48 protein-coding genes, 4 tRNA genes, 2 pseudogenes and 1 riboswitch (2 of these 55 cut by a window edge) are annotated in these 56,705 nt (G+C 62.5%); of the genes and pseudogenes, 27 read left to right on the top strand and 27 right to left on the bottom strand.

The annotated features are described in order from the left end of the window. Positions 1 to 1,003, bottom strand: partial view of a GNAT family N-acetyltransferase gene (locus RA167_RS09305; RefSeq protein WP_076785323.1) — the 5' portion only. It extends 233 nt beyond the left edge of the window; the window shows 1,003 of its 1,236 coding nt (coding positions 1-1,003); it begins with the start codon at positions 1,001 to 1,003; its stop codon lies beyond the left edge, outside the window. A 9-nt stretch (positions 1,004 to 1,012) separates the two neighbouring features. Between RA167_RS09305 and RA167_RS09300 the strand changes: the two genes are divergently transcribed. The 3 genes and pseudogenes from RA167_RS09300 to RA167_RS15675 form a co-directional block, all read left to right on the top strand. Continuing rightward, positions 1,013 to 2,692, top strand: a complete 1,680-nt coding sequence (locus RA167_RS09300; RefSeq protein ID WP_076785322.1) for an NAD+ synthase — start codon at positions 1,013 to 1,015, stop codon at positions 2,690 to 2,692. 138 nt (positions 2,693 to 2,830) lie between these two features. Beyond that, complete coding sequence (glnK, locus tag RA167_RS09295) at positions 2,831 to 3,169, top strand: P-II family nitrogen regulator (RefSeq protein ID WP_076785321.1); 339 nt, start codon at positions 2,831 to 2,833, stop codon at positions 3,167 to 3,169. Positions 3,170 to 3,175: 6 nt separating this feature from the next. Further along, positions 3,176 to 3,253, top strand: a pseudogene (locus tag RA167_RS15675) (glutamate synthase-related protein); the annotation flags it as partial. Positions 3,254 to 3,274: 21 nt separating this feature from the next. On the opposite strand, the gene RA167_RS09290 reads toward RA167_RS15675, so the two are convergent. Beyond that, on the bottom strand, positions 3,275 to 4,051 hold the full coding sequence (locus tag RA167_RS09290; RefSeq protein WP_076785320.1) for a Smr/MutS family protein: 777 nt from the start codon (positions 4,049 to 4,051) through the stop codon (positions 3,275 to 3,277). 47 nt (positions 4,052 to 4,098) lie between these two features. After that, complete coding sequence (trxB, locus tag RA167_RS09285; protein WP_076787351.1) at positions 4,099 to 5,094, bottom strand: thioredoxin-disulfide reductase; 996 nt, start codon at positions 5,092 to 5,094, stop codon at positions 4,099 to 4,101. Between the two features lie 475 nt (positions 5,095 to 5,569). On the opposite strand from trxB, the gene RA167_RS09280 reads away from it, so the two are divergent. From RA167_RS09280 to RA167_RS09260, 5 genes are all read left to right on the top strand, one after another. Further along, positions 5,570 to 7,885 carry a DNA translocase FtsK gene (locus RA167_RS09280; protein WP_076785319.1) on the top strand — a complete coding sequence of 772 codons (2,316 nt, stop codon included), beginning with the start codon at positions 5,570 to 5,572 and terminating at the stop codon, positions 7,883 to 7,885. 30 nt (positions 7,886 to 7,915) lie between these two features. Further along, positions 7,916 to 8,590, top strand: coding sequence for an outer membrane lipoprotein chaperone LolA (gene lolA / locus RA167_RS09275; protein ID WP_076785318.1), 675 nt, complete (start codon positions 7,916 to 7,918; stop codon positions 8,588 to 8,590). A gap of 202 nt (positions 8,591 to 8,792) precedes the next feature. Next, on the top strand, positions 8,793 to 10,109 hold the full coding sequence (locus tag RA167_RS09270; protein ID WP_076785317.1) for a replication-associated recombination protein A: 1,317 nt from the start codon (positions 8,793 to 8,795) through the stop codon (positions 10,107 to 10,109). Between the two features lie 179 nt (positions 10,110 to 10,288). Continuing rightward, a complete protein-coding gene (gene serS, locus RA167_RS09265) occupies positions 10,289 to 11,581 on the top strand; it encodes a serine--tRNA ligase (RefSeq protein ID WP_076785316.1) in 1,293 nt (430 codons plus the stop codon). 111 nt (positions 11,582 to 11,692) lie between these two features. Then, positions 11,693 to 11,783: transfer RNA gene (locus RA167_RS09260), tRNA-Ser, on the top strand. Positions 11,784 to 11,942: 159 nt separating this feature from the next. On the opposite strand, the gene RA167_RS09255 is transcribed toward RA167_RS09260, so the two are convergent. Beyond that, on the bottom strand, positions 11,943 to 12,119 hold the full coding sequence (locus RA167_RS09255; RefSeq protein ID WP_076785315.1) for a CsbD family protein: 177 nt from the start codon (positions 12,117 to 12,119) through the stop codon (positions 11,943 to 11,945). A gap of 90 nt (positions 12,120 to 12,209) precedes the next feature. Then, on the bottom strand, positions 12,210 to 12,845 hold the full coding sequence (locus tag RA167_RS09250) for a DUF3005 domain-containing protein (protein ID WP_076785314.1): 636 nt from the start codon (positions 12,843 to 12,845) through the stop codon (positions 12,210 to 12,212). Positions 12,846 to 13,009: 164 nt separating this feature from the next. Between RA167_RS09250 and minC the strand changes: the two genes are divergently transcribed. The 5 genes from minC to RA167_RS09225 all read left to right on the top strand — a co-directional run bounded on the left by minC (position 13,010) and on the right by RA167_RS09225 (position 16,836). After that, the gene (gene minC / locus RA167_RS09245; RefSeq protein WP_076785313.1) at positions 13,010 to 13,798 is read left to right on the top strand and encodes a septum site-determining protein MinC; all 789 of its coding nucleotides are present in this window, start codon (positions 13,010 to 13,012) and stop codon (positions 13,796 to 13,798) included. Between the two features lie 77 nt (positions 13,799 to 13,875). Continuing rightward, positions 13,876 to 14,691, top strand: a complete 816-nt coding sequence (minD, locus tag RA167_RS09240) for a septum site-determining protein MinD (protein WP_076785312.1) — start codon at positions 13,876 to 13,878, stop codon at positions 14,689 to 14,691. Between the two features lie 9 nt (positions 14,692 to 14,700). Continuing rightward, positions 14,701 to 14,955 carry a cell division topological specificity factor MinE gene (gene minE, locus RA167_RS09235; RefSeq protein WP_076785311.1) on the top strand — a complete coding sequence of 85 codons (255 nt, stop codon included), beginning with the start codon at positions 14,701 to 14,703 and terminating at the stop codon, positions 14,953 to 14,955. Between the two features lie 256 nt (positions 14,956 to 15,211). After that, the gene (gene opgC / locus RA167_RS09230) at positions 15,212 to 16,324 is read left to right on the top strand and encodes an OpgC domain-containing protein (protein ID WP_076785310.1); all 1,113 of its coding nucleotides are present in this window, start codon (positions 15,212 to 15,214) and stop codon (positions 16,322 to 16,324) included. Between the two features lie 353 nt (positions 16,325 to 16,677). Continuing rightward, entirely contained in the window at positions 16,678 to 16,836 is a 159-nt protein-coding gene (locus RA167_RS09225; RefSeq protein ID WP_170872448.1) for a hypothetical protein, read from the top strand. Positions 16,837 to 17,290: 454 nt separating this feature from the next. Here the strand turns inward: RA167_RS09225 and RA167_RS09220 are convergent. From RA167_RS09220 to rph, 4 genes are all read right to left on the bottom strand, one after another. Then, positions 17,291 to 17,378 (bottom strand) — tRNA-Ser (locus tag RA167_RS09220). A 138-nt stretch (positions 17,379 to 17,516) separates the two neighbouring features. After that, complete coding sequence (gene hemW / locus RA167_RS09215; RefSeq protein WP_237574225.1) at positions 17,517 to 18,797, bottom strand: radical SAM family heme chaperone HemW; 1,281 nt, start codon at positions 18,795 to 18,797, stop codon at positions 17,517 to 17,519. Further along, entirely contained in the window at positions 18,791 to 19,411 is a 621-nt protein-coding gene (gene rdgB / locus RA167_RS09210; protein WP_076785309.1) for an RdgB/HAM1 family non-canonical purine NTP pyrophosphatase, read from the bottom strand. Before rdgB ends, hemW begins: the two co-directional genes overlap by 7 nt. Further along, on the bottom strand, positions 19,408 to 20,139 hold the full coding sequence (gene rph / locus RA167_RS09205; RefSeq protein ID WP_076785308.1) for a ribonuclease PH: 732 nt from the start codon (positions 20,137 to 20,139) through the stop codon (positions 19,408 to 19,410). Before rph ends, rdgB begins: the two co-directional genes overlap by 4 nt. A gap of 189 nt (positions 20,140 to 20,328) precedes the next feature. Between rph and RA167_RS09200 the strand changes: the two genes are divergently transcribed. The 4 genes from RA167_RS09200 (at position 20,329) to RA167_RS09185 (ending at position 24,711) form a co-directional block, all read left to right on the top strand. After that, entirely contained in the window at positions 20,329 to 21,270 is a 942-nt protein-coding gene (locus RA167_RS09200; protein ID WP_076785307.1) for a YicC/YloC family endoribonuclease, read from the top strand. Positions 21,271 to 21,279: 9 nt separating this feature from the next. Then, positions 21,280 to 21,963 (top strand): guanylate kinase, encoded by a 684-nt coding sequence (gene gmk, locus RA167_RS09195; RefSeq protein ID WP_076785306.1) that lies wholly within the window; start codon positions 21,280 to 21,282, stop codon positions 21,961 to 21,963. Between the two features lie 25 nt (positions 21,964 to 21,988). After that, entirely contained in the window at positions 21,989 to 22,192 is a 204-nt protein-coding gene (gene rpoZ / locus RA167_RS09190; RefSeq protein WP_076785305.1) for a DNA-directed RNA polymerase subunit omega, read from the top strand. A 191-nt stretch (positions 22,193 to 22,383) separates the two neighbouring features. Further along, positions 22,384 to 24,711 carry a RelA/SpoT family protein gene (locus RA167_RS09185; protein ID WP_076787347.1) on the top strand — a complete coding sequence of 776 codons (2,328 nt, stop codon included), beginning with the start codon at positions 22,384 to 22,386 and terminating at the stop codon, positions 24,709 to 24,711. 148 nt (positions 24,712 to 24,859) lie between these two features. Here the strand turns inward: RA167_RS09185 and RA167_RS09180 are convergent. Further along, positions 24,860 to 24,936, bottom strand: a tRNA-Arg gene (locus RA167_RS09180). Positions 24,937 to 25,098: 162 nt separating this feature from the next. Between RA167_RS09180 and greB the strand changes: the two genes are divergently transcribed. After that, complete coding sequence (gene greB, locus RA167_RS09175) at positions 25,099 to 25,659, top strand: transcription elongation factor GreB (RefSeq protein ID WP_076785304.1); 561 nt, start codon at positions 25,099 to 25,101, stop codon at positions 25,657 to 25,659. A 159-nt stretch (positions 25,660 to 25,818) separates the two neighbouring features. On the opposite strand, the gene RA167_RS09170 is transcribed toward greB, so the two are convergent. Then, positions 25,819 to 26,967, bottom strand: a complete 1,149-nt coding sequence (locus RA167_RS09170; protein WP_076785303.1) for a porin — start codon at positions 26,965 to 26,967, stop codon at positions 25,819 to 25,821. Positions 26,968 to 28,296: 1,329 nt separating this feature from the next. Between RA167_RS09170 and RA167_RS09160 the strand changes: the two genes are divergently transcribed. After that, positions 28,297 to 28,500, top strand: a complete 204-nt coding sequence (locus RA167_RS09160; RefSeq protein WP_076785302.1) for a cold-shock protein — start codon at positions 28,297 to 28,299, stop codon at positions 28,498 to 28,500. Between the two features lie 174 nt (positions 28,501 to 28,674). After that, positions 28,675 to 30,009 (top strand): exonuclease domain-containing protein, encoded by a 1,335-nt coding sequence (locus RA167_RS09155; RefSeq protein ID WP_076785301.1) that lies wholly within the window; start codon positions 28,675 to 28,677, stop codon positions 30,007 to 30,009. A gap of 146 nt (positions 30,010 to 30,155) precedes the next feature. Here RA167_RS09155 and RA167_RS09150 read toward each other — a convergent pair whose 3' ends face one another. The 4 genes from RA167_RS09150 to RA167_RS09135 form a co-directional block, all read right to left on the bottom strand. Next, positions 30,156 to 30,302 (bottom strand): hypothetical protein, encoded by a 147-nt coding sequence (locus RA167_RS09150; RefSeq protein ID WP_170872449.1) that lies wholly within the window; start codon positions 30,300 to 30,302, stop codon positions 30,156 to 30,158. Between the two features lie 502 nt (positions 30,303 to 30,804). Then, positions 30,805 to 30,880, bottom strand: a tRNA-Thr gene (locus tag RA167_RS09145). A 164-nt stretch (positions 30,881 to 31,044) separates the two neighbouring features. Continuing rightward, positions 31,045 to 32,067 carry a class 1 fructose-bisphosphatase gene (locus RA167_RS09140; RefSeq protein ID WP_076787343.1) on the bottom strand — a complete coding sequence of 341 codons (1,023 nt, stop codon included), beginning with the start codon at positions 32,065 to 32,067 and terminating at the stop codon, positions 31,045 to 31,047. Positions 32,068 to 32,201: 134 nt separating this feature from the next. Further along, on the bottom strand, positions 32,202 to 33,143 hold the full coding sequence (locus RA167_RS09135) for a LysR family transcriptional regulator (protein WP_076785300.1): 942 nt from the start codon (positions 33,141 to 33,143) through the stop codon (positions 32,202 to 32,204). A gap of 97 nt (positions 33,144 to 33,240) precedes the next feature. Between RA167_RS09135 and metE the strand changes: the two genes are divergently transcribed. Further along, complete coding sequence (gene metE, locus RA167_RS09130) at positions 33,241 to 35,574, top strand: 5-methyltetrahydropteroyltriglutamate--homocysteine S-methyltransferase (RefSeq protein ID WP_076787341.1); 2,334 nt, start codon at positions 33,241 to 33,243, stop codon at positions 35,572 to 35,574. 44 nt (positions 35,575 to 35,618) lie between these two features. Here the strand turns inward: metE and pepN are convergent, their stop codons facing one another. Beyond that, positions 35,619 to 38,327 carry an aminopeptidase N gene (pepN, locus tag RA167_RS09125; protein ID WP_076785299.1) on the bottom strand — a complete coding sequence of 903 codons (2,709 nt, stop codon included), beginning with the start codon at positions 38,325 to 38,327 and terminating at the stop codon, positions 35,619 to 35,621. Between the two features lie 228 nt (positions 38,328 to 38,555). On the opposite strand from pepN, the gene RA167_RS09120 reads away from it, so the two are divergent. Then, positions 38,556 to 39,323: a DUF4136 domain-containing protein gene (locus RA167_RS09120; protein ID WP_237574226.1), complete on the top strand. Its 768-nt coding sequence runs from the start codon at positions 38,556 to 38,558 to the stop codon at positions 39,321 to 39,323. Between the two features lie 34 nt (positions 39,324 to 39,357). Here the strand turns inward: RA167_RS09120 and RA167_RS09115 are convergent, their stop codons facing one another. From RA167_RS09115 to RA167_RS09090, 6 genes are all read right to left on the bottom strand, one after another. After that, the gene (locus RA167_RS09115) at positions 39,358 to 39,939 is read right to left on the bottom strand and encodes a TMEM165/GDT1 family protein (RefSeq protein ID WP_076787337.1); all 582 of its coding nucleotides are present in this window, start codon (positions 39,937 to 39,939) and stop codon (positions 39,358 to 39,360) included. Between the two features lie 10 nt (positions 39,940 to 39,949). After that, a riboswitch (yybP-ykoY riboswitch) is annotated at positions 39,950 to 40,138 on the bottom strand. Positions 40,139 to 40,168: 30 nt separating this feature from the next. Then, positions 40,169 to 41,539, bottom strand: a complete 1,371-nt coding sequence (locus RA167_RS09110) for an NCS2 family permease (protein ID WP_076785298.1) — start codon at positions 41,537 to 41,539, stop codon at positions 40,169 to 40,171. Between the two features lie 31 nt (positions 41,540 to 41,570). Beyond that, the gene (locus tag RA167_RS09105) at positions 41,571 to 42,608 is read right to left on the bottom strand and encodes an adenosine deaminase (protein ID WP_076785297.1); all 1,038 of its coding nucleotides are present in this window, start codon (positions 42,606 to 42,608) and stop codon (positions 41,571 to 41,573) included. Next, complete coding sequence (locus RA167_RS09100; RefSeq protein WP_076785296.1) at positions 42,605 to 42,814, bottom strand: XdhC family protein; 210 nt, start codon at positions 42,812 to 42,814, stop codon at positions 42,605 to 42,607. Before RA167_RS09100 ends, RA167_RS09105 begins: the two co-directional genes overlap by 4 nt. 262 nt (positions 42,815 to 43,076) lie before the next feature. Next, entirely contained in the window at positions 43,077 to 43,595 is a 519-nt protein-coding gene (locus RA167_RS09095; RefSeq protein ID WP_076785295.1) for a disulfide bond formation protein B, read from the bottom strand. A gap of 54 nt (positions 43,596 to 43,649) precedes the next feature. Beyond that, positions 43,650 to 45,041, bottom strand: a complete 1,392-nt coding sequence (locus RA167_RS09090) for an amidase (protein WP_076787335.1) — start codon at positions 45,039 to 45,041, stop codon at positions 43,650 to 43,652. Between the two features lie 294 nt (positions 45,042 to 45,335). Between RA167_RS09090 and RA167_RS09085 the strand changes: the two are divergent. From RA167_RS09085 to RA167_RS09070, 3 genes and pseudogenes are all read left to right on the top strand, one after another. Then, positions 45,336 to 45,563, top strand: a pseudogene (locus RA167_RS09085) (gamma-glutamyl-gamma-aminobutyrate hydrolase family protein); the annotation flags it as partial. 29 nt (positions 45,564 to 45,592) lie between these two features. Next, a complete protein-coding gene (locus RA167_RS09080) occupies positions 45,593 to 46,879 on the top strand; it encodes an MFS transporter (RefSeq protein ID WP_076785294.1) in 1,287 nt (428 codons plus the stop codon). A 293-nt stretch (positions 46,880 to 47,172) separates the two neighbouring features. Further along, positions 47,173 to 49,005, top strand: a complete 1,833-nt coding sequence (locus RA167_RS09070; protein ID WP_076785293.1) for an FAD-dependent monooxygenase — start codon at positions 47,173 to 47,175, stop codon at positions 49,003 to 49,005. A 3-nt stretch (positions 49,006 to 49,008) separates the two neighbouring features. On the opposite strand, the gene crcB is transcribed toward RA167_RS09070, so the two are convergent. The 5 genes from crcB to RA167_RS09045 form a co-directional block, all read right to left on the bottom strand. Next, complete coding sequence (crcB, locus tag RA167_RS09065; protein WP_076787333.1) at positions 49,009 to 49,389, bottom strand: fluoride efflux transporter CrcB; 381 nt, start codon at positions 49,387 to 49,389, stop codon at positions 49,009 to 49,011. Between the two features lie 229 nt (positions 49,390 to 49,618). Beyond that, positions 49,619 to 49,876 carry a formate dehydrogenase subunit delta gene (locus RA167_RS09060; RefSeq protein WP_370642900.1) on the bottom strand — a complete coding sequence of 86 codons (258 nt, stop codon included), beginning with the start codon at positions 49,874 to 49,876 and terminating at the stop codon, positions 49,619 to 49,621. A 15-nt stretch (positions 49,877 to 49,891) separates the two neighbouring features. Beyond that, a complete protein-coding gene (fdhF, locus tag RA167_RS09055; RefSeq protein ID WP_076785292.1) occupies positions 49,892 to 52,831 on the bottom strand; it encodes a formate dehydrogenase subunit alpha in 2,940 nt (979 codons plus the stop codon). Between the two features lie 44 nt (positions 52,832 to 52,875). After that, a complete protein-coding gene (locus tag RA167_RS09050) occupies positions 52,876 to 54,495 on the bottom strand; it encodes a formate dehydrogenase beta subunit (protein WP_076785291.1) in 1,620 nt (539 codons plus the stop codon). Further along, entirely contained in the window at positions 54,492 to 55,013 is a 522-nt protein-coding gene (locus RA167_RS09045) for an NAD(P)H-dependent oxidoreductase subunit E (RefSeq protein WP_076785290.1), read from the bottom strand. Before RA167_RS09045 ends, RA167_RS09050 begins: the two co-directional genes overlap by 4 nt. 187 nt (positions 55,014 to 55,200) lie before the next feature. On the opposite strand from RA167_RS09045, the gene RA167_RS09040 reads away from it, so the two are divergent. Next, a complete protein-coding gene (locus RA167_RS09040; RefSeq protein WP_076785289.1) occupies positions 55,201 to 56,304 on the top strand; it encodes a substrate-binding domain-containing protein in 1,104 nt (367 codons plus the stop codon). Positions 56,305 to 56,430: 126 nt separating this feature from the next. Beyond that, positions 56,431 to 56,705 carry the start of a hypothetical protein gene (locus RA167_RS09035; protein WP_139336989.1) on the top strand. The gene runs 679 nt beyond the window's last position, so 275 of the gene's 954 nt are visible here — the first part of the coding sequence; it begins with the start codon at positions 56,431 to 56,433; its stop codon lies off the right edge, out of view.

Below are 56,705 nucleotides of genomic sequence, written 5' to 3'. Positions count from 1 at the left end.
CTAGCGGCTGATAGTACGCGGTCTCGAAGTGCAGACATGGGACATGTTCAAGCGCCCCCCAGTAACGTCCATACAACACACCTTTGCCTTGTCCCCGCAATGGTAATGCGTTGCGTTCGTAGACAAGCAGCGAACTGGCAATCGGCGCACCGGCGCGCTCGGCGATCACGAGCAACAGGTTTTCCGGCATGGTTGCGCCGATCATTCGGAAAAAATCCAGGTTCAGGTAGGGGCTCGAATGATGTTCGCGATAAGTCTGACGGTAGCAGCGCGAGAAAAACGCCCATTCCTTTGCGGTGATGGCTTCGCCTGGCACGCGGCGTAGCGTGACACCGGCGTTACGCACTTTGCGTCGTTCGGCGCGGATGTTCTTGCGTTTCTTGTGTTCGAGCGTGGATAAAAAGTCCTCGAAATGACGATACCCGCGGTTCAGCCAATGGAACTGCATGCCTTCGCGCAGCAGCATCCCCGCCTCTACGAGTAGTTCGGCGTCTCCGGGCTCCGGATAAAGTACGTGCAACGATGACACGTTGGCGTGTTTAGCCACCGAGACAAGCGTGGCGGCCAAGCGGCGGCGTGATTCGTCACCCTCCGCCATTAGCCGCGTGCCCTGCACCGGCGTAAAGGGTACTGCGCATAGCAGCTTCGGGTAGTAGCGTAATCCATGACGCTGGTATGCATCGGCCCACGCCCAGTCGAACACGTACTCGCCGTAGCTGTGTTGCTTCATATAGAGCGGTGCCGCCGCCGCGAGCACTTCGCGCGCGCGTCCGTTTGCGTCGTGGGCATCCCGCCACAGTGTGATGAACTGCGCGGACCAGCCGGTTTCCACAATCGCGCACCGCGTGGCCTGCAACGCGTTGAGGAATTCGTGCCGCAAGAACGGCGTGGGCCGCGCTTGCTGCGCGAGTAGCGTGTTCCATTGCGAAGCGTCGACCTCGGCCGGGGAGTTCAAAATCCGCGTGCGATAATCATTCATGCGCTGTGAAGCCAACTCGTTCATCGTTCTTCCATGAAAATCGCTCTTGCCCAGATCAATGTGACCGTCGGCGACTTTGCCGGCAATATTGCGAAAATCGTCGCCGCCGCACAAACCGCCCACGATGCCGGCGCGTCGCTGATGATCACACCAGAACTGGCGTTGTCCGGCTATCCACCCGAAGACCTGCTGCTGCGGCCGGCGTTTTACACGGCAAGCCATGCGGCGCTCAGCGAGTTGGCCGCTCAGCTCGCGCGCTTTGCCGGACTACGCGTGTTGGTCGGCCATCCGTTTCGCAGCGCGCTGACAGGCGATGTTAATCCAAACAGGCCGATCGAGCGCGGCGTATCGCCGGTGGACACGTTCAACGCGGCGTCGCTGTTGGTCGATGGCCAGATTGCGGGGACATACCTCAAGCAAGAACTACCCAATACCGAGGTGTTCGACGAAAAGCGGTATTTCGCATCGAATCCGCAACCGTTCGTGTTCGAGCTGGGGGGCGTGAAATTCGGCGTCGTCATCTGCGAGGACGTGTGGCATCCATCGGCCGCGTTGTTGGCGAAGGCGGCGGGCGCCCAGGTGCTGCTCGTACCGAATGGCTCGCCGTATCACATGAACAAAGAGGATGTGCGCGTCGATATCCTGCGCGAGCGCATTCGCGAGACCGGCATGTCGGCCGTCTACTTGAACCTGGTCGGTGCACAGGACGAGCTTGTGTTCGACGGGGGCTCGTTCGTGCTCGACGCGCAGGGCGAGCTAGTGGCACGCCTGCCGCAATTTGTCGAGCAGACGGCAATTGTCGAGTTCGACGGCGCACAGGCGCAGCGTGGCGAGATCGCGCCGCGCGAATGCGTCGAGGCGCAGGTCTATGCCGCGCTGATGCTCGGCGTGCGCGATTACGTGAACAAGAATGGATTTCCGGGCGCGATCATTGGGTTGTCCGGCGGCGTGGATTCCGCGCTGGTACTGGCTGTTGCGTGCGACGCATTGGGTGCCGAGCGCGTGCGTGCGGTCATGATGCCGTCCCGCTATACCGCGCAGATGTCCACGTCCGATGCAGCGGAGATGGCGCGGCGTGTCGGCGTGCGCTACGATGAAATTGCGATTGGTCCGATGTTCGACGCGTTCCGCGCATCGCTGGCCGCGGAGTTTGCCGGCTTGTCCGAAGATGCCACCGAAGAAAACATTCAGGCCCGCATTCGCGGTACGCTGCTCATGGCGCTGTCGAACAAATTCGGCTCGATCGTCCTGACCACCGGCAACAAGAGTGAGATGGCCGTGGGCTATTGCACGTTGTACGGGGACATGGCGGGGGGCTTTGCGGTCATCAAGGATATCGCGAAGACATGGGTGTATCGGCTGTGCCGCTATCGGAACGCGGCGCCCACGTTTGCCATGCGCGACATCATCCCGGAACGGATCCTAACCCGGGCGCCGTCGGCCGAGCTGCGCGAGAACCAGACCGACCAGGACAGCTTGCCGCCGTACGAAGTGCTGGATGCGATCATGCGGATGTACATGGAGGAAGACCGGTCGTTGGCTGAGATCGTCGCGGCCGGCTATGCTCGCGACGATGTCCAGCGGGTTGCGCGGCTGATTAAGATCAACGAATACAAGCGGCGTCAGGCGCCGATCGGGATCCGTGTTACGCATCGCGCATTCGGCCGGGATTGGCGCTATCCGATCACATCACATTTTAGCGAGGCCTCTTGAGCATGCGCGGCAACGGCGCTGCACCGCAACGGTGTGCGGCGCGGTGCCCTGGCCGGTGGGGTCGCGCACGCGCTCGCGCTCCGCGCGCGCTGGTTAGAATAGCTTCATTCCATTTCAATCGAACAGGCGAGGCACACCATGAAGCGTATCACTGCAATCATCAAGCCCTTCAAGCTCGACGAAGTGCGCGAGGCGCTCGCGGAGGTGGGCCTGACCGGATTGACCGTGACCGAGGTCAAGGGCTTTGGCCGGCAAAAGGGGCATACCGAACTCTATCGCGGTGCAGAGTACGTGGTCGACTTCCTGCCGAAGATCAAGATCGACGTCGTGGTCGCTAACGATCAGGTCGACCAGACGCTCGACGCGATCATCGGCGCCGCGCGTACCGGCAAGATCGGCGATGGAAAAATCTTCGTTGCTGACATCGAACGGGTGATTCGGATACGCACCGGCGAAGAGAACGAGGCAGCCGTCTGATTCACATCGCTCGCGCTGCATGCGACGCTGGCGATCGCGATGAACCGCATCGGCAGCAAGGCCAACACCGGCGAAGGCGGCGATGTGCATGCGACGCAGCCTGCCTCAGTCACGCGGCTCCGGCTGCAGCAGCACAAGTACGGCACCGGCTCCGCCGTCGTGCGCCCGAGTCTGGCAGAAGGCAATCACTTCGGCCTTTTGTGCTAGCCAACTGCGTACTTTGCCCTTGAGCACCGGTTCCTTGCCGATCGAGCCCAAGCCCTTGCCGTGGATCACGCGCACGCAGCGCAGCCCCCGCTTGAGCGACGCGCGTAGGAAATCCGCCAGGGCTTCGCGTGCCTCATCGCGGCGCAGTCCGTGCAGGTCGATTTGCGCCTGCACGACCCACGCGCCGCTGCGCAGCTTGCGCACGACGTCGGCCGCCACACCCGGCCGGCAATAAGACAGCGATTCATCGACGTCGAGCAGCGTTTCCGGATCGAATTCGTCGGACAGTGCCTCATCGAGCACGGCCTGCTCGTCGCGCTGCGTTTGCAGCGGCACGGGGGGCGGCTGCATGCGGGGCAGCGGCGCGCGGCCGGAGGGCTTGAGCGGCGTGATGTCGCCAATCTCGCGGCGAAATTCGGTGGCGGCCGCGTGCGCGGCGCGCTGCTCGCGCTCGGCGTGGCGATGCGCCTGCTCGCGGGCTGTGGCGTCGCTTTTGAGCCTGTCGCGCAGCGCGCCGAGCGACGCCAGACTGGATAGGCGCATGCCGGCGGCAGGGCTGGCAGGGATCGGCGCGGATATCGCCGCGTCAGGCTCGGCTCCTACGATGGTGGACGGGGCAGCAGGTGTTGGCCGCACCCGCACGCGGTCATTCGGATGGGCTTTGTCCTTCGGCATGGTCGCCCTCGACTCGATGCTATCGCTGCGATGGTATCGCGCGACGCTCAGCGGTCCACTTCGTGGCTCATCACGTGTGGCGCGGCCGTCTCATGGATGCTTTCCAGATAACGCTGTGCGTCCAGCGCGGCCATGCATCCGGTGCCCGCGCTGGTGATCGCCTGCCGATAGATGTGGTCCTGCACGTCGCCCGCGGCGAACACGCCGGCGATCGACGTGGCGGTCGCATTGCCGTTCAGGCCGGCGTTCGTGACGATGTAGCCGTTGCGCATTTCCAATTGGCCTTCAAAGATGTCGGTATTCGGCTTGTGGCCGATCGCCACGAACAGGCCGTGCACCGACAGGTCGGTGGTCTCGCCAGTCTTCGTATGCTTAATGCGCAGGCCGGTCACGCCCGAATCGTCGCCGAGGACTTCATCGAGCACGTGGTTCCACTTGATCTGGACAATGCCTTCCTGCTCCTTCGCGAGCAGTCGATCGATTAGGATCGGCTCGGCGCGGAACTTGTCGCGACGGTGGATTACCGTGACTTTCTTCGCGATGCCTGACAGGTACAGCGCTTCCTCGACGGCGGTGTTGCCGCCGCCGATCACCGCGACGTCCTGATTTCGGTAGAAGAAACCATCGCAGGTCGCGCATGCGGACACGCCCTTGCCCATGAACTGTTGCTCCGACGGCAGGCCCAGGTATTGGGCCGACGCGCCAGTTGCGATGATCAGTGCATCGCACGTGTACTCGCCGGAGTCGCCGATCAGCCGCAGCGGCCGCTCGTTGAGCTTCGCGGTATGGATGTGATCGAACACGATTTCGGTGTTGAAGCGCTGCGCGTGGTCGAGCAGCCGCTGCATCAATTCTGGACCCTGTACGCCGTTCGGGTCGCCGGGCCAGTTCTCGACGTCAGTGGTCGTCATCAGCTGCCCGCCTTGTGCGAGGCCGGTGATCAGCATCGGCGACAGATTGGCGCGCGCCGCGTAGACGGCGGCGCTGTAGCCGGCCGGGCCGGAGCCGAGAATCAGGACTTTCGCGTGCTTGCGTTCGGACATGGCGGTCGATCCTTGTAGGACGGCGGTGCGCACAGCCGCACCGCGCGGCAATGCGTAGGTGATGTCAAGTTCACCATTATAAAGGGGCTGGCCGGCATTGGCCGGATTGCGCTTTTGCATCGGTGTGATAGGCCGACGCCCATCGGCGTGATGCCCCGCGACCCATCGACGTGATAGCGCCGCCGCCCATTCGGCTCGATGCCCCGCGACCATCGACGTGATAGCGCTGCCGCCCATTCGGCTCGATGCCCCGCCATCCATCGGCGTGATGCTTCACCACCCAACGGCGTGCTACGCTGCCGCCGAACATCGGCGCGATGCCCCGACGTTCGGCGGCGTTTGGGCACCTCACTCGGCACGCTGGTGCGCGCTTGCAACACCGGTCTTACAACTTGTTGCGTGGCGCGCCGGTCCGACCGTTTACAATGAAGGCGCTCGAACTCCGGCGGCCGCATGCCGCTCTCTTGTCGATTCAATGGCGAAATCCACGTATTCTCCCGGGGCACAAGCTTTACCGCATCGTCTGTCGCGTTTGCTAAGCGAGATCCGCTGGCTGCTGCAGGTCGCGCTCGGCCTGTTCCTGCTAATGGCGCTGGTCAGCTACAGCCGGCGCGACCCGAGCTGGACGCATGCTGTGCAGGTCGATCAGATCGCGAACTGGGGCGGCCGTGTCGGTGCGTGGACATCCGACATCCTGTTGCTACTGTTCGGTTTGTCCGCCTATTGGTGGATCGTGCTGCTGGGGCGGCGTATCGCCGACAATTACCGGCGCATCACGCGTCACGACGCGCTGGACGAGCCGACTGCGCCGCGCGAAGGCGGCTGGTTGGCCGAGATGCTGTCGTTCGCGCTCGTGCTCGTGGCCAGCGACGGCCTGGAGGCATTGCGGATGTGGTCGCTCAAGGCTCAGTTGCCCCGGGCGCCCGGCGGCATTGTCGGCGACGCGGTGGCCCACGGCGTGCAGCACGCGCTCGGATTCACCGGCGGCACGCTGGCGTTGCTGCTCGCGCTGGCGATCGGCCTGTCGTTGTTTTTCCGCTTTTCGTGGCTGTCGGTGGCCGAGCGCGTCGGCGATGCGATCATCAACGCGGTGATGATCGCGCAGTTGCGGCGCGACGAGAAGCGCGACCGCAAGGCTGGCCAGCAAGCAGCGGTCAAGCGCGAGGGCAAGGTCGAGCGCAGTCGGGTGCGGCTCGAGGAGCACGAGCCGGTGACGATCGTGCCGGCCGTGGTGACGCCGACCAAGTCCGAGCGCATCGAAAAGGAAAAGCAGGTGCCGCTGTTCCAGGACCTGCCGGGCGACAGCACGTTGCCGCCGCTTACACTGCTCGACGCGCCGCCGGCCACGCGGGAAACCGTATCGGCCGACACACTCGAGTTTACGTCACGACTGATCGAAAAGAAGCTGAAGGACTTCGGCGTCGAGGTCAGCGTGGTGGCCGCCTATCCCGGCCCGGTGGTCACCCGCTACGAAATCGAGCCGGCGACCGGGGTCAAAGGCAGCCAAGTGGTTAACCTCGCGAAGGACCTCGCGCGCTCGCTGTCGCTCGTGTCGATCCGCGTGGTCGAGACAATTCCCGGCAAGAACTACATGGGCCTGGAATTGCCCAATCAGCGCCGCCAGACCGTGCGGCTGACGGAAATTCTGGGCTCCGAGGTCTATGCGAATGCACCGTCACTGCTTACGATGGGACTGGGCAAGGACATCGGTGGCAATCCGATATGTGCGGACCTGGCCAAGATGCCGCACCTGCTGGTGGCCGGCACGACTGGCTCGGGTAAATCGGTCGGCATCAACGCGATGATCCTGTCGCTGCTGTACAAAGCCAGCGCGGAGCAGGTCCGCCTCATCATGATCGACCCGAAGATGCTTGAGTTGTCGGTCTATGAAGGTATCCCGCACCTGCTGTGCCCAGTCGTCACCGACATGCGGCAGGCTGGTCACGCGCTGAACTGGGCAGTCGGTGAAATGGAACGGCGCTACAAGTTGATGAGCAAGCTTGGTGTGCGCAATCTGGCCGGCTACAACAGTAAGATCGACGACGCAGCCAAGCGCGACGAGAAGATTCCGAATCCGTTCAGCCTGACGCCCGATGCACCGGAGCCGCTCGAGAAGCTGCCGTTCATCGTGGTGATCATCGACGAGTTGGCCGACTTGATGATGGTCGTCGGCAAGAAGGTGGAGGAGCTGATCGCGCGTATCGCACAGAAGGCGCGGGCGGCCGGTATCCATCTCGTGCTCGCGACGCAGCGGCCATCGGTCGATGTGATCACTGGGTTGATCAAGGCGAATGTGCCCACGCGCATTGCGTTTCAAGTATCGTCCAAGATCGATTCCCGCACGATCCTCGACCAGATGGGCGCCGAGTCGCTGCTCGGCCAAGGCGACATGTTGTACCTGCCGCCGGGCACCGGCCTGCCGGTCCGCGTCCATGGCGCGTTCGTGTCCGACGATGAGGTTCATCGTGTCGTCGAGAAGCTCAAGGAGCAAGGTGAGCCGAACTACATCGACGGCATTCTGGAAGGGGGCCTGGCTGGCGAAGGCGACGAAGCAGGCGGCGCGGGAACCGGCAATGCGGATGGCGAGTCCGATCCGTTGTACGACCAGGCTGTCGAAGTCGTGCTTAAGCAGCGCCGCGCGTCGATCTCGCTGGTGCAGCGTCACTTGCGTATCGGTTACAACCGCGCTGCACGGCTGCTTGAACAGATGGAGCAGTCGGGGCTGGTCTCGGCGATGGCATCCAACGGCAATCGCGAAATACGGGTGCCGGCGCGCGGCGGCGATGACTGAGCGCATGAAATCAACACAGGAAACGCTTTGATGATGGGATCGCTTTTTCGCGCTACGCGGGTCGTGGCGACAGGCGCATTGATTGCCTTGGCCGCCGTACCGTCCGCGCAGGCGAGCGGCACGGCGCAATTGAAGGCGTTCGTGGCACAGGTGCGTTCTGCCGATGGCGAGTTCGTCCAGCACCAGGTCAAGGCGGCCGGCGGCAGTGCGTCACAGGCACAGGGCCAGGCGGCACGCACGTCGATGGCCACGTCGAGCGGCACATTCCGGTTTGCGCGGCCGGGCAGGTTCGTGTGGGCGTACCAGAAACCGTATGAACAGTTGCTGCAGTCTGACGGCGACAAGCTGTACGTCTGGGACAAGGATCTAAATCAGGTGACCGTGCGGGCGCTCAGTGGCGCGCTGGGCGCCAGCCCGGCCGCCATCCTGTTTGGCAGCAACGACCTGGAAAAGAACTTTACGCTGCGCGATGCGGGCGTCAAACAAGGCATCGACTGGCTCGAGTTGATCCCGAAATCGAAGGATACGCAGTTCGAGCGTGTCGGCATCGGTTTTCGCGACGGCAACCTCGAGGCGATGGAACTGCATGACGTATTCGGCAATGTGACGCTGCTCACGTTCTCGAGCATCCACAAGAATCCGGCGCTGCCCGCCGATACATTCAAGTTTGCGGTGCCAAAGGGTGCCGATGTGATCAATGGCTGACCGGCGCCTGGCAGATCCGCGGTGTCGCGCGACACGCTGACATCGTGTCATTGATCAACGGGTCGAATGTCGTGTGCCGATGCGCATGAGTGCGGCGATTGCTGTGTCCGCCATGAGGCAGCTTGCGGCGGGCGTGTTCGCACGGGCGCATCGGCGGCTGTCATAATGCATGCACGATGTTGTGAAGTGATACGCTAAGTCCATGTTCGAAGATACCCGCACCGCCATTCCGCTGGCGGAACGGCTGCGCCCGAAGACAATCGACGAAGTGATTGGCCAGCGCCACTTGCTTGGCGAAAACAAGCCGTTGCGAGTGGCGTTTGAGTCCGGCGAGCCGCATTCGATGATTCTGTGGGGGCCGCCTGGCGTGGGTAAGACGACGTTGGCGCGCTTGATGGCCGCCGCATTTCACGCCGAATTCATTGCGCTGTCCGCCGTGCTCTCCGGCGTCAAGGATATCCGCGAGGCGGTCGATTTGGCACAGGCCCATCGCGCGCGCGGGCGGCAGACATTGGTGTTTGTCGACGAAGTCCATCGCTTCAACAAGAGCCAGCAGGATGCCTTCCTGCCGCATGTAGAGTCCGGCTTGTTCGTATTCGTCGGCGCCACGACCGAAAATCCATCGTTCGAGGTCAACAGCGCCTTGTTGTCCCGTGCGGCGGTCTATGTCCTCAAGAGCCTGGACGATGATGAGCAGCGTGCATTGCTCGAGCGCGCGTTCGCCGAATTGGGCGGCGGGTTGACCATCACGGACAGCGCACGCGACGCGCTGATTGGCTCTGCCGATGGCGACGGACGCAAGTTGCTCAATAACGTCGAAATCGTTGCACGCGCCGCGCACCGTGCGAAGACCACATCGATCGACGATACACTGCTTGGCTCGGCGTTGGCCGACAATCTGCGCCGCTTTGACAAAGGCGGCGATGCGTTCTACGACCAAATCAGTGCATTGCACAAATCGGTGCGGGGCAGCCACCCCGACGGTGCATTGTATTGGCTGTGCCGGATGCTCGACGCAGGTGCTGATCCGCGTTACCTTGCGCGTCGCATTGTGCGCATGGCTTGGGAAGACATTGGGCTGGCCGATCCCCGCGCCGCGCGTATTGCGCTGGATGCGTCGGAAACGTACGAGCGGCTGGGTACCCCCGAAGGGGAGCTTGCCCTCGCGCAGGCGGTGCTGTATTTGGCCGTCGCGCCGAAGTCGAATGCCGGCTACAACGCATATAACGCGGCTCGGCGGTTCGTCTCGCAGGACAGGTCGCGGGCGGTGCCGGTGCATCTGCGCAACGCGCCGACCAAGCTGATGAAGGAGCTCGGTTATGGCCATGCATACCGCTACGCGCATGACGAGCCCGACGCTTATGCGGCGGGTGAGACATACTTGCCGGACGGCATGCGCGAGCCCGGCTGGTATACGCCTGTGCCGCGCGGACTGGAGCAGAAGATCGGCGAAAAGCTAGAGCGCCTGCGCGGGCTGGACCAGGCGTGGCGCCGCGAGCATAAGCACGGGGAAGGTTGAACATGTGCCTGGCTGCAGGCGCTACACGCTGCGGCACTACGGCATTACGACACCAAGGCACCAAGGCACCAAGGCACCAAGGCATGGGGACACACTGCCACTTGGTCTCTAGGCTGCCGCGATCCGCGCTGTCGGTAAGGTAAAATCTGCAGTTCATCCAACGTATTGCAAAGCTCCCCATGCTCGACATCACGCTGCTCCGCAAGGACATCGACGCGGTTGCCCAACGGTTGGCCGATCGCGGCTACACATTGGACGTCGCTGCGTTTCAGGCGCTCGAATCCGAACGCCGTCGGCTCCAAACGCACACCGAGGACTTGCAGTCGCGCCGTAACAGCCTGTCCAAGCAGATCGGCGCGATGAAGGGGCGCGGCGAGGATACCTCCGCAGTGATGGCGCAAGTCGCAGGCATCGGCGACGAGATGAAGGCGTCAGCGCTGCAGCTGGACGAAGTCCAGGCGAAATTATCCGAGCTGATGCTTGGCATCCCGAATCTGCCGCACGAGTCCGTGCCGGTCGGCGCAGACGAGGCGGGCAACGTCGAGGTGCGGCGCTGGGGCACGCCGCGCACGTTTGATTTTACGGTAAAGGATCACGTGGACCTCGGTGTGCCGCTGGGGGTTGATTTCGAGGCAGGTGCAAAGCTGGCTGGCGCGCGTTTCACGTTGCTGCGCGGTCAGGCGGCGCGCCTACATCGTGCGCTCGCGCAGTTCATGCTCGATACGCACACACAGATGCATGGCTATACCGAGTGCTATACCCCCTACATCGTGAACCCGGAGATCTTATACGGCACCGGCCAGTTGCCCAAGTTCGCCGACGACATGTTCCGCGTCGAGAAAGGGGAGGGCGACAATAAGGTCACGCAATACTTGATCTCGACGTCGGAGATCTCGCTGACCAACACGGTGCGCGACAGCATCGTCGACGCGGATCGATTGCCGATCCGGCTGACCGCGCATTCGCCGTGCTTTCGGTCCGAGGCCGGCGCGTACGGGCGCGATACGCGTGGCATGATCCGGCAGCATCAGTTCGACAAGGTCGAGATGGTGCAGATCACGTTGCCGGACAGCTCATACCAGGCGCTGGAGGAAATGGTGGGACATGCCGAAACGATCCTGCAGCGGCTGGAGTTGCCGTACCGCGTGATCACGCTGTGTACCGGCGACATGGGGTTCTCGGCGGCAAAGACGTACGATCTCGAGGTGTGGCTGCCGGCGCAGCATGCTTATCGCGAGATTTCGTCGTGCTCGAACACCGAGGCGTTCCAGGCGCGCCGCATGCAGGCGCGGTTCCGCCACGCACAAGGCAAGCCCGAACTGGTTCATACGTTGAACGGTTCCGGGCTGGCGGTCGGCCGCACACTGGTGGCGATCCTGGAGAACGGCCAGAACGCCGACGGGTCGGTCACGATTCCGGTGGCGTTGCGCCCATATATGGGCGGCATCGCGCGGCTGGAGCCCGGCGCGTGAGCAGATAGGGTGAAGCTTGACGCGTGAAAATCCGCTTGGAATTGCTCGACGGATTGTCTATAATATCTGACTTCGCTGAGCAGCGACCCGATCAGCGAAGTCAAAATCCCAGGAAAGGTGGCAGAGTGGTCGAATGCGCCGGACTCGAAATCCGGTATACGGTTCTCCCGTATCGAGGGTTCGAATCCCTCCCTTTCCGCCACAGACAAGGCTTTCAGCCGAATAGAGCCACCCCCGCCGGCGGCTTTCTTGTGTTGTTGTGTCGAGCACGTATCACGATGCCAGAACACGCCGCGCTCGGAACACACGCCCCTTAGTAAGGGACGGCCAATGCCCACCAGCGCGGCAGGGCATGTGCAACTCACGAACCTTTCTTTACCTGTTCCTTCGCATCACCCCACGTCCGCTGTGTCTTGCCGACAGCCTGCTGAACATCGCCTTTCAGTTCATGAGCCTTGTTTCCGGTCACCTTCCCGGCGACCTCGTTGGCTTTCCCTTTGACCTGTTGGGTTGCGCCTTTGATTTGGTCCTTGTTCATAGATTTCTCCTGTTTGATTGCCCGGCCTAATCGCAGGCCGGTATGTTGTATGGTGTCGCAAGCACCGTTCCTGCCCGGCTTGAACTGCCGTCAGTGCTTTGCGCCGCCACGCAGGCGTATTTCAATCAAGCGCTCGGGCCGAAGCCGATGAGCGGCGTACGATTCGCCGCGCGCTGCGGCCGCGACGGCAAGCGACTCCCGGTCGGTCAACGTCGATTCGAGCGCCGGGTGTGGCAATTCGACTGGTGTTACAACGCCATGGTCTACAAGCTCGTAGCTATCACGCAGCGCAATGAGCGGCAATTCGCCACCGACGCGGCTGTCAAAGCCGCCAAGTCCACGGGCCGGCGTGGGGACAGCGTTGTCCAGCGTGGCCTGCGACACAATGGCCTGGATGTTTTGGCCGGTCTTCTTTGCCTCTGCGTTCTTGCCGTCGGTGTCCACCGTGTTATCGGTGGCATCGTTGTTGAGCAGGTCGGTGCCGCGTGGATGAGCCGCCTGCACGGGGTCCGCGGGGCCGTCGATGCCTGCGCGGGGCGCGTATGACGTTGCACCGGGCGACGACGTAGATTGCATATTGCCCAACCCGGCTTCTTTTCCGCTCGACGCGCGCTCGATGTCGCTCACTTGCGCGCGCGCCGTTTCAGTCTCTGGCTTTTTCAACAGGCTTTCGGCTGCCTGGCGTCGTTGCTCGGGCTGGGGCGGGTTTTTGTCTGTCGAGTCCATTGGATCGCTTCGATTAAATGATCACCATTTCTGTAGCAAGCCCCATTCCATGACGGCAAGCGAAGCTATGAGCCGCCACGCCATTATTTAGGGCAAACACGGCCAATCTTTCGCGGTGTCACCCCGCAGGCCTGTAAAATACGGTAAATTTTTTGCAATCTCTTATGTCGGCCAAGAAATCGCCCTTTTTCGAACTGCGCAGCGGTACGCTGGATACGCTTCTGTTCATTGTGAAGACGACTGATTTGGCCGAGATGCGCGCTGAACTGAGTCGACGCTTCGACGCGACACCGGAGTTTTTCGCCAACGATGTGGTGGCGATCGACCTGCGGCGCCTGCCGGCGAACCAACGCGTGCCGGTCGCAGAAGTGGCCGAAATGCTGAAGGCATTCCGGATGCATCCGGCCGGCATTGTCGCGAACGACGCTCAGCGGCCGTGGGCACAACTTGATGCACTGCCGTTCGTCGAGTCACGTGAGCGGCGTGTGGCACGCAGCGACGAGCCCGCGGCCGAATCGCCGCCACAGGCCGCATCGACGGTGCCGCAGGCCACATCGTGTGACATGACGGCCAAGCCACAGAGCGATGCCGCAGCCGACACCGAGCGGGGCGGCGGCGGTGCGACACTGGTGATCGACAAGCCGCTGCGTTCGGGGCAGCAAGTCTATGCAAAGGGCGACCTCGTTGTGCTGGGCTTGGTCAGCTATGGGGCGGAAGTCATTGCCGAAGGCAACATCCACATCTATGCGCCGCTGCGAGGACGCGCACTGGCGGGCGTGCATGGCAACCACGGCGCGCGGATCTTTTGCACGTGCCTGGAGCCGGAACTGATCTCGATCGCCGGTATCTACCGGACCACCGAGACGCCACTCGGGTCCGATGTGCTTGGCAAGTCGGTACAGATCCGGTTGGCGGACGAGAAGTTGATCATCGAGCCGCTGCGGTTGACGTAGCGGCAATTCGTATTGGAAGACAGGAAGACATCCGCACCGACAGTGGCGGAGCACATTGACGAATACAAGGTAATGGTATGGCAAAAATCATTGTGGTGACTTCGGGCAAGGGCGGGGTCGGCAAGACGACGACAAGCGCAAGCTTTGCGGCCGGACTCGCGTTGCGCGGGCACAAGACGGCCGTCATCGATTTCGACGTCGGCCTGCGTAATCTCGATCTCATCATGGGCTGTGAGCGTCGTGTCGTGTACGACCTGATCAACGTGATCCAGGGTGAAGCGAACCTGCACCAGGCGTTGATCAAAGACAAGAAGTGCGAGCAGTTATACGTCCTGCCCGCATCGCAAACGCGCGACAAGGATGCATTGACACTGGAGGGCGTCGAGAAAGTCATCAACGACTTGATTGAAATGGACTTCGAGTACATCGTCTGCGACTCGCCAGCCGGTATCGAGTCCGGTGCGTTGATGGCGATGCACTTTGCGGATGAGGCGCTGATTGTCACGAATCCCGAGGTATCGTCGGTTCGAGATTCGGACCGCATCCTCGGGATCCTGGCGTCCAAGACGCGACGCGCGATTGAGGGTAAGGAACCGGTCAAGGAACACCTGCTGATCACGCGCTATAACCCAAAGCGTGTCAGCGAAGGCGAGATGCTGTCGCTGGACGACATCCAGGAGATTCTGCGGATCCCGTTGATCGGCGTGATTCCGGAATCCGAGTCGGTGCTGCATGCATCGAACCAGGGCGTGCCGGCGGTGCATTTGGACGGGACCGACGTGGCTGAGTCGTACAAGGACGTGATCGCGCGTTTTCTTGGGGCGCAAAAGCCGCTGCGGTACATTGATTATCAAAAACCGGGCTTGTTGCAACGTCTGTTCGGTAGCAAGTAAGGGGGGGAAATGTCAATTCTTTCTTTTCTGCTGGGCGAGAAACGCAAGTCCGCGTCGGTTGCAAAAGAGCGTTTGCAGCTGATCATCGCGCATGAGCGTGCGGCCGGACGAGCGCCGGCCAACTATTTGCCGGCGCTGCAGCGTGAGCTGGTCGCGGTGATTTCGAAGTACGTGGCGATCTCAAACGACGACATCAAGGTTCAGCTCGAGCGGCAGGACGATCTCGAGGTGCTTGAAGTCAAAATCGAAATTCCGCAATCGTGACCGCCGCCGGCCGTGTGTGCGGCGCGTGACTAGCGACTGAAGTCCTGTTGGGTGACGCCGCTTCAGTGCGTGCGATCCTGCCGAAACCGGCGAAGAACCTTGCCGTATCGATGGCCAATCCGCACGATTGCGTCATGAAACGCAGCGTTCCTGCGCGATCTAAACTTTCCCGGAATCTTTTCGGGCCGATCCGACTCCACGACCTGAACTGGGCAAGGGAGCACGGCGGTTGGTGACGGTAATGCGGGAGCGGTGAATGACGACGCCTATACGACGCTCAATCGAAGTCGATTTCCTTCGAGGCGTGGTCCTGATTGTGATCGTGCTCGATCACATCTCCGGCAGCTCGCTGGCCAAGTTCATGCTACATAACTACGCATTTTGTGATGCCGCGGAAGTGTTCGTATTCCTGGGCGGCTATGCGTCAGCGGCTGCCTATGCGGCGGTCGAAGCGAACCGCGGCGGGCGGGCCGCGACTATGCGCTTCCTGTCGCGCAGCATGCAAATCTATCGCGCCTATTGGCTGACCGCGGCGTTGATGCTTGCCTCGGGAGCGATGATCGCCGCGCTGCGCTTGCGCACGCCGATGCTCGCCGAGAGCGAATGGCCGTTGTTCGTGGCGCAGCCATGGTCAATGATCCGTGACATCGCATTGTTTCGGCACCAGCCATACTTGTCTGCCGTGCTGCCCATGTATGCGTTCTTTGCGCTCGGCGCCGGCGTTTCGGTACCCTACGCACGCCGTGCACCCGTCGTCACGTTATTGAGTAGCCTCGTGGTATGGTTGTTAGGGCCAGTGCTGGGGCCGCTGCTGCCCAGCGCCAGAGCGGGCGGCTGGGGATTTAATCCGTTCGCGTGGCAATTTATGTTTGTTTGCGGGATGCTGGCACGGCTGCATCCCGTGCCTCCAGCGTTTTATGCATCGCATACAGCTCGCGAATTGACGTGGATCGCCATTGGCACTGCGCTCGGCTTTGCGTTCTCTAAGCTGGTGCTGCAGACCCAGCCGATGCCAGGCGTCATGAAACAGAACCTTGCGCCGCTGCGAATCGTCAGCTTTGCCGCGTTGGCGTGGCCCGTGGCCGTCGCGGTCCAGCGCGGCTGGCTCCGCGTACTGGCCATCCGGATGCGGGACGTCGTCAACGTGGGACAGCAAGGGATGCCGTGCTTTGTGGCCGGTGCGTTCATATCGATCGTCATCGATACGGCGCTGCGGGCCAGCGGTCCGCAGCGGATGCCGTTCGTCGCGGGGCTGTGCGGCGACGCGCTGGCGATCGGCGCGGTGATCGCTACGGCGCGACTGGTCCGGGCGCGGAAGCGGCGCGCGGTGGCCCCGTGTGGCAGTCTCGCCGTGCCGCGCTCCGAATAGACGTTGACGATGCCGCCCGGTGTACGGCCCGCAGCAAATCGGTTATCTCGACCAAACTTGCATTGGCTTGATCGATGTGCCGGGCGTCTTTCATCTTGTATGCCGACACCATTGAGGCTAGGTTGGGAGCAAGAAGGAGCGGCTGTCGAGCGGCAGGCCGTATAGTGCAAGGTGAGCGTGAGGGGTACCTTGGGTTGGAATTACCTTGGGCGTAGCGGTCTGCGCCCCTGTCATCTGTACGCGGGAATGTGCGCGCGTGCGCAGTGGCGCGCATTCCTGTCGGTGGGCGCGGCGCTTGCTAACAGAGCACTACATAATGGACGGTGCACGCCGTTCCAAAATCGGGAGAAGCCATGATGGAAAACGATGCACCGACGAAACATCCCACGCCTGCGCACCATAGCGACCACGAAAAGAGCAGGATGCCAGAGCGCCACGACAGCGGCCGCAAGCAGGCGCCGCATGATCGGCCCGGCAAGGCGCCGGGCGAAGGGGAAGTGCCGGTCGGCTGACAATCAGCATCGGTGGCGCTGTATCGCCTGCTACTTGCATTTTGTCGTAACCGAGGCCGAAGGCGAGTAATGAACGGCCGCAAAGAAGACATACACCACTCTGAACCCAACCGAGTTGCGTAGCAGCACCGCGATCATAACAAGAATGCCAGTACGTCGAACATGATCGGCACTCGCCAGACATAACAACATTCTCGGAAGTTCGGCGCATCGCCTAAGCGCCAAAATCATCGCCGCATCATGAATGACAAACATTCGCCATGTTGAGCGACGGTTCGACCGTTTTTAACCGGCTCGCCAGGCCAGTTTTTTGCCTATCGCACGGCCGAATCATGGGGTCGAACGTCGCGACTTAGGCTAATTTTGGCCGAGATGGCCATTTTGCTTGCACGGGCAGAGTTACAAGCATTCAACTTTTTGAAATCCTTTTAGATCAAAGGATTGAGAATGAGGTTGGCGGAAGCGGTGAGATTCGAACTCACGGACGGTTGCCCGTCGCTGGTTTTCAAGACCAGTGCCTTAAACCACTCGGCCACGCTTCCTGGAACGCGATATTGTAGCCGATTTGCTGCGCGTGCTGAACATCGGCCGGCAGGCGGATGCGCACGCACCTCCCGGCCAGCTGCCACGAGGCCGTGCGCACGCCGTTTCATGCAGCCAAGGCGGGCATGCGCGCCGGTTCACGCGTCGTCCTTCAGGAACAATGCCTGCAGGTCGTTCAAGAAACGCTGGCCGAGCGACGTCGGCGCGATACTCGTATGGTCACGACGGATCAAGCCACGGCGTTCGGCTTGCGCGAGGGCGGGCTCGACCGATGTCATCGTCAGCCCGGTCCGCTCGATGAACCGATGCACCGGGAAGCCTTCGGTGAGCCGCAGCGCATTGAGCATGAATTCGAACGGTAGGTCACGCGTACTGACTTCGTGCTGTTCCTGGATCGGTGCGCCCGCGGCAGTCTGCGCCAGATAGGTGGCGGGGTGTTTGTAGCGCATCTGTCGCACGATCCGTTCCGGAAAAGACAGTTTCGAATGCGCGCCTGCGCCGATGCCTAAGTAGTCGCCGAATTGCCAGTAGTTCAGGTTGTGCCGGCTTTGCCGGTGCGCTTTAGCGTACGCTGACACTTCGTAGCGGTGGTAGTCGGCTTCACGCGTGCGTGCATGGATCCACTCCTGCATGTCGGCCGACGTGTCATCGTCGGGCAGCGTAGGGGGATACTTGTGGAAATAGGTGTTCGGCTCCAGCGTGAGATGGTACAGCGACAAATGGGGCGGCGCGAATGACAGCGCAGTCTCCACGTCCGCCTGGCATTGCGCCAGTGTCTGGCCCGGCAGCGCAAACATCAAGTCCAGATTGAAGTTGTCGAAACTCGAGCGCGCGATCTCTACCGCGCGGCGAGCCTGCGCTGCGTCGTGAATGCGGCCCAGTGCCTGCAGGTGAGCGTCGTTGAAGCTCTGGATGCCGATCGAGAGCCGGTTGACGCCGCTGCTGCGAAAGCTCGCGAACTTGACGGCTTCGAACGTGCCGGGATTCGCCTCGAGCGTGATTTCCACATCTGCGTCCAGTGGCAGCAACGCGCGTAGGTCTGACAACAGCCGGTCAATCGCCTGGGCCGATAGCAAGCTCGGCGTCCCGCCGCCGATGAACACGGTATGGACCGGCCGTCCCCAGATCAACGGCAACGCCGCTTCTAGGTCGGCGCGTAGCGCGTCCAGATACTCGGTTTCAGGAAACTGCGCGTTGTTTGGACCGCGTGTGAACGCGTGCGAATTGAAGTCGCAATACGGGCACTTGCGCACGCACCATGGAAAATGCACATACAGGGACAGCGGCGGCAGTGCGGTGAGCCGGATGCGTCCCGGTGCAATGAACGCGGACACCGCGCCGCCCGATCCTGGAGCGTCGGTGTGCGCGAGCGGTGAGGGACGGGCGGGTGCGCGTCCCGCGATGGGATGATTCACCATGCGTTCTTCAATCGACGGATCAACTCTGCCAACGCCAGCGCGCGATGGCTATGGGCGTTCTTCACTTCCGGCTGCAACTGGGCGGCGCTTGCCTGTAGCGCAGGGATATAGAACAGCGGATCGTAGCCGAAACCGTGCCCGCCACGGGCCTCGGTGAGGATTTCGCCGTGCCAGCGACCGTCGGCGATCAACGGCTCGGGATCGTCGACATGGCGCACCAGCACTAGCACGCAATAATAGTAGGCGCGCCGGTCGGCGTGCGTGCGCAACATGTCGAGCAGGCGCGTGTTGTTGGCCGCATCGGATTTCTCGCCACCGGCTAATTGCGCATAGCGGGCTGAATAGACGCCTGGGGCGCCGCCCAGCGCATGCACGCATAGCCCCGAATCATCGGCAAGCGCGGGCAAGCCGGTGACGCGTGCCGCGTGGCGCGCTTTTTCCAGTGCGTTCTCGATGAACGTCGGATGGGGCTCGGGTGCTTCGCCCACGCACAATGCGTGCTGCGGCACGAGATCAATGCCAAACGCGTTTAGCGCAGAAAATTCGCGCAGCTTGCCAGGATTGTTCGACGCCAGCACGATGCGCGACTGCGCAGATCCGAAATGGCTGTTCATGGCTGCAGCGCCTTTTTTTGCAGCTCGATGAGTCGCATGATGCCGGACTCGGCGAGATCGAGCAGTGCGTTCATCTCGCCGCGGCTGAACGGTTCGCCTTCGGCCGTGCCCTGCACCTCAACGAAGCGGCCGGCCCCGGTCATCACCACATTCATGTCGGTGTCGCAACGCGAGTCTTCTGCGTAGTCTAGATCGAGCACCGGCGTCGCGCCGTGGATGCCGACTGATACCGCCGCGACGTGGTCGAGGATCGGCGTCGCGGTGAGCTTGCCGTGCGCCAGCAGCGTATCCACCGCATCGTGTGCGGCGATGAATGCGCCAGTGATGCTCGCACAACGTGTACCGCCGTCGGCCTGAATCACGTCGCAATCGATATGCAGCGTGCGCGGGCCCAATTTCTCCAAGTCAAACACCGCGCGCAGCGCACGACCAATGAGCCGCTGGATTTCCTGCGTGCGGCCGGTCTGCTTGCCACGCGCCGCCTCGCGATCGCTGCGCGTGTGCGTCGCGCGCGGCAGCATGCCGTACTCGGCGGTGAGCCAGCCGCGCCCGCGATCGCGCAGGAATTCGGGCACTTTCTCCAGCACGCTGGCGGTGCAGATCACTTTTGTGTCGCCGCATTCGATCAATACGGAACCTTCGGCATGCTTCGTATAGTGTCGCGTGATGCACACGTCTCGCAGTGCGTCGGCGGCGCGGCCGCTGGGCCGCGGAGTTGGGACTTTCATAGTGGAACAGTCAGAAAGTGGATGCGGTTGGAGGTCAGCTGCGCCGACCCGAAACCCGCATCTTAGCGCTAAACGCGATTGTCCTCGGTGAGCCGGAGGCGTTTCCCTCATGCTGGCCGCTGTTGCCGGGGGCAGGTAGGCGTTCAGTGCGATAATTGTCATTTACCAGAACTTTTCGCGAGACGCACAATGATCTACAGCATGACGGGCTATGCGAGCGTGACGCGGGAACTGGTCGCCGACGGTGTATCCGAGGTCGGCGGCAGTACCCATACTGCCAGCGTATCGGTCGAGTTGCGCACCGTGAATTCGCGGTTTCTTGACCTCAATTTCCGTATGCCTGAAGAGGTGCGCACCTGTGAGCCGACGTTGCGTGAAATGCTGATGAATCGTCTCTCGCGCGGCAAGGTCGATATCCGTATCAACGTGCAACGCAGCGAGCAGGTGGCGCTGACCGGGTCGCTCAATCGCGACGCGCTGCTGCAACTGGCGGCACTGGAGCGCTCCGTGCTCGATGTGTTTCCCGGCGCGGGCGGCCTGCGCACCGGTGAAATCTTGCGTTGGCCCGGTGTAATCGCCGATAGCGGCCTGTCGGCCGCATTGCTGCGCGACGCAGTGCTGGCCTGCGGTAAGCAGGCCGTGGACGAGCTAGTCAACGTGCGCGGCCGCGAAGGGGCGCAATTGGCCGCGATGCTGTTGGCCAATGTGACCGAGATGGAGGCGATCGTCACCCGTATTACGCCGTTGGTGCCCGAGCTGATCGCGCGTCATCAGCAAAAGATTGTTGAGCGGCTGCAAGCAGCGCTCGGCGTGGCGGCGTCGGACGGCTCGCCACAACTTGTCTCGCGCGAGGAAATCGCTGAACGGATCCGTCAAGAGGTGACAATGTACGGCATCCGAATCGACATCGCCGAGGAGCTGTCGCGGCTGAGTACGCATTTGGCCGAGACTCGCCACGTGATTGAAAAGGGCGGCCGGGTTGGCAAGCGGCTCGATTTCATGATGCAGGAACTGAACCGGGAAGCGAACACGCTAGGGTCCAAGGCCGCGGCGAAAGAACTGGCTGACGCGTCGATGACGCTGAAGCTGCTGATTGAGCAGATGCGTGAGCAAGTTCAGAATTTGGAGTAGTCCGACACGATGACGAACAATCTCAATCCCTATACTGCAGAATATCCCGGTAACCTGTTCATGGTGGTCGCGCCGTCCGGCGCGGGCAAGTCGACGCTGGTCAACGCGCTATTGGCGCGCGACCCGTCGATCCGGCTGTCGGTGTCGTACACCACCCGGCCACCGAGGCCGAACGAGACGAACGGCGTTCAATATCATTTCATCCCGACGTCTGATTTCCTAGAGCGCCATGCCCGGGGTGAATTCCTCGAGAGTGCCGAAGTCCATGGCAACTACTATGGCACATCACGCGTGTGGATCGAGGAGCAGATGAAGCGTGGCGTGGACGTGCTGCTGGAAATCGATTGGCAGGGCGCGCAGCAGGTGCGCAAGCAGTTCCGAAACGCGGTCGGCGTCTTTATTCTGCCGCCGTCGCTCGATGCGCTCGAGGAGCGTCTGCGCAAGCGTGGACAGGACGAGCCGAACGTGATCGTGCGCCGGCTGCTGGCCGCTGGCAGCGAGATCTCGCATGCGCCCGAATTCGAATATGTATTGATCAACGAGCATTTCGATCGTACGTTAACCGAAATGCAGACTGTGGTCGCCGCGACACGGCTGCGTTTCGCATCGCAGCGCGCACGTCACGAGAAGCTATTCGTCGAGTTGGGCATCCACTCATCGCAGGCGGATGGATCGTGCGGTGAGTTAAAATAGATTTATAGCAACAAGGAATTCCAATATGGCTCGCATTACCGTCGAAGACTGCCTGGAAAATATCCCGAACCGCTTCGAGCTTGCGCTTGCGGCGACGTATCGTGCGCGCCAACTCGCGCAGGGCCACACACCGAAGATCGAAAGCAAGGATAAGCCGACGGTACTCGCGTTGCGCGAGATTGCCGAAGGAAAGGTCGGCATCGAGATGTTGAAGAAAGTGCCGGTCTGACCGGCACGCCCGCCATGTGACGACACAACGCAACACACCTGGAGGCGCAAATGAGTTCCAATCCATCGCACGCCTCCACGTTGTCGTGCGCCGCGCGCGCGGATGACGAGGCCGCGGCACGGCGTCCTCAGGCCGGGACGAAACGCCCGTCCACGTCGCCGACCGGCGCGGACGCTGCGGGCGGCGCTGGCATGGCGAGCAAAACGTCGCCTGCACGCGCGTACATCGATGCAGTGCTCGAACAATCGTTTCGGCACTTGTTCGGTCCGACCGCCACGCCCGAGCAGCCACGCAAGCACGAAGTCGTATCGATCGCGAAGCTGACCGAAGAGTTGGGCTCATACATGACGCCGGCCGAGATCAAGGAGATCAAGGCCGCGTTTCACTTCAGCGACGAGGCCCACCTAGGCCAATACCGGCAAAGCGGCGAGCCGTACATCACGCACCCAGTGGCAGTGGCCGAGATCTGCGCCGGCTGGAAGCTGGACTCGCAGTCGATCATGGCCGCGCTGCTGCACGACGTGATGGAGGACCAGGGCGTCACAAAGACGGAACTGGCTGAGCGTTTCGGGCCGAAGGTGGCTGAGCTGGTCGACGGGCTGTCCAAGTTGGACAAGATGGAATTCCGCAACCGCGAGGAGGCGCAGGCGGAGAATTTCCGTAAGATGTTGCTTGCGATGGCGCGGGACGTGCGCGTCATCCTGATCAAGCTTGCTGACCGGCGGCACAATATGCGCACGCTCGGTGCGGTGCCGCCTGAAAAACGTCGGCGGGTGGCGCGCGAGACGATCGATATTTATGCACCGATTGCGCATCGGCTCGGCCTCAACAACACGTATCGTGAGCTACAGGAGCTAAGTTTCGCGAATTTCAATCCGCGCCGGTATGCGACCCTTGAGAAGGCCGTCAAGGCGGCGCGCGGCAACCGGCGAGAGGTAGTTGGCAAGATCCTCGAGGCGGTGCAGCGTTCGCTGGCCGACGCGAAGATCGATGCTGACGTGACCGGGCGCGAAAAAACGATTTACAGCATTTATCGAAAGATGCGCGACAAGCAGTTGTCGTTTTCGCAGGTGCTCGACGTGTACGGTTTTCGTGTGGTCGTCGACACGCCGATAGAATGCTATATGACGGTCGGTGTATTGCATTCGTTGTACAAGCCGGTGCCGGGCAAGTTCAAGGACTACATTGCGATTCCGAAGGTCAACGGATACCAGTCACTGCATACCACGCTGGTCGGCCCATTTGGCACGCCCATCGAGTTCCAAATCCGCACGCTGAAGATGCATGAGATCGCCGAGGCGGGCGTTGCGGCACATTGGATGTACAAGAACGGCAGCGCGGATCTGAATGACGTGCAAAAGCGGGCGCACCAGTGGCTCAAGTCGTTGCTCGACATCCAGAGCGAGGCAGGCGATTCCAGCGAGTTCCTCGAGCACGTGAAGATCGACCTGTTTCCAGACGCGGTCTACGTGTTCACGCCCAAATCGAAGATCATGGCGCTGCCGCGTGGCGCGACTGCGCTGGACTTCGCGTATTCAGTGCATAGCGATCTGGGTAACCAGTGCGTTGCCGTCAAGATTAACAACGAGTTGTTGCCGTTGCGCACCGAGCTTAAGAGTGGCGATATCGTCGAGGTCATCACGGCGCCGTACTCGAAGCCGAACCCGGCTTGGCTGGGGTTTGTCCGGACCGGCAAGGCGCGTTCGGCGATTCGCCATTATCTGAAGACGATGCGCTTGAACGAGTCGGTGCAACTCGGTGAGCGGCTCGTGGAACAGGTGCTCAAGGCGTATGGGCTGTCACTTGCTGAAGTCACGCCGGAGATCTGGGACAAGATCGCGCACTCGACTGGCAATAAGTCGCAGCAGGAAGTATTCGCCGATATCGGGTTGGGACGGCGCATCGCAGCGGTGCTCGCCAAGCGGATCGAATTGTTGCTTAGTGGCCGTGACGGGGACTCCGACGAGCACCCGCGCTCCGATGCGCCGGCTCATGCCAGCGGCGGACCGCCGGTATGGATCACCGGGACAGAAGGGATGGCGGTGCAACTGTCGCCTTGCTGTCGGCCGATTCCCGGCGACGACATCATGGGCTACATTGGAATGGGCCTCGGCATGTCGATCCATACGACCGATTGCCGTGTCGCGCAGCGTATTCATCGGCGCGATCCCGGCCGCTGGATCGATGTCGCGTGGGCGCCGCAGCCGGGACGTTTGTTCGATGTGGCGGTCAAGGTGCTAGTGAAGAACACGCGTGGCGTTTTTGCACGCGTGGCCGCCGATATCACGGCCGCCGATGCGAATATCGTGCACGTGGCGATGGATGAGGATCTGGCCCAAGAATCGATGGCGCTGCGCTTCCTAATTCAGGTCAGTGACCGGGTCCATTTGGCGAATGTGATCCGGCGTACTCGGACCAATCCCGATGTGATCCGGATTGGCCGTGAGCGGGCGTCCGACGACGGCCACCATCGGCACGACGGTGGAATGCGCATCGAGCGTGACCGCGGTGACTATTGACGCGTAACGGGAGTTCGTACACCCCGGCTGTTCGCAGCATACTGCCAGTGCTACGGGTTGCCGCTGGACGGCTTCTCGTGCGGCGCGATATCCGTTCGTGTGACACAAAGCAAAAAGGCCTTCCGGTTGGAAGGCCTTTTTAAAAAAGTGGCGCGGCTGGCAGGATTCGAACCCACGACCCCTTGGTTCGTAGCCAAGTACTCTATCCAACTGAGCTACAGCCGCGCGAAGAAGTGAAATTATAGCAACTTCTTTGAAGATGTGAAGCCCCTGGCGCGATTTTTTTTGCATGCCGGTGATGAGCAGACGCCGGATGCCGGCCATGAAGCGTTTGCTCGTTCGTATAATAGTCAAAAGGACATTCCATAGTTTCAGTCGAGTCGCACAATGAACAAGGCATTTGTGAAGGAAAGCGATGATTCGGCGCAAGACGACGACCTGCCGCAACCGGAAATGCCGACTGGCGCAAAAAACTATACGACGCCTGAGGGTTACCGCCGCCTGAAGGACGAGTTGCTGCAATTGATCGACGTCGAGCGGCCCGAGGTCGTGCGCATGGTATCGTGGGCCGCGTCGAACGGCGACCGGTCTGAAAACGGCGACTATATTTATGGCAAGCGGCGTTTGCGCCAGATCGACCGGCGCATCCGTTTCCTGACTAAGCGGCTTGACTTAGCCGAGGTCGTTGACAGCAGCCGGCAGGAAAACACTGACCAGGTATTCTTTGGTGCAACAGTCCACTATGCAACATCCGATGGCACCGAGAATCGGATCACCATTGTCGGCGTCGATGAGGTGGATCTGGATCGGGGGCGAGTTAGTTGGATCTCGCCGATTGCGCGGGCGCTGTTGAAAGCGCGGATCGGGGACACCGTGCCACTACACACGCCAGGCGGGATTGAGCAAATCGATGTTCTCGACGTGCACTATCCGGCTGCTACGCACTGAGTGCGTGCGGGTGTCGCTGTACGCGGGCTACTGTCACGAGCGCTCGCGGGCTGCTGTCATGACAGCGCTCGCGGCAGAGTGATAGATCGTAAAAAAAGGCGCCCGAAGGCGCCTTTTGGACTAGTGCACAGGACAACTAGCGTCCTGTCCGCTTTAAGCTTAGAAGCGGTGACGCAGGCCAGCGGTCACAGCGACTTGCTTGTCAAACGACGACGGAGCCAGGCCGTTGATTTCCGCGGTGAAGCCAGTTTTGCTTTGGACAACCTTTTGGTACTCACCCTGCAGGTACACATCGGTCCGCTTGGACAGCGCGTACGCGGTTTGCAGGCTGAATTGATGCCACTTCGGCGATTCGCCGTTCAGCTTGCCGTCGGTGTACGTGTACGCACCCGCGACGCTCAATGCTGGCGTCAGGTTGTAGCGGCCGTTGACTTCATAGTTGTTGAAGCGCACGTCGCTGCTGGCAACTCCTTCAAATGAGTCCGACGAGTTTGCAACACCGAATTGGTTGTTCAGCTTCGTTTGCGTGAACACAAAGCCTGCCGTTGCCGGGCCGAACGCGTAGTTCAAGCCTGCGCCCCACGTGCGTTGGCGACCGGCAAGACCTGTGATGCCATCCGATACTGCGCCCCCCTTGTTGAACGACGCCAACGACAGATCACCAGTGTTCGGTGTGCTGTTGTTCAGCTGCAGGTACGCGGCAGCCACGTTCAACGGACCGTAGTTATACGATGCGCCGACGCTGTACGCGCGGTTGTTCGCAAAGTTGCCCGCCTGGTTCGAGAAGCCGTACAACGCGCCAAACTTGAAGCCGTCGAAGTTCGGGCTTTGATACTTCACCGAGTTGTTGACGCGGAACGAGTTGTCCAGGTTGTCGTTGTCGAACGGGTGCGCGAACTGCGTGCCGCCGTATTGCGTGCCAGTCAGTGCCAGCGGGCCGAGGTAGTCAACGACGGAATCATATTGGCGGCCGAGCGTGACGGCGCCGTACTGGTCCGACGCGAGACCGACAAAGGCTTGGCGGCCGAACAGGCGGCCTCCTTGGCTTGCCCCGCCATTGCCGATGCTGAAACCATTTTCCAGCGTGAAGATCGCCTTCAAACCACCACCCAGGTCTTCAGCGCCACGCAGGCCCCAACGGCTGCCGTTCACCGAGCCGCTGGTTTCCTGCCAGTTCGAGCGACCGTCTTGGCTGTTCGTGTACGTGATACCGGCGTCGATCAAGCCATACAGCGTCACGCTGCTCTGCGCGTGGGCAGCCGTCGTGAACATGCCCGACAGGGCTGCAACCATGAGAGTCTTTTTCATCTGTGTGAACTCCAAATACGTATGGGAAATCTTACCCAAGCTTTGAGGAAACGAGGCCGCCGGTGAGTTGGCAGCATGTATTTCAAGTGGTGCGGCATTGAAACGATTAGCCAGATGACGCACCTGTTTCCTGGAAAGGCAGAGTGTAAAGACGAGGTCGCGATGCGAACATTCCGAATTCTGCAACAATATATTGACGACTGCGCAATGATGGGTGGCGCCCCGCAAAGCCTTGTGTAGCAAGGCCGAGCAGCGATTCAATTCGATTTCGACAATGGTGGACGAGCGCTCGCCGTTGTGTTTGTACGACAGCTAAATGAAGGGAACCAGTGGGCAATCAATGTGTCGCGTCCATTGTTTCGGCAACCACAATAAAGGATTGTCGAATTGATTAACGATGGGATGCGCCGATTTGGCTATACTGCAATCACTGCTTTCCCCTAGCAGCTTTTTCTTCGGGAAAAGATCTCCAAACCTTATCAGCGCGGTCGTCTTGATCGCGCTTTTTTTGCGCCGTCGCCCATCGCACTGACGCACCATTGCACTGGTGGCTGGGACGCCGCGGGTGGTGTGCAAGCCAACGAGCCGACATCGATGTCGGAGCCAGCATCGATGCCGTCGACTTATTCCAGTGGGCGGTGAGGCGAGACGGCGCTAGGCACCCGCTGAGCGGTGCAATGTCCAGTCGTTGGCATCCAATCCTCGATCACGTAATGACGTGCATCCATTAGCGGTGCCGACAACAGGTTTTGCCAGTGATTGCTGTGCCAAACCATATCGAAGTGGGTCAAGCCCGCAGGGTCGGGCGCGGTGATTGGCACAGGGCTGGTCCGATCTGCAGCATGGCGAGAATCATGCCGTAGCCAGCCGAAAAGGTGCTTAAGTGGCGTCAGCATCATATTGCCTCTTGCTACATCGAATCGTTCCCGTAAATAGTCGCACAAACCGCTTCGGAATAGAATCAGCATAAACACTTACAATTTGTTGCAGGTGAGCGGTAAAAATTTCTGTCATTTCATAATTGAATATCGCGATTCAAGTAAAAACGACTTGTTTAATTCGGATAAGGGAAGCTGAATGACAGGGTTGAACGCTTTGCCGATCGGGCTGCTGCGGCCCACTGGGTAGGCTTCCCGGGGGATTGATAAAACCTTGACAGTCGCTAGACAACATATTTTCTGCTTGACGTACAGTCCTGTTTCTATTTATAACAATACCGCTGGATTTTCAGGATGCGAGGTTGCCGCATAACGTGGGAACCTTTGTTTCATGATTTTCTGCAGATGAACTGAAGTTTGTTACGTCAACACTTGAGGGGAAGCACGATTTATGGAAACGGGTATCGTCAAATGGTTTAACGATGCTAAAGGCTACGGCTTTATCACTGCGGATTCGGGTGGCGAGGATCTGTTCGCACACTTCTCCGAAATCCGCTCGGATGGGTTTAAGTCGCTGAAGGAAAGCCAGCGCGTATCGTTCGAAGTGAAGACTGGCCCGAAGGGCAAGCAAGCGGCGAACATCCGGCCGTTGTGACGCGGCGCCCGATCCGGGATCTGATGCCCTGACCAATGTCGGCGGCAGCTCAAAGCCCCGCGCGTCGGGGCTTTTCCTTTTCCCCGCCGTGCGCCGCGCAACGACGCGCGCGGAGCCGGTCATTTTGGGCGACAATGTGCGCGTTTGCGCTTTTTATGCCATTGTTGCGTTGCCATGACCGACCTCGCCAGCCTGATCCACGATGCCGATGCACGACCACTCGCGTTTGTGGATCTGGAGACGACGGGCGGGCGCCCTGGAGTCGACCGCATCACGGAGGTGGGCGTGATCGAAGTTGACCGTGATGGCGTTCGCCACTGGAGCACGCTAGTCGATCCGCTGCAGCCAATCCCGCTATTTGTGCAGCAGTTGACCGGTATCACGGACGCGATGGTCCGCGGCGCACCGACATTTGATGCGCTTGCCGCTGAACTCGCGCGCCGACTCGATGGCAAGTTGTTTGTCGCGCACAACGCGCGCTTCGATCACGGTTTCCTGAAGAAAGCGTTCGATCGGATCGGCATCCGCTTCGATCCCGACGTACTGTGCACAGTGCGGCTATCCCGCGCACTGTTTCCGCGCGAAAGCCGGCACGGGCTCGACGCACTCGCGCAGCGGCTGGACTTGACCGTGTGTGGTCGGCATCGGGCGTTGGCCGATGCCGATCTGGTGTGGCAGTTTTGGCAGCGCGTCCATGCCCTGCATCCACGCTCCGTCATCGATGCAGCGTTGAGCCGCTTGATTCGCGGGGGCGGGGCCGACGCGATGACCGATGTGTTGCCGGCCGGTTCGGGCGTCTATGCGCTGTTCGACAGCGATGGTGTGCCGTTGTATGTAGGCAAGAGCGCCAAGCTGCGGCAACGCGTGCGCACGCAGTTGTTTGGCGAGCGCCGCTCGAGCCGCGACGCGCAACTGGCCGCGCGCGTGCATGAGGTGCGCGTCTATCCGGTGGTGGGCGAGGTCGGGCTGTTGCTGGCGGATGCGCATTGGAGTGCTGTGCTGCGCCCGAGACTCGGTCGTCGTGTGGCGGCAACGGTGCAGCCAACGCGCGGCGCCATGCCGTGGCCCTACGGCGGACCTGTCGCACTGATCGAGCGGTCAGGCCACGATTGTGGGGCGCAGGGAGTCCATCTGTTGGACGCGTGGCAATATCTCGGGTCCGCCGCCGACTTGGATTGCGCGCGCGCGTTGCTCCATGCACATCGGCAGTCCAGCGCGGCGTGCCGCGACGCGTGCGATATTGTCCAGCCCGCACAGGCCGTGACGGCTCAGCCCGGCCTACTGGGCGTCGTGGAACCGGCCTTCAATGCAGCCATTGCCCAGATCCTTGCGCAGCGGTTGGCACGGGGTGGGCTGGTCGTGGAGCGGCTCGCGGACGTGGCGCCGGCCGCCAGCCGCCACGGCCAGCTGGCGCCGTCAGATACTGCCTACCCTACCGCGCCGACGCCGTCATTAGCGCATAGATGGGGCACCGCGGTGCGCAGCGCTGCGAAGCGCGATGCGTCATAGACCGTCGTCATTTTCCAGTCGGCCAGTGCCCTGGCCACGCGGACTGGCCGGACCGGGCAATCTGACCCCATTGGACGCAGGTAGGGCTTACGCGCGGGCAGCTGAGTCGCGCCGACACGACAAGAAACGACGCGCGTATCGCGTCCTCACTGCGTGGTGCCGGACTTGCGTTGTTCGTCAAAGAATGCGCGGACGTGCTCGGGCAGGTCTGCGAGAAACTCGACGCCCACCGGTTCCGGGTCTGGGCTAGCGACCTTGTCTGGCGACGGAATCTTGGTGGGTTTGGTTTCCATGGTGACTCTCCTTGTTGCGAATCGATTATCCGCCTCGGGTCCGATCGTGTGCTAGTGTCACGTGGCCACGACGCGTTTTTCTCTCCCTTCTGTTGCTATAACAGCACAATAGTCCAATCGGAAACAATGCGTTGGGAAAATATCCGCGTGCATTGCATCAAACAAGGAAACAGTGTGACAACGCGCCATGTTTCGTCCAGCGAATAATCCATTGTGGGCTATTTGTGGGCGGTTGACTGGACGCTACCGTACCGAGGCCTTCGGCCGAACATCGGCGCCAGACATTGACGCCGTGGGTGCTGCGAGACGAGTGAGCGCATCACAACGGCAGCCGACAACGGACGGTCATGCTGGCGGTGTGCGGCATGCAGACGAGGTGTCGCATGCGCACGGCGTTAGGATGAGTAGGCGGCGACGCGTCCTGTCCGCCGAGGGCGGTGCGCGGCCACGCGAAGAGCACAACAAAAAGCCCGCAAAACATAGGCTTTGCGGGCTGAATCCATGGTGCCGGAGAGAAGACTCGAACTTCCGACCTTCGCATTACGAATGCGCTGCTCTACCAACTGAGCTACACCGGCAACAGAAGCGAGATTATAAGAGTGGACGGCGCGGGTTGGCAACCCCTGTGTCCGCGACACCTCTGGGTCAGCATGTGTCAGCGCAACGTTAACGCTGCCTGTGTCGCCACCCCGGCGTCAGCGCTCTGAGCACCATCTGGTGTCAGGGCACTCGCATTCCATATTCAGCCCTCGAGGTGGTACCGCGTTACGCGGTCAACTTCATTCTTGGAGCCGAGAAACACGGCGACGCGCTCGTGCAGGCTCTTGGGTTGAATGTCCAGGATGCGCTTTTCGCCGTTGGTCGCGGCGCCGCCTGCCTGCTCGACGATGAACGCCATCGGATTCGCCTCGTACATGAGGCGCAGCTTGCCGGGCTTGTTCGGCGTGCGCTTATCGGCCGGATACATGAAGATGCCGCCGCGATGCAGGATACGGTTCACGTCCGCCACCATCGAGGCGATCCAGCGCATATTGAAGTCCGTCTTGCGGGGGCCGTCTGCGCCCTGCGTCAGCTCGCTGACATAACGTTGCACCGGTGCGTACCAATGGCGCTGGTTTGACGCATTGATTGCATATTCGCGCGTGTCGACCGGGATGCGCAGGTCGCGATGCGTGAGTACCCATGAGCCGAGTTCGCGATCGAGCGTGAAGCCGTTGACGCCGTGGCCCGTGGTCAGCACGAGCATTGTTTGCGGGCCGTACACTGCAAAGCCGGCTGCCACCTGATGAGAGCCCTTTTGCAGGAAGGATTGCTCGGTCGGGTGGGCGCCATCTGGACAGCGCAGAACCGAGAAGATCGTGCCGATCGACACGTTCACGTCGATATTGGACGAGCCATCGAGCGGATCGAATAGCAGCAGGTATTCCCCTTTGGGGAAGAACGTGGGGATCGGATGAATGCTCTCCATTTCCTCCGATGCCATCGCGGCGAGGTTGCCGCCCCACTCGTTGGCCTCGAGCAAGATTTCGTTGGATAGGATATCGAGCTTTTTCTGTACCTCGCCCTGGACGTTCTCGCTGCCGGCGCTGCCCAGTGCCTCACCCAGCGCACCTTTGCTGACGTGATAGCTGATGAGTTTGCAGGCGCGCGACACGACCTCGATCAGCAGCCGCAGATCCGCCGGGATGTTGTTGTGTTCGCGCTGTTGTTCGATTAGGTACTGGGTGAGAGTCGTGCGGCGTGAGAGGGGCCGAGTCGCTTCCATGATGAGCTCCGAAAAACGCTGTTCGAGAGGCGCGATCGCTGTCTTCGGGCACCGTCGCCAGCACCGCACCGCGATTTGCATGGCCGCCATTCTACATGGGCGGTGTAGCGCGTCGGTGCGTTGGCGAGCCTGCGCTATAACAATTCGATTTGAGACAAATTCAGCAAACTGGTCTCACGCATCGTCGACACGAAGTCGGCGGCGTACGGCCGCCGGGCGAACGCGGGCAGCATCGCCGCGTAAAGCTCGCCAGACAGTGGCGCGCTCTTTCGCGGCGGCCCACACAGTACGGTGCGCGCCGCGACGTAGCGCTTTTCGAGATAGGTCGCTACAGCCCATAGCGGCAACGCGGCAATCCCGCGGCGGCTGGCGACCAGCTGCAAAATCGCCACGGTCAATTCCGAGGTGCGGCGCTTGGGCTCGATGCCAGCGGGCCGGAGCACTTGGCGCACGATGTCGAGCATGTCGTCGGGCACCGGGTAGGTGATCAGCGTCTCGTGGCGAAAGTCGTCGGCCGTCAATGCGTCACGGCCGGCGAGCGGGTGGTCGTGCGCGAGCAACGTGACAATCTGGAAGCGAAACAGCGCCCGATGCTCGACGTTCTCGTCAGGATCGGCCTCGGCGACGATCGCCAGGTCCGCCCGGTCCGAATGTAGCAGTCCAATCGGGTCGGCGTGGAAGCCGGACACGATATCCAACTCCACGTCGGGCCAGCGCTGCCGGAAGGCGTCCATGGCGGGCATCAGCCAATCGAAACAGGTGTGGCATTCCACTGCAATGCGTAGCGTGCCGCCGCTGCCCTGCGCGAGGCGCGCGACGTCGCGCTCAGCTTCCTCGACCGCGGGCACGACGTGGTCGGCCAGCACCAGCAGCCGTTTGCCGGCCGGCGTGAAGACCAGCGGCGAAGACTTGCGCACGAATAGCGCCAGGCCGAAATGGTCCTCGATCGCCCGCAATTGATGCGACAGCGCGGATTGCGTCAGGCACAGCCACTGCGCGGCGCGCGATAGGTTGCCCGCTTCGCGCAGCGCGATCAGCGTTTGCAAGTGGCGCAACTCCAGCGGCGAGCGGATCATCGTGCTTGAAAAAAATTAAAGATAATCGAAAAAATATTTCGTTTGAATCATACATCAGTGCAATGGATACTGCGCAACATTGGAATCGGAGGCCGCGATGATTGCCGCACATGTCCTGGGTTTTCCCCGCATCGGCGCGCAGCGCGAACTACAGCTCGCGCTGCAGCGGTACTGGCAGGCTGGAGCGGGCGAGCACGCGCAGGCGGCGCTGCTCGAGACAGGACGGGCGCTGCGACGTGAACATTGGCGCATCCAGCAAGACGCGGGGCTGGATTTTGTGACAGTCGGCGATTTTGCTTGGTACGACCATGTGCTGACGACGCTGGTGCATCTGGGCGGGCTGCCCGCCCGATTCGGCTTCGAGGCGCGCAACCTGACACTGGCCCAGTACTTGGCGCTGGCACGCGGCCATGGGCAACAGCCGCCGCTAAAATCGCGCCAATGGTTCGATACGCGCTATCACTACCTGGTGCCTGAGTTCGACGCAGCCACGCGCTTTGACGGCGGTGTGGACTGGTTGCTGGACGAACTGCGCGACGCACAGCACAGGGGCCATCGCGCTAAGGTTGTGCTGGTCGGCCCATTGACGCTGCTATGGCTGGCTAACGTGCACGGCGCGGAACTGGATCGACTCGACCTGCTGCCCCGGCTGTTGCCGGCCTACCAGAAGTTGCTTGCCGCGCTACGGGTGGCCGGCGTGGAATGGGTTCAGCTCGACGAGCCTGTTTTGACGTTGGACTTGCCGCAACCGTGGTGCGATGCCGCGCAACACACCTATCAACAGCTTAGCGGCGGCGCGCCGCGCATCCTGCTCGCGACGTACTTTGGCGATGTCAGCGGCCATGCATCGTGGCTGAAGGCGTCGGCGGTGGATGGCGTGCATCTGGATTTGGTACGCGCGCCGCAGCAGTTGTCCGCCTTCACCGAGCAATGGCCGCGCGACAAGATACTATCGTGTGGCATCGTGGACGGGGACAATGTGTGGCGCAACGACCTGGCCGCATCACTGCACCTACTCGAGCAGGTGCATGCGCGGTTGGGCGACAATGTCTGGGTCGCGTCCAGCTGCTCGTTGCTGCACGTGCCGTTGGACCTTGCGCAGCAGACCCGCTTGGACGATGCGTTGCGCAGCTGGATGGCGTTCGCAGTGCAAAAGACCACCGAGATCGCGCTGCTGCGGGACGCGGTCACGGCCGGGCGCACCGCGCCGCACATCGCGCACGCGCTCGATGCTTGTGCGGCGGCGCTGCACACGCGCCGCACGTCGGCACGGGTCCATCATGCGCTGGTGCAGCGCGATGTCGCGCGGCTGGAGCCCGCACACACGCGGCGCGCTGCCCCTTATGCGGTGCGGGAATCTGCCCAGCGCGCGCGCTTCAATCTTCCCGTGTTGCCGACCACGGTGCTCGGCCCATTGCCGCGGACCGACGCGATCCGCGCCGCATGTGCCGCCTACCGACAATGCGAGTTGACCCATTTCGATTATCTGGAAGCGATGCGCGCCGAAATCCGTCATGCGGTTGAGCGCCAACACGCGCTGGGTCTGGACGTGCTCGTACACGGCGAAGCCGAGCGCGATGAACCGGTCGAGTATTTCGCCGAACAGCTGTGGGGCATGGCCGTCACCGACAGCGGCTGGGTGCAAGTGGACGGCTGCCGTTGCGTCAAGCCTGCATTGATCTACGGCGATGTTTATGCGCCCGAGCCGTTGACCGTGGGGTGGGTGGCGTATGCCCAGTCGCTGACCGACAAGCCCGTCAAGGGTATGCTGACCGGCCCGGCGACGATGCTGCAACGCGCGTTCGTGCGTGACGACCAGCCGCGCGCCATGACCGCGCTGCAGGTCGCGCTCGTGTTGCGGGCCGAGGTCGCCGCGCTCCAGGCCGCAGGAATCGGCATCATCCAGATCGACGAGCCGGTGCTGGGCGAGGGCTTGCCGCTCCGGCAGGCCGAGCGCGACGCCTATCTGGACTGGGTGGTGCGTGCGTTCCAAGTGGCTACCGGCGGCGCGGCGAACGACACGCAGATTCACGTCCATCTGGGCGATGCCGCGCTCGATGACATGCTGCCAGCGATCGCCGCGCTGGATGCCGATGTGATCCTGTCCGGCACCGGGCGTGCCGTGAGGGCCCGGCTCGACGCATTGGCGGCCTTGCCGTCTCCGTGCGCAATCGGAACCGGCATCGATGGCGTTCATGTGGCGTGCGCGCCGCACAACGCGCAGATGCTCGCGGCGATCGACGCCGCGCTCACGCGTATCCCGGCGCCGCGCTTGTGGGTGAGCGCGGATTGCGGGTCGACAGCGGCCGATTGGCACTGCGTGCAGACGGTGTTGTCCAACCTCGTCGCGGCGGCTCGCACGGCGCGGGCGGCGTTGCGCGACAGCCCGTCCGTCTGCCGCGCTGACCATCACTGCACCGCATCGGCGTGAGCGTTGGCGTTGGCGACACTGCCCGCCGACGCGTTAAGCAAAGGCTATGCCAGCGCCTTGCCGACGATCTCGCGCACGTCCTTCGAACTTGCATGAGTGGCGACCTTTTCCAGCGCCGCGCGCATCGGCTCGCGCAGCGCCGGCACGAACTTACGCCAGCGTTCCAATGAGCGGGTCAAGCGGGCGGCAACCTGCGGATTGATGGCGTCGAGCGCGATGACCTGCTCGGCCCAGAACGCGTAGCCGGAGCCATCCGGCAAATGGAATTGTTCCGGGTTGGCCGCGCAGAAGTTGAAGATCAGCGCACGCGCCCGGTTCGGATTCTTCAGGTTGAAGGCCGGGTGCCGCATCAGCTCACGCACCGTATCGAGCGTGCGTCGGCCTGTGCCGCTGCGTTGCTGAGCCTGGAGCGCGAACCACTTGTCGATCACTAGCGCGTCGTCCTCGTGGCGGCGGTAGAACGCGTCGAGCGCGGCTTGCGCTGCAGCTTGCGCTTGGGCGGGCGCGTTCGCGTGCAACGTGATCAGCGTAGCGAGCGCGGCAGCGCGATCGGTCATATTGTTGGCCTCGTCGAACTGCGCGCGAGCGAGCCGCAACGCGTCCGTCGGATCGTCCAGTTCTGCAAGGTAGTGTAGCGCCAGGTTCTTCAGCGCACGCTTGCCGGCATCGGTCGGGTTCGGGTCGTACTCGCCTGGCGTGCGGTATGCGTCGTACGCAGCGAGCCAATCCTCGCGTAGCGCGGCTGCCAGCCTGCGGCGCACGAATTGCCGCGCCTGATGGACGGCGGCCGGATCGGCTTCGTTCATTTGCTCGGCCAAATAGGTCTCGGACGGCAGAGTCAGTGCTTGTTCGCGCAATGCCGGCGACAACGAGGCGTCGCGCAGCACGGCACTGAAGGCGGCAATGAATGCCGCCGGTAGCTCTAGCGGCATGTGCTGCTGCACCTGTGTGGCCAGCGACAGCAAGGCGCGCGTGGCCAGGCGCTGCCCAGCCTCCCAACGGTTGAACGGATCGCTATCATGCGCGAGCAGGAACGCGAGTTCGTCGTAGGTATAGTCGTATTCGACGATCACCGGCGCGGAGAAATTACGCAACAGCGACGGCAGTGGCTTCTCGGCGACGTCGACAAACGTGAAGGACTGCTGTGTGCTGGTGAGCTCGAGCACACGCGTGGTCGCCGCACCGGCCTCGGCCGGTTCACCTTGCAGGCGTAGCGGCATGTCGCGCCCTTGCGTGTCGACCAGGCCGAGCGCGAAGGGGATCAGCAGCGGTCCCTTTTGCGTTTGCGCCACATGTGGCGACGATTCCCCATAGTGCTGCGTCAGCGTCAAGGTAAAGGTGCGGGCCACCGGATCATACGCGGTGCGCACCGCCACACGGGGCGTGCCGGCCTGGCTGTACCAGCGCTCGAACTGGGCCAAATCCCGGTGGTTCGCGTCAGCCATCGCAGCGCGAAAATCATCACAGGTCACTGCCTGGCCATCATGCCGTTCGAAATACAGGTCCATGCCTCGGCGCAAGCCGTCGCGCCCGAACAGCGTCTGGTACATCCGCACGACTTCCGCCCCTTTCTCGTAGACGGTGACCGTGTAGAAGTTATTGATCTCAACATAGCTTTCCGGTCGCACTGGATGCGCCATCGGACCGGCATCCTCGGCAAACTGCATCTGCCGCAGCATACGTACGTCATCAATGCGCTTGACTGCGGCGGCAGCCGGATCGGTGGTGCCGCCCGCCATGTCGGCGGAGAACTCCTGGTCGCGGAACACCGTGAGCCCTTCCTTGAGGCTGAGCTGGAACCAGTCACGGCAGGTCACGCGATTGCCGGTCCAATTATGGAAGTACTCATGCCCGACAACCGATTCGATGTTTGCGAAGTCAATGTCGGTCGCGCTCTGCGCGTTCGCAAGCACGTACTTCGTATTGAAGATGTTGAGTCCCTTGTTCTCCATTGCGCCCATGTTGAAATCGCCGACGGCGACAATCATGAAGCGGTCCAGATCCAGTTCGAGCCCGAAGCGCTGCTCGTCCCAGCGAATCGCGCGCACCAGCGAATCGAGCGCATGACCGGTCTTGTCCAGGTCATGTGGCTCGACCCATACTTGCAGCAGCTTTTCTTTGCCCGAGCGCGTCTTCATTGTTTGTTCGCGGGCAACGAGCTTGCCGGCGACCAGCGCGAACAAGTAACTCGGCTTGCGGAACGGGTCCTCCCACTTCGCATAATGCCGGCCGTGCGGCAGCGTGCCGCTGTCCACCAGATTGCCGTTGGACAACAGTACCGGATAAGCGGCTTGGTCAGCACGTAGTGTGACGCGGTAGGTCGCCATCACGTCGGGACGGTCCAGGAAGTACGTGATGCGACGAAAGCCCTCGGCTTCGCATTGGGTGAAAAAATTGCCGTTGGAGACATAAAGGCCCGACAACGTCGTGTTGTCGGCGGGGCGGCACGCGTTTTCGATCACCAGTTCGAACGCCTCCGGCACGTTCGACACGACGAGACCGCCATCGTGCACTGTGACTGCATCGTGCGCGCGGGCATCGACGGTCAATGACAGCAGCTCCAATGCTTCCCCGGCCAATTCGAGGTCGGCGGCAGCGTCGCCGGCCTGCGGATTGCGCCGCACGCGTAGTGTGCTGCGCACCAGCGTGCGTTCTGGCACGAGATCGAATTCGAGTTCCACGGTGTCGATCAAAAACGCGGGCGGCGTGTAATCTGCACGGCGGATGACGGTGGCTTCAGCAGGCTTGGACATGGCGTATCCGTCGAAAGGTGGTTCAATGGCAATGGACCCGGGCCACGCCGTCGCACGGCGTCACGCGCCGCGTCGGGAAAGAATGGCGCGATCCGGTGTCTAACGTTTCAAGTGACCGCGGCGAGGCCGTGGCTATGTTGATCCGACGATTGTACAAAATAGATAATGGTCTTGCGTCGCGGGCGTTTCGCCGGGCGGCCGGTACGAAGGCCAAATCCAAGGAAAACCATGATGTTCAGACGATTGTTGCAGCACGTGACACGTGGGCGCCAATGGGCGGCCGGCTCGCTTGCGATGCTGGTGCTGTCGGGGTGCGCCAGCTATGTGACTTCGGACGTGATCGCGTTCAATGCGTGGAGCACCAGCGCCTCGGACCGCGACCGCACTTTTGCATTCAAGCGCGATGCGCAGCAGCAGAACAGCATCGAGCAGTGCACCTATGAGGCGCAGCTCGCTGACGAGTTGTCGCACTACCATTTTCGACAGGTGGCGCCGACCAGCGCCCACTATGACGTCGAACTGGCCTATGGCACGCATGCCGGCAGCATTGTCGTGCAGCAACCGGTCTATACCGATCCATGGTGGCCGGGATGGGGACGACCGGGCCCGTGGTGGCCGTTCGGCATGATGCCGGCCTACGTCGATACGGCATTACCCGTGTTCGTGCAGAGCCTGACGATCCGCATGACGGAGCGCTCGAGCGGCAAGGAGCGATACAAGGTCACTGCGACGACGCCGACCGCGCGCCAGTCGTTGCCGCTCGCTATGCCCTACCTGATACGCAGCGCGCTGGCAGACTTCCCATTGCAGAACGGCACGACTCGGCAGGTGCGCCTGCCCGCCGAATTGCACGGACAGGCGGTGGGCGGCGCGCCGCCGTCGTTCAACGAGAAGGCTGCTCCGGCCGCGTCGCCGATGCGCGACGATGTTCCGGCGGCTTCGCCGAGGCGCGACGAGCAGCCAGCCCCGGATGCGTCACCGAGCGCGGGGCGCTGAGCGCCAAGCGTGGAGCGCGTGCGGCTCAACGGGGTCATTGACTGCCGAGGCCGACGCCGCACAGGGCCAGCACGCCGAGCACGATGAACATGACCGCGGCCATCGCCCGCACCGCGGTGGTGGGTAACCGATGGGCAAAACGCTCGCCCAGAAAAATCGCTGGTACGTTGGCAAGCATCATGCCCAGCGTGGTGCCGATGACCACGCTGGGCAGATCGTGGAATCGCGCGGCCAATGCGATTGTCGCAATCTGCGTCTTGTCGCCCATTTCCGCGATCAAAAACGTCAGCACCGTCGTGCCGAAGATGCCCAGCCGGGTCCGCGCGGGCCGCGCGTCTTCGATGCGCAATCTATCTGGCACCAGCACCCACGCGCCCATTGCGATGAACGACAGCGCGAGCGCCCAGCGCATCGCGCCGGGAGTGAGCAGCGACGACAGCCATTGGCCGAGCGCGCCGGCGCCGGCATGGTTCGCCAGCGTGGCGGCCAGCACGCCGAATACGATCGGCCAGGGCTTGCGATAGCGGGCGGCGAGCACGAGGGACAGCAGTTGTGTCTTGTCGCCGATCTCGGCGAGTGCGACGCCGCCGGCAGAAATGAGGAAAGCTTCGGTCATCAATGAGGTTATCCGCAGGCCGTGGATGCGCGAACGACGATTCACGCGCTGCCCGGCCTGTTCCGGCAGTTCGTGGATCACCGGTCTTGCCAGGCCTGAGGCTGCACCCGCCATGGCCGCCCACGTCGCGCGGGCCAAGTATGTTGACGGATGCCTCTGCGCATCGCGTGCAGGGCGGCTACTCCCCAATGGGACGCGATTATAGCCGGATCGCGGGCTCGGGCCGCGCTCAGAGTTGGGCCAGCAGCAGCCCCGACAGCGCCGCGGCCGTCCACATGGCTGGCTTGACCTCGCGGGCCCGGCCGACGAACAGCTTCAGTACGACAAAGGCCAGAAAGCCATACGCGATGCCAGCGGTAATGGAGTACGTGAGCGGGATCAGGATCATCGCGATGAACGCGGGTATCGCCTCATCGAAGCGGTGCCATTCGATCCGCGTAATCGGCTCCATCATGAACACGCCGACCAGCACGAGCGCCGGGGCGGTGGCAATTGCCGGCACCAGCGATAGCAGCGGGGAGAGGAACAGAAACGGCAGGAAGCACACCGCGGCGACCACCGCGACTAGCCCGGTGCGTCCGCCTGCAGAAATGCCCGCAGCCGACTCGATGTAGGCGTTGGCCGGCGACGTGCCCAGTGGCGCGGACACCAATGCCGAGAACGCGTCAACGATCATCGATTGTCGGATGTTGCGCGGGTTGCCATCGGCATCTAGCAGGTTGCCGGCGTTGGACACGGCCATGAAGGTGGACAACGCATCGAAAAACGAAGTGAACAGCATCACGAAGATAAACGGCCAGTATGCGACCTTCAGCGCCCCGACCAGGTCAAGTTGAAACAGCGCGGAGAAGTCCGGCGCCGCGACCAGGCCGTTCCAGTTCACCAGCGTGGGCGTGGCCATCGCCACCGGCCAGTACGCGCTGCCGTCGCCCCACAGGCGTCCGATCGGGATCGCCAGGATCGTCGTGACGACAATGCCGATCATCAGCGCACCGGTGATGCGACGCGCTACCAGCACCGTGGTGATTGCCAGGCCGGCGAGGAACGTGACGATGACCGGGTTCAGCGACGCGGCACGCACGATGGTCACCGGATCGGAGACCACGAATTTTGCATTGACCAGCCCGATCAGCGAGATGAACAGACCGATGCCACACGACAGCGCGTGCCGCAGATTGGCCGGGATTGCGTCGACCACTAGCTGACGCACGTTGAAGGCGGCCAGCACCGCGAAGATCACGCCCGACCAGAACACGCAGCCCAGTGCCGTTTGCCACGGCATGTTGCCTGCGTGCACCATGACGAACGCAAATAGCGCATTCATTCCCATGCCGGGCGCGACTAGCACCGGGTTGCGCGCGTACAAGCCCATCGCGCAACTGCCGGCGAAGCTGACCAGCACGGTGGCGCTGAGCGCTGCCGGAAACGGGATACCCGCCTGTGACAGGATGGCGGGATTGACTACGATGATGTACATTGACGTCAAAAACGTCGTGATGCCGGCCAGCACCTCGGTGCGCACGCTCGAACCGCTCTCGCGCACGCTAAAGAACCGCTCCGGCAGCGAAGCGTTGGCTGCCGCGCCGCGTTGATTTTCCATGGCTTGTTTCTCCTAAGTTCGCTTTAGTGCTTTATGGCATGGCTTGCGGCGCATGCCAGTACGCGTCCAGTAATGACAGATAGGCGGCGCGTTGCGCATCGGTGACGAACGATGCCTCGAATCCATTGCGGATGATCTTGTACAACTCGTCGTCGGTCAGCTTCAGCGCATCGGCGATCGCCAGGTAATTCTGGTTGATGTAGCCCCCGAAATAAGCGGGATCGTCAGAATTGATCGTCACCATCACGTCGGCATCGAGCAGCCGCTTCAGCGTATGCTCGGTCATGTCGTTGACGACGCACAGCTTTAGGTTCGACAGCGGGCAGACGGTCAGCGCAACGCGCGCGTCCGCCAACCGCGCGACCAATGCCGCGTCCTCGATGCTGCGCACGCCGTGGTCGACGCGATGCACGTCCAGTACGTCGAGCGCCTCGACGACGTATGCCGGCGGCCCCTCTTCACCCGCGTGGGCGACCAACTTCAGGCCTCGCTCCTTCGCGAGGGCGAACACACGCGCGAACTTGGACGGGGGATGACCGTACTCGGACGAATCCAGGCCGACACCGATCAGCCTGTGCCCATACCGCTCGAACATCGGCAGCGCGGCATCAAACGTCTGCAACGCATGTTCTTCCGGCAGATGGCGCAGAAAGCACGGGATCAGCTTGCTGGAAAATCCCCGCGCCTCGGCCTTTGCCAGCGCCTGCTCCATGCCGGCTACCATGGTCTCGATTGACACGCCACGTTCGATATGAGTCTGTGGGTCGAAGAAGATTTCCGCATGGACGACGTGATCGGCCATTGCGCGTTCGACGTACGCCGTGGTCATGTCGTAGAAGTCTTGTTCGTGCAGCAGTACGCTTGCGCCGGCGTAGTAAATATCCAGAAACGACTGCAGGTCGGTGAACGCGTACGCGTCGCGCAGCGCCTGGACTGTCGGGTACGGCAGCGCAACGCCGTTGCGGCGGGCCAATTCGAAAATCAATTCTGGCTCCAGCGAGCCCTCGATATGGATATGCAGCTCCGCTTTCGGCGCGTGCGCGATCTTGTCAGCGAGGATCGGGTTCATGGCGACGGTGACATCGTGTGGGGATGGCGTTGTTCTACCACACGCAACAGTTGTGCCGCTACGGCGATCGCAATGGAGGCGGGTGCCTGGCTTGCAAGGCCCTCGGTGCCGATTGGGTACATCATCCGAGCCAATAGGGTAAGGTCGATGCCGAGCGCCGCCAGTCGATACTCGAATGGCATGCGCTTCGTCCTCGATCCGATCATGCCGAAATACGTGTAGTTGCCGCGCTCCAGATTGTACTCGGCGAGCAGCTTGATCCAGCGCCCAGTTGTGCGTCATTCTCGATCAGACGCAAGGTTAGGCCATCGGTGGTGCCTTGTGGATCGCTCCGTGTGGGGTCGTGTCGTCCGTCGCGCGCAGGCACGGGCAAAGCAGCCGATGAAAGGGCTTCCGGGGCGGCGTATGGGGCGATGACGGGTGATGGCCGGGGGGCATCGCGCAGCATCAGGCCTCACGCGTCGCGCCTCATGCTTGGTGCCAGGCGCGTAGTTTGCGTGTACGCCACAGGCTGCGCGATACGAGCACGAACATGAGGCCGAACGCGATCAGTCCCCATTGCGGCAGGCTCAGTCCGAGGATCGGCGGATACGGTATTTCGCACAGTCCCGCGACCTTGAATGCGCCAGGCCACAGCTTGGCGAGTGGCAGTGCATCGACGATCGGCTCGAGTGCGTCGAAGCCACAATTGAACGACGGATTGGCTTGGACCTCGATATGCTGGATCGCGGCGGCCATCCCGCCGGCCGCCGCAACGACGATCAGTGTCTCCAATACCGCGATGCCGCGCCATCCCCGCAGCGTCGCGCCGATGAACGCGAATACAGCGATCAACAAGAAGCAGTAACGCTGGATGATGCACAATGGGCACGGAGCTTCATGCTTGAAATACTGTAGATACAACGCGCCGCTGATCAGGGCGATGCAGACCAGTCCCAGCAGGACCAGCAGGCGTCGCTCACGGCGCATTCTCAACAAATCATTCATAGTGTTTTACTCAGTGAGGACGCGTCGGGACGCGTCGGACAAGCCAGCATGCGGTCATCGCAGCGGTGCGAGCACGGCTTCGACCGCGCGGCCCAGCATGAGCAGCGCAGTGTCGCGACCAGTGCCCGAGGCCAGCGTCAAGCCGACCGGCGCTTCGCCGTGACGCGAGCACGGCAACGACAGCGCGCAGCCGTCGAGGTAATTGATCATGCTCGGGTTGCGCAGTATCGTTGCGTTGACGCGCGCATAGACAGCGTCATCCGCTTGCAGTTCCGCGATGCGCGGTGGCACGATGGGCACGGTCGGATAGACAATGGCATCAAAGCTGTGCCATAGCGGCTCGGCCTGCGCGATGATGTCGGCTCGCTCGCGCAGCAACTCGATATAGTCGGCCGCGCTAGCGCGCTCGCCCTTGCGGATACGTGCCAGCACGCGCGGATCGTAGTCGCTGGCACGGTTTTCGATCAGCTTGCGGTGCCATGCGAACGACTCGATTGATGGCAGGCTCAGCCGGTTGACGTGCGCGAGGCGCTCGAGCGGCGCGAAACGCAGCTCGCTGACCCGCGCGCCGGCTGCCGAAAGGTGCTGAAGGGCGTCGTCATAGGCGCGCGCCACGCTCAGGTCCATGTCGTCGAGCATTAGGTGGGTCAGCGCGCCGAGCCGCACGCCTTCGATTGGCCGCGCCAGCGACACGACAGGCGGCAGGCCGGCCAGGATCCGGTCGGTGACGGCGCAGCAGGCGACCGACGAGCCGATGGGGCCGACTGAGTCGAGCGACGAAGACAGGGGCAGCACGCCATCAGTCGGAATGCGCCGCGCGGTTGGCTTGAAACCGGTCAATCCGCACAACGCGGCTGGAATGCGGACCGAGCCGCCGGTGTCCGTGCCGAGCGCCACCGCAGCCATCCCGTCGGCAACGCAGGCGGCCGCCCCCGACGAAGAGCCGCCGGCAATGCGGCGTTCGGCATCGCCGGCGGTGCGCTGCCATGGCGAGGCCGGCGTGCCGTAATGGGGGTTCAGTCCCAGGCCGGAGAAGGCGAACTCGGTCATGTTAGTGCGTCCGATGATGACCGCGCCGGCTTGCTGCAGCCGTGCGACCGTGCTTGCATCGGCGCGGGCGGGCGGCGCGTCGGACAACACGACCGAGCCCGCGCGGGTGACTTGGCCGGCGACGTCGAACAGGTCCTTAATCGAGACCGGCACGCCCATCAGCGGCGACAGCACTGTGCCGGCGGCGCGCAGCTTGTCCAGCGCATCCGCGCATTGGCGAGCCGCCTGTGCGTGCACCTCAATGAACACCGAGCGGCCTTGCCCGTGCGGCGCGGCGATCCGCTCGAGTGCGGTCTCGACCAACTCGCGGCTAGTGCTCGTGCCGGCCTGCAGTGCGGTGGCAAGTGCCGACAACGGCGGTAGCGGCGTGAAATCAGCGGTGTGGGAAACTGTCATGATCGAAGCCCATCCGGCAAGCAATATGTGGGGTCGTGGCGGCGTCATGGAAAACGTCGCGCCGTGCACGCATTGTATGCGAATGAAGGTCGTGGTTTGCCCGTGCGCAGTGAACGGCGGATAATGCGCGAACCCTGGCTGGAATGTGTGGATTTGCACGTCTGACGATTCACCATGAGCGAACCCTCGACTCCCCGCTTAGTTGAATCCGCGGCCGCCGATGCCTTATCCGGCAAGCTGCGACCCGAGGCCGAAACGGTGGGCGGCGTGCCCTCGGGCGCGCCGCCCAAGGATCCCAACTCGATTCACCACCAGGCGGTGAGGACCGTCGGGCGTGACCTGAACGTCGAGGCGATTTCGGCTGGCGATGGCCTGGTGGAGGCTGTGCGCTATCGCCGCTCGCCGTTCGTCGTCGGCGTCCAGTGGCATCCCGAATTCCACCGGGCGGGCGGCGCCGAGCTGCTCGGCTGCACGCCGCTGCTCGATACATTCCTGCGCGCGGCGCGCGAGACCCGCTTCTAACTGTCGACGTTTTTCCCTCAGGAGGCCAGATGACTGCGACAACCGTGTCAGAATCGAAAGCGCGTACCGTGTTCCGCGTGACCAGCGGCAATTTCCTGGAGATGTACGACTTCATGGTCTACGGCTACTATGCGTCGGCGATCGCGAAGACGTACTTTCCGGCCGGCAGTGCGTTCGCATCGCTGATGCTGTCGTTGTCGGTGTTCGGCGCCGGCTTCCTAATGCGCCCGCTCGGGGCGATCGTGTTAGGGGCGTACATCGACCATCATGGGCGCCGCAAGGGCCTCTTCTTGACTTTGTCGCTGATGGCGGTCGGGACCGCGGCAGTGGCGCTCGTGCCCGGCTATGCGACGATCGGGCTTGCCGCACCGGCGCTGGTGCTGGCCGGCAGGCTGCTGCAAGGCTTCTCCGCCGGGGTCGAGCTCGGTGGCGTATCGGTCTATCTGGCGGAGATCGCGACCAAGGGGCGCAGGGGTTTCTACTGCGCGTGGCAGTCGGGCAGCCAGCAGGTGGCGGTGGTCTTCGCCGCGTTGCTCGGCGTGATCCTGAACCGCGTGTTGCCGGCCGACCAAATGGGGGAGTGGGGATGGCGGATCCCCTTCCTGGTTGGTTGCCTGATCGTTCCGTTTCTGTTTCTGATCCGGCGATCGCTGACGGAGACGGACGAGTTTCTGGCGCGCAAGCATCGCCCGACGATGGGCGAGATCTTCGCATCGATGGTCGCAAACTGGCGCACGGTGATCGCAGGCATGGGCCTGGTCATCATGACCACGGTGTCTTTTTATCTGATCACCGCGTACACACCCACCTTCGGTAAGGAGGTGCTCAAGCTGTCCGCTGTGGATACGCTCTTGGTGACGATTTGCATCGGCCTGTCGAACTTATTCTGGCTGCCGGTCAGTGGCGCGCTGTCGGACCGGATCGGGCGCCGCGCAGTCCTGGTCGCGTTCACGCTGGTCGCACTGGTGAGCGTGTATCCGGCGATGCAATGGCTGGTCGCGCATCCATCGTTCGAGCGGTTGCTGGCGGTGCAGCTGTGGCTCTCGTTCATCTACGCATGCTATAACGGCGCAATGGTGGCCGGCTTGACCGAAGTGATGCCCGCTGACGTCCGTACCGCCGGGTTTTCGCTCGCGTACAGCCTGGCCACGACTATCGGCGGCTTCACGCCGGCGATCTCGACTTACCTGATCCATGAGACCGGCAACAAGGCGGCGCCGGGTCTGTGGATGTCGGCCGCTGCACTGTGCGGCCTGATTGCGACGCTGGTCCTGTACCGCAGCGAGGCGGCGCGCAACCGGTACAAGCTGGCTTAGGCACGTGCGTGCGCCGTCCGAACGCGTTGAGATCGGCACGGGCCCAGTCACGTTGCAGCACGAAACAGCGCCGGCCACGGTCGGGCGTTCGCGATCGCCGTCGCGCTGAGCGTGGCGATTGTCGCGTTGCAGGCGCTGATGGCTGGCTAGCCAATTCGATAGCGCTGCTGGCGGACGCCGGCCACCATCTGTCAGACGTGTTCAGTTAGGCGCGTTTCTTGCTGCCGTGTTGCGGCATGGGAAGCGCCACCGAATAACCTAAACTGAACCGAACAACAGTGACGGAGCGCAGCATGGCCCATTCTTCGCTACAGCCACCGCAGGTACTGATCGTGGGCGCCGGCCCGACGGGGTTGGCCGCCGCAATGAGCCTGGCGCGCGCGGGTATTGCGCTGCGCGTCATCGACCGCGCGCCGTGTCCCGCAACCACGTCCCGCGCGATCGGGATCCAGGCGCGTACGCTTGAATTGCTCGAGTTGCATCGCGTGGTGGAGCCGTTCATCGAGATTGGGCATCGGGGTCGTGCCGCCCATCTGTACTCGAACGGGCAAACGCTGTTGCGGCTCGATTTCGACCCGCTGCAGACCCGCTATCCTTACCTACTGTTCGTCGACCAGTCGCAGACGGAGAGCATTCTCGCTGAACATCTGCGCAAATTCGGCGTGGACATCGAGCGCGGCGTCGAGCTGATCGGGCTGCAACAGGACGCAGCGGGGGTTGACGCGACACTGCGGCTGCCCGATGGGCGCGTGCAAACGCAGCGGGTACGGTATCTGGTTGGCGCCGACGGCGCACACAGCACGGTGCGCCACTTACTGGGCGGCGCGTTCGCTGGCGAAACGCTGGCGCAGTCCTTTCTGCTGGTGGATCTGCGCGTGGATTGGGCATTGCCGGTCGACGAATTCCAGTTATTTGCCAGCGCCGAAGGATTGGCAGGAATCTTTCCGCTGGGCGGTGATCGCTACCGGCTGATTGCGGACCGGCCGCCGGTCGGCGCGGCGCATCAGGCCGCGGTGCGCATCGGGTTGCTCCATGCTACATCTTCGCCGACTGTCGGGGCGGGCGCACAGCCCGAAGGCCGCCCCGTTGGGGGCCGCCTGACACAGATCGGTGACGTCGAAGATCGGGAGCGCGAGACGGACGACGACAACGCCGGTCCTTCGCTCGACGAATGCCAGCAGTGGGTCGAGCGCCGCATCCATGTGCCGGTGCGGCTGTCGCAACTGGCGTGGTCCTCGTATTACCATATTCACAGCCGGATGGTGGAGCGGCTGCGCACCGGCAACGTATTCTTGGCCGGAGACGCCGCGCACGTGCATAGTCCGGCAGGTGCGCAGGGAATGAACGCCGGGATCCATGAGGCGCTGAACCTAGGTTGGAAACTGGCGCAGGTACTCAACGGTGGCGCTCCGGATCACTTGCTCGATACGTACCATCTCGAACGCAATCCGATTGAGCGTGGCGTGCTGCGGCAGACCCGCTTTGCTACGCACCTGGTTGAGGCCGATCACGGCGTGCTGCGGCTCGTGCGTGACCAGCTGATCCCGCTGATCGCGTCGCTCGGACCGGTTCGTGATGCGGCGCGCCGCGCCGTAAGCGAGCTTGCGATTCAGTACCGGCGCAGTCCGCTGACGTTGGAGTGCCCGCTCGACGGGGGCGTGCGCGCTGGCGAGCGGGCGCCGGACGCATTGGTGCACGTGATGGATGGCCCGCTCGGTCAGGCGCCGTATGTGGCCCGACTGTTCGACTTATACGATCCGGTGAACTTTACTTTGCTGGTGATGACGTCGGCCGACGATGACGAGCCGCGTGCCGGCGAGGAGGCCGGTGCCCTGGGCAGCTTTGCCGCCAAGATCGAGGCACTGCTTCGTGCGCGCGTACGTACATGGCGGGTGAGCGATACGCAACAGCCGTGCGATGCATCGGGCGAGAGCGCCTCGTCGTTGGCCTTTAGCTACGGACGCACGCGCCCGTGCTTCTACCTAGTTCGTCCGGACGGCTACGTTGCGGCCCGCGGACGGCTGCTGAGCGACGCTCCCGCGCTGCTGCGCTATGGCGAGGATTGGTTTGGCGCGCTGCCGCAAGCGCAGCGTGCGCGTGAAACGACGGTGGCATCGACCCGCTAGCGGCTAGCGGCGAAGCCACGCGACGCTGGCTAGCCCGGCCAGCGTCATGAGTACCGAGCCAGCCAGATGGATCGCGGCCTCGCTGACGGCCCAGCCGATGCGTCCGGCTTGCAGATGCGCGGTGATTTCGGCGGAGAAGGTCGAAAACGTCGACAAGCCGCCCATCAAGCCGGTGATGACGAATAGCCGCCACTGCGGTGCGAGATCCGCATGTTTGCCGAAGTACGCAATGGATACGCCTATCACATAGCCAGCAATCAGATTCGAGGCGAGCGTGCCGAGCGGCAACGCGGGAAGCACGTTGTTGTAGCGCGTGCTGAGTACCCAGCGTAGCAGCGAGCCGAGCGCGCCGCCTAACGCGACTGCGGCCATCGATGAAAGCATCGCGGTTTCCATTCGGGCGCTGCCCGGTAGACTAAATGCTGGATTCTAGCGGATGCGTCGTCAGTCGCCATGGTGTGGTGCATAGGCGTGTGTCACACAGGACGCACACGTGGCGGCCTGCGCGCGCTGCTCGGCGTGCCTATGGCCCGCGTCATGGCACGGGCAACCACAACCGCACGCTGCTCAGGCGTGTCGTGCAAGCGCCTCCTGCAGCTGCGAGGGGCGCGGGTTATGCCGGCGCGGCGGCCGGCATTAATCTGCCACGATAGCGAATAAGGGCCTCGCGCGTGATCGGCATCAAGTCGTCCAACGCCGGATCTACGCCGCGATCGAGCGCGTCGAGCAGCGTGCGTCGCATGCGCGGTTCCCAGAAGCGCTTTAGGTGATCGGCGATACCTTCGAGTGCAGCGTGTCGATCGGGCATCGATTCGAAGAACTCTCCAATGCGGTTGACCATGTCGACCAGGGTGTGCAGCGGCATTGCCATTGTCGATTCCTCGTCCTACTTGGCCGTTGCGACGCTCGAGGCGTCCAGCAAGTTGCGTTCGTTTAGCAGCGTCAGTTGCCGGTCGCTGAAGCGGGCATAGCGCTGCTGCCAGTCCGACAACTGCCCGACGACCGGCGTGACCTGCACCGCAGTTACCTTGTACTCCGGGCAATTAGTTGCCCAGTCGGACGAGTCGGTGGTCACCACGTTGGCGCCGGATTCCGGAAAGTGAAACGTCGTGTAGACGACGCCGGGCTGCATCCGCGTGGTGACCTGCGCGCGCAGGACCGTTTGTCCCGCGCGCGACGCGATGCCGACCCAGTCGCCGCTTTTAATTCCACGGTCCTCTGCGTCCACCGGGTGGATCTCCAGCCAGTCCTCTTCATGCCAGCGCGAATTGTCCGTGCGGCGGGTCTGCGCGCCGACGTTGTACTGCGACAGGATCCGGCCCGTGGTCAGCAACAGCGGGAACCGGCGGGTGACCTTCTCGCGCGTCGGGATGAACTGCGTGATCACGAAGCGTCCCTTGCCGCGCACGAATGTGTCCACGTGCATGGTCGGGGTGCCGTCCGGCGCCGCTTCATTGCAGGGCCACTGGATGCTGCCCAGTTCGTCCAACCGCGCGTATGATACGCCGTGGAAGGTGGGCGTAAGCCGCGCGATTTCGTCCATGATCTGGCTCGGATGGGAATAATCCATCGCGTAGCCGAGCTTGCTGGCCAGCTTGATCGTCACCTGCCAGTCGGCCATGCCAGGCAGCGGGGGCATCACCTGCCGCACGCGGGAAATCCGGCGCTCCGCATTCGTGAACGTGCCGTCCTTTTCCAGGAACGATGTGCCCGGCAGGAAAACGTGCGCGTACTTGGCCGTCTCGTTCAGGAAAATATCCTGCACGACGATGCACTCCATTGACGACAGCGCTGCGGCGACATGCTGCGTATTCGGGTCCGACTGCGCGATGTCCTCGCCCTGGCAATACAGACCCTTGAATGTGCCGCTCAGTGCGGCGTCGAACATGTTCGGAATGCGCAGACCCGGCTCGGGTTGCAGTGTGACGTTCCAAGCGTCCTCGAACAAGCTGCGCGTCGCGGCGTCACCGATATGCCGGTAGCCCGGCAGCTCATGCGGGAACGAGCCCATGTCGCAGGAGCCCTGCACGTTGTTCTGCCCGCGCAGCGGGTTGACGCCGACGCCTTCACGGCCGAGGTTGCCGGTGGCCATCGCCAAATTCGCGATGCCCATCACCATCGTGGAGCCCTGCGAATGCTCGGTGACGCCCAACCCGTAATAAATCGCCGCATTGCCACCGGTAGCATACAGACGAGCGGCTTCGCGCACTTGCGCTGCCGGCACGCCGGTGATCGACTCGGTGGCTTCCGGCGCGTTCTGCGGCTGGGCCGCGAAATCCCGCCATTGCTCGAATGCGAGCGGCTCGCACCGCTGGGCGATGAAGGCCGTGTCGAGCAGGCCCTCGGTGACGATCACGTGCGCGAACGCATTGATGATCGCGACGTTTGTGCCGGGACGCACGGGCAGGTGATACTGCGCGTTGACATGGGGCCCCTGAACCAGATCGATGCGGCGCGGATCGATCACGATCAGCTTCGCGCCTTCGCGCAGGCGCCGCTTGAGCCGTGAGCCGAATACCGGATGGCCGTCGGTTGGGTTGGCGCCAATCACCATAATCACATCGCTATGCGCGACCGATGCGAAGGTTTGTGTGCCGGCCGATTCGCCAAGCGTGGTCTTCAGGCCGTAGCCGGTCGGCGAGTGACACACGCGGGCGCAGGTGTCAACGTTGTTGTTGCCAAATGCTGCCCGCACGAGTTTTTGCACTAGGTACGTCTCTTCGTTCGTGCATCGTGACGATGTGATGCCGCCGATCGCGTCGCGTCCATACTTGTCCTGGATGCGCCGGAACGAACTGGCCGCGTAGTCCAGCGCCTCGTCCCAGCTCACTTCGCGCCATGGCGCGTCGATCGACGCGCGGATCATCGGACGCGTGATGCGGTCACGGTGCGTCGCATAGCCCCATGCAAAGCGTCCCTTCACGCAAGCATGGCCCTCGTTGGCGCGGCCGTCCTTGTGTGGCACCATCCGCACCACTTGGTTGCCCTTCATCTCGGCCTTCAGCGAACAGCCGACACCGCAATAGGCACAGGTTGTGACGACGGCATGCTCCGGTTGGCCCAGTTCGGCAATCGACTTCTCATGCAACGTCGCGGTCGGGCAGGCGGCCACGCACGCCCCACACGAGACGCACTCCGATGCCATGAATGAGACGCCTTCGCTTGCCGCGACGCGCGACTCAAAGCCGCGTCCGGCGATAGTCAGCGCAAAGGTGCCTTGCGTTTCCTCGCACGCGCGCACGCATCGGTTGCATACGATGCACTTGCTGGCGTCATAAGTGAAGTACGGGTTCGATTCGTCCTTCGCGTCGCGCAGGTGATTGGCGCCATCGTAGCCGTAGCGAACCTCGCGCAGCCCCACGACGCCCGCCATGTCCTGCAACTCGCACCGCCCGTTGGACGGGCACGTCAGGCAGTCCAAAGGGTGATCGGAGATATACAACTCCATGACGTTGCGACGCAGCGCCTGCAGCTTGTCGCTTTGTGTGCGCACTTTCATGCCCGGTTCGACCGGCGTCGTACAAGAGGCCGGATAACCCCGGCGGCCCTCAATCTCGACTAGGCATAGCCGGCATGAGCCGAATGCCTCTAGAGAATCGGTCGCGCACAGTTTCGGCACGCGAATGCCGGCGTGGACCGCCGCGCGCATGACCGATGTGCCTGCCGGCACGTCCACCTGCACGCCGTCGATCTGCAGCGACACACTTGGACCGTGGCGCGCCGGCGTACCGAAATCGACGTCGTCCAGCGGCACGTTATTCGCGCGGCAAGCGCACGCTCCGGACCCGCACTCACCACGAAGGCCATCTTGGTTCATGTCGTTCATTGTCTTGCTCCTGCGCGTCGCGCGAAGGCGGCGCGCGTGTGTCGTCATACTGCGGCGCTGCGTTCAGGCTCGTATGGCGTGTCACCGCCGGCGGCCGCAAGGCCGAAGTCTTCGGGGAAATGGTCTAGCGCGGACAGCACCGGGTAGGGGGTCATCCCGCCCATCGCGCACAGCGAGCCGTGCAGCATCGTGTCGCACAGCTCGCGCAGCAACGTCACGTGGCGTGCGCGCACCCGCGCATCCTGCTCCGGTGCACGAAGCTTGTCGATGACCTCCGCGCCGCGCGTGGAGCCGATCCGGCATGGCGTGCACTTACCGCATGATTCGAGTGCACAGAAGTGCATCGCGTAACGCGCCAGCTCGGCCAGGTTGGCGGTGTCATCGTGGACCACGATGCCGCCATGGCCCACGACGGCGCCGATCGCCGCATAGGCTTCGTAGTCCAGTGGCACGTCCCACTGGCTTGGCGGCAGATAGGTGCCGAGCGGCCCGCCGACCTGGATCGCGCGCGCGGGGCGTCCGCTCGCTGTGCCGCCTCCGAATTCGAACACCAGTTCGCGCAGCGTGACGCCGAACGCGAGTTCGACCAACCCGCCGCGCCGTACATTGCCGGCGAGTTGGAACGGCAGCGTGCCACGCGAGCGTCCCATGCCGAAATCCCGATAGAACGCATCGCCACGCGCGAAAATGATCGGCACAGACGCCAACGTGATTACGTTGTTGATCACTGTCGGCTTGCCCCGGTATCCGACTAACGCAGGCAGCGGTGGCTTTGCGCGCACGATGCCGCGCCTGCCTTCGAGCGATTCGAGCAGCGCCGTCTCCTCGCCGCAGACGTACGCGCCGGCGCCTTTCGCGACGAATAGATCGAAGGCTCGACCGGAGCCCAGCACGTCCGGGCCGAGCCAGCCGGCGGCGCGTGCGCGGGCGATCGCCGCGTTCAATCGCGCAATCGCCAGCGGGTACTCGCTGCGTACGTAGAGGTAGCCTTGCGTCGCGCCGGTCGACACGCCGGCGATGATCATGCCTTCGATCAGGCCGAATGGATCGCATTCCATCGACAGGCGGTCCGAGAACGTGCCGCTATCGCCCTCATCCGCGTTGCAGACCACATATTTTTGGTCTGCCTGGGCTTGCAGTACCGTGCGCCACTTGATGCCTGCCGGAAACGCGGCGCCGCCGCGTCCGCGCAGTCCGGCGTCGATTAGGAGTTGGCAGGCGGCGGCTGGCGCCATCTGCAACGCGCGGCGCAGGCCTTGCAGGCCACCGTGCGCCACATAGTCGTCGATCGACAGCGGATCGACGATGCCGATCCGGGAAAAGGTCAAACGTTGCTGCTTGCTCAAGTAGGGGAGGGCCTCGACGAGGCCGACGCATTTCGGATGGGCCGCTGCCTGCGCCTGCGTAGCGTCGTCATCGGCATGCCAACCCGAGTCGAACAACGCGTCGATGTCCTCCAGCGCAACGTTGGCGTAGCCAATGCGGCCGGCGGCCGTGCCGACCTCCACAAGTGGCTCTAACCAAGACAATCCTCGCGAGCCGTTTCGTATCAGTTCAATGTCGAGCCCACGCCGTGCGGCTTGTCCCGCGATGGCCTGTGCGAGTTCATCGGCTCCAAACGCGATCGCAGTCGTATCGGACGGGACGTAGAGGCGAATTGTCATCGGTGCGCTCCCAATCGCGCGTCGTCGATCGCCGCGGCGAGCACTGTATCGAGCTTCGCCGGCGTGACACGAGCGTATGGCTTGCCATTAACCGTCATCGCCGGGGACGTGCCGCACAAACCCAAACAATAGACGGATTGTAGCTCGACCGCTGGGTCATCAGCCCGCGGCGCGGCGCTGGCCGTTGTGGGCGCCGCGCGATGGGCGTCGTCGTGGCGACACGCATCGAAGCGGCGACCCGTGTGGGCCTCGGCATGCCGCGCCAGCGCTTCGCTGCCCATCGCACGGCAGGATTCGGCGCGGCACAACTGGACGGTCACGGCGGCCGGCAGCGACGTGCGGAAGTGGTGGTAGTACGTGATCACGCCGTGAACTTCGGCGCGCGACAAGTTCATTGCCTGGGCCAGCGGGGCGATGACACCGTCGGGGATGTAACCGACGTCGTCTTGGATGGCGTGTAAGACGCTTAAAAGCGAATGTCCCGGTACGGCGCGCGCTGCCGCACTGGTGTGGTGCATAACAAGCCGGACTGCCGCATCTGGCGCCAATGCGGCACCCGTTGCGCGGCCGGTAGCGGGTTCTGCCAAGGGGCCTCCAGTGGAGATGATATATGATTTATAGATTCATATACCGTTCGTGGAATGAATCACTTTCCTGAACGTTAGACGTTGCCGGAGTCGATTTCAATAGGAAAGGGAATTGCATATGAAGACGCCCAGGATTGAAGCGGTGTCCGAATTGCGGATCGTAGCGGATGATCATACGAGCGTGCGCTTGTCAGACGTGATCCTGCTGCTGACGCGACTGGTCGAGTTAGGCAGCATTGCGAGCGCGGCGCAAGCGCTCGGTCTCTCGTATCGACACGCATGGGGTGTGCTGCGCACGGCCGAACAGCGCCTTGGCGGTCCATTGCTGGTCAAGGTTCGAGGCCAAGGTTCGCTGCTGTCGCCGCTCGGCGAAAAACTGCTGTGGGCCGAGCGCGTGCGTATCGAACGGCTGGGGCCGCTCGCGCAGTCGCTCGGTGTCGAAGTTACCGATGAAATCCAGCGATTGCTGGCCTCAGCGCGGCACGACGTGCGGATTCACGCGTCACACGGGTATGCCGTCGCGGCGCTAGTTCAAGCGCTCGCCGAAGGCGGCACCTCGGTGGAGATCCGATATCGGGACAGCGCGGATGCCGTCGCGTCGTTGTCGCGCGGCGAATGCGACCTGGCCGGTTTCCACTTGCCGATTGGACCGTTCCGTGCAGTATGTGCGGCCGTCTACCGGCCATGGCTGGACGACAAGCGTCATGTGCTGATTCACCTGGCTCGCCGCAAGCAGGGGTTGTTCGTACCGAAGGGCAACCCAGAGCACATCGGCGGCCTCGCCGACCTGTCTCGCGAAGGCTTGCGCTTTGTTAATCGCCAGCCGGGCTCCGGCACGCGAATGCTGCTCGACCTGATGCTACGCGATATCGGTATCGATCCGACGCGCATTAACGGCTACGCGTCAACCGAACTGACGCATTCGGCGATCGCGGCGTTCGTGGCGAGCGGCAAGGCCGATGTCGGGTTCGGCGTCCAGCCGGCGGCTGCGTATTTCGGACTGGACTTCGTTCCGATCGTCGATGAGGATTACTACTTCGCGTGCGAGCAAGCCGCGCTCGATATGGCACCGTTATCAACGATTATCGATGAGTTGCGCGGCGACGTGTTTAAGGGCGCGGTGGCGCGGCTGCACGGGTACGATGCCGCGTGCTGCGGCGATTGCGTCCTGCTTCAGGAAGGGGTGGGGCCGCGGTATTCTATTCGGTTTCCTGATCATTGACGGAGCGTCAGGACGGCGGTGAGCGGGGCCTTCGCGCACGGCAATATGTGATCGCGTACCTGAATAGCTTGAGTCGTGCATTGATGTAGTGTGCGGGTTCAGCACGATAGAAGGATGTCAAGCGCTATGACGAAAGTGTACTCACCGCAGCAGATTTCCGTGACAGACTTGCCGATGGACATCGGCTTGGATCGTTTGTTAAACATTAAAGATACGGATTCGCTATCACCGAAGAGTCGGAGCAGGGCGCCAAGTACTGGGCGGCCGGGTAAGCTGGCAGGCCTGCGTTCCCGGCATCGCGGAAACGAAGAGTCGAGCGAGGTGACGCGTTCGCCTGCTGAATCGAGCAGGCAATCCTTCGAAAGTACGAGTTCACCGAAGCTGAGGAGCCGGTTCGTTGA

Origin of the sequence: Mycetohabitans endofungorum, from assembly GCF_037477895.1 — a bacterium.
Lineage (GTDB): Bacteria > Pseudomonadota > Gammaproteobacteria > Burkholderiales > Burkholderiaceae > Mycetohabitans.
The sequence above is the reverse complement of the archived record's forward strand: the minus strand, read 5'-3'. Positions and strand labels throughout refer to the sequence as shown.

Excerpts from the sequence above, each read along its gene's own strand:
- RA167_RS09185 (WP_076787347.1), top strand. The coding sequence starts at position 22,384 with ATGGCGAGCAAAACGTCGCCTGCACGCGCGTACATCGATGCAGTGCTC.
- RA167_RS09040 (WP_076785289.1), top strand. The coding sequence starts at position 55,201 with ATGAAGACGCCCAGGATTGAAGCGGTGTCCGAATTGCGGATCGTAGCG.
- RA167_RS09050 (WP_076785291.1), bottom strand. The coding sequence starts at position 54,495 with ATGACAATTCGCCTCTACGTCCCGTCCGATACGACTGCGATCGCGTTT.
- RA167_RS09290 (WP_076785320.1), bottom strand. The coding sequence starts at position 4,051 with ATGCCGAAGGACAAAGCCCATCCGAATGACCGCGTGCGGGTGCGGCCA.
- RA167_RS09080 (WP_076785294.1), top strand. The coding sequence starts at position 45,593 with ATGACTGCGACAACCGTGTCAGAATCGAAAGCGCGTACCGTGTTCCGC.
- hemW (WP_237574225.1), bottom strand. The coding sequence starts at position 18,797 with ATGGTGAATCATCCCATCGCGGGACGCGCACCCGCCCGTCCCTCACCG.
- RA167_RS09060 (WP_370642900.1), bottom strand. The coding sequence starts at position 49,876 with ATGGCAATGCCGCTGCACACCCTGGTCGACATGGTCAACCGCATTGGA.
- RA167_RS09110 (WP_076785298.1), bottom strand. The coding sequence starts at position 41,539 with ATGGAAAATCAACGCGGCGCGGCAGCCAACGCTTCGCTGCCGGAGCGG.
- pepN (WP_076785299.1), bottom strand. The coding sequence starts at position 38,327 with ATGTCCAAGCCTGCTGAAGCCACCGTCATCCGCCGTGCAGATTACACG.
- RA167_RS09300 (WP_076785322.1), top strand. The coding sequence starts at position 1,013 with ATGAAAATCGCTCTTGCCCAGATCAATGTGACCGTCGGCGACTTTGCC.
- trxB (WP_076787351.1), bottom strand. The coding sequence starts at position 5,094 with ATGTCCGAACGCAAGCACGCGAAAGTCCTGATTCTCGGCTCCGGCCCG.
- RA167_RS09170 (WP_076785303.1), bottom strand. The coding sequence starts at position 26,967 with ATGAAAAAGACTCTCATGGTTGCAGCCCTGTCGGGCATGTTCACGACG.
- glnK (WP_076785321.1), top strand. The coding sequence starts at position 2,831 with ATGAAGCGTATCACTGCAATCATCAAGCCCTTCAAGCTCGACGAAGTG.
- RA167_RS09150 (WP_170872449.1), bottom strand. The coding sequence starts at position 30,302 with ATGGAAACCAAACCCACCAAGATTCCGTCGCCAGACAAGGTCGCTAGC.
- RA167_RS09160 (WP_076785302.1), top strand. The coding sequence starts at position 28,297 with ATGGAAACGGGTATCGTCAAATGGTTTAACGATGCTAAAGGCTACGGC.
- RA167_RS09045 (WP_076785290.1), bottom strand. The coding sequence starts at position 55,013 with ATGCACCACACCAGTGCGGCAGCGCGCGCCGTACCGGGACATTCGCTT.
- minD (WP_076785312.1), top strand. The coding sequence starts at position 13,876 with ATGGCAAAAATCATTGTGGTGACTTCGGGCAAGGGCGGGGTCGGCAAG.
- RA167_RS09155 (WP_076785301.1), top strand. The coding sequence starts at position 28,675 with ATGACCGACCTCGCCAGCCTGATCCACGATGCCGATGCACGACCACTC.
- RA167_RS09070 (WP_076785293.1), top strand. The coding sequence starts at position 47,173 with ATGGCCCATTCTTCGCTACAGCCACCGCAGGTACTGATCGTGGGCGCC.
- RA167_RS09135 (WP_076785300.1), bottom strand. The coding sequence starts at position 33,143 with ATGATCCGCTCGCCGCTGGAGTTGCGCCACTTGCAAACGCTGATCGCG.
- RA167_RS09270 (WP_076785317.1), top strand. The coding sequence starts at position 8,793 with ATGTTCGAAGATACCCGCACCGCCATTCCGCTGGCGGAACGGCTGCGC.
- fdhF (WP_076785292.1), bottom strand. The coding sequence starts at position 52,831 with ATGAACGACATGAACCAAGATGGCCTTCGTGGTGAGTGCGGGTCCGGA.
- RA167_RS09090 (WP_076787335.1), bottom strand. The coding sequence starts at position 45,041 with ATGACAGTTTCCCACACCGCTGATTTCACGCCGCTACCGCCGTTGTCG.
- greB (WP_076785304.1), top strand. The coding sequence starts at position 25,099 with ATGAACAAGGCATTTGTGAAGGAAAGCGATGATTCGGCGCAAGACGAC.
- lolA (WP_076785318.1), top strand. The coding sequence starts at position 7,916 with ATGATGGGATCGCTTTTTCGCGCTACGCGGGTCGTGGCGACAGGCGCA.
- serS (WP_076785316.1), top strand. The coding sequence starts at position 10,289 with ATGCTCGACATCACGCTGCTCCGCAAGGACATCGACGCGGTTGCCCAA.
- RA167_RS09280 (WP_076785319.1), top strand. The coding sequence starts at position 5,570 with ATGGCGAAATCCACGTATTCTCCCGGGGCACAAGCTTTACCGCATCGT.
- RA167_RS09250 (WP_076785314.1), bottom strand. The coding sequence starts at position 12,845 with ATGGACTCGACAGACAAAAACCCGCCCCAGCCCGAGCAACGACGCCAG.
- crcB (WP_076787333.1), bottom strand. The coding sequence starts at position 49,389 with ATGCTTTCATCGATGGCCGCAGTCGCGTTAGGCGGCGCGCTCGGCTCG.
- rpoZ (WP_076785305.1), top strand. The coding sequence starts at position 21,989 with ATGGCTCGCATTACCGTCGAAGACTGCCTGGAAAATATCCCGAACCGC.
- minE (WP_076785311.1), top strand. The coding sequence starts at position 14,701 with ATGTCAATTCTTTCTTTTCTGCTGGGCGAGAAACGCAAGTCCGCGTCG.
- RA167_RS09255 (WP_076785315.1), bottom strand. The coding sequence starts at position 12,119 with ATGAACAAGGACCAAATCAAAGGCGCAACCCAACAGGTCAAAGGGAAA.
- minC (WP_076785313.1), top strand. The coding sequence starts at position 13,010 with ATGTCGGCCAAGAAATCGCCCTTTTTCGAACTGCGCAGCGGTACGCTG.
- rdgB (WP_076785309.1), bottom strand. The coding sequence starts at position 19,411 with ATGAACAGCCATTTCGGATCTGCGCAGTCGCGCATCGTGCTGGCGTCG.
- RA167_RS09225 (WP_170872448.1), top strand. The coding sequence starts at position 16,678 with ATGATGGAAAACGATGCACCGACGAAACATCCCACGCCTGCGCACCAT.
- gmk (WP_076785306.1), top strand. The coding sequence starts at position 21,280 with ATGACGAACAATCTCAATCCCTATACTGCAGAATATCCCGGTAACCTG.
- RA167_RS09120 (WP_237574226.1), top strand. The coding sequence starts at position 38,556 with ATGATGTTCAGACGATTGTTGCAGCACGTGACACGTGGGCGCCAATGG.
- RA167_RS09200 (WP_076785307.1), top strand. The coding sequence starts at position 20,329 with ATGATCTACAGCATGACGGGCTATGCGAGCGTGACGCGGGAACTGGTC.
- opgC (WP_076785310.1), top strand. The coding sequence starts at position 15,212 with ATGACGACGCCTATACGACGCTCAATCGAAGTCGATTTCCTTCGAGGC.
- RA167_RS09115 (WP_076787337.1), bottom strand. The coding sequence starts at position 39,939 with ATGACCGAAGCTTTCCTCATTTCTGCCGGCGGCGTCGCACTCGCCGAG.
- rph (WP_076785308.1), bottom strand. The coding sequence starts at position 20,139 with ATGAAAGTCCCAACTCCGCGGCCCAGCGGCCGCGCCGCCGACGCACTG.
- RA167_RS09140 (WP_076787343.1), bottom strand. The coding sequence starts at position 32,067 with ATGGAAGCGACTCGGCCCCTCTCACGCCGCACGACTCTCACCCAGTAC.
- metE (WP_076787341.1), top strand. The coding sequence starts at position 33,241 with ATGATTGCCGCACATGTCCTGGGTTTTCCCCGCATCGGCGCGCAGCGC.
- RA167_RS09105 (WP_076785297.1), bottom strand. The coding sequence starts at position 42,608 with ATGAACCCGATCCTCGCTGACAAGATCGCGCACGCGCCGAAAGCGGAG.
- RA167_RS09095 (WP_076785295.1), bottom strand. The coding sequence starts at position 43,595 with ATGAATGATTTGTTGAGAATGCGCCGTGAGCGACGCCTGCTGGTCCTG.
- RA167_RS09100 (WP_076785296.1), bottom strand. The coding sequence starts at position 42,814 with ATGATCGGATCGAGGACGAAGCGCATGCCATTCGAGTATCGACTGGCG.